This is a genomic window from Streptomyces sp. NPDC088097, from assembly GCF_044741845.1.
In the GTDB taxonomy this organism is placed as follows: domain Bacteria; phylum Actinomycetota; class Actinomycetes; order Streptomycetales; family Streptomycetaceae; genus Streptomyces.
Map to the genome: position 1 here is coordinate 57672 of NZ_JBIUTJ010000016.1, position 56360 is coordinate 114031.

Here is a 56360-nt window from a genome sequence, read left to right on the forward strand (position 1 = left end):
GTGGCCGGAGCTGACCCCGCGCAAGGTGCTCGCGGCCATGGCCGACGACCGCCGTCTGGGCCGTTGGTCGCGCCGGGACCTCAACCCGCGCGAGACGCGCCAGCTGGCACGCTCCCTGCGCCGGGTCGGTCCCGACGGCAAGGGGCCCCTGTCGGTGCACGACGTGGCGCTGCTGGACGAGCTCCAGCAGCTCCTCGGCGCGCCCGCCCGCCCCAAGCGGCGGCGCGAGATGGACCCCCTGGACCAGCTCAGCGGGCTGGAGGAGCTGATGCCGACCCGCGAGGAGACCCAGTGGGAGCGGGCCGAGCGGATCGCGGCGGAGCGCACCGAGTACGCCCACGTGATCGTGGACGAGGCCCAGGACCTGACGCCGATGCAGTGGCGGATGGTGGGCCGGCGGGGCCGGATGGGCACCTGGACGGTGGTCGGGGACCCGGCGCAGTCCTCGTGGACCGATCCGCAGGAGGCGGCGGCGGCCCGTGACGAGGCCCTGGGGAGCCGGCCGCGCCGGCGGTTCACCCTGACCGTGAACTACCGCAACCCGGCCGAGGTGGCCGAGGTGGCCACCCGCGTGCTCAAGCTGGCCATGCCGGGGATGGAGCCGCCGACCGCGGTCCGTTCCACGGGCCTGGAGCCCCGTTTCACGGCCTCCGGGGAAGACCTGGGCGCCGCCGTCCACGAGGAGACCCGGCGGCTGCTGGAGCAGGTGGACGGCACCGTGGGCGTGGTCGTGGCCATGGACCGGCGGGCGCAGGCCGCGGACTGGCTCGCCGACCTCGGCGGGCGGGCCGTCGCGCTGGGCAGCCTGGAGGCCAAGGGTCTGGAGTACGACGCCACCGTGGTGGTCTCTCCGGCGGAGATCGCGGCGGAGTCCCCGGCGGGTCTGCGGGTGCTCTACGTGGCGCTGACGCGCGCGACGCAGCAGCTCACGGTGGTCTCGGCCGCCGGGGACCGCCCGGACGAGGCGGGGGTGCCGGAGCTGCTGCGGCCCTGAGGGGCGTGCGGTCGGGGTCGCGTGCGCGGGGTCGCGCGGGGGCTCGCGCGGCGCCCGAGGGCGTGCGCGGGGCCGGATGGCCCGCCGCCACGCGCGTGAGCCCGATACCGACTCGCGGGACGGGGGATCACATTCGGCGATCCTTTGTTAGCCTGGTTACGACACCGGCTCGATCCAAGCCCCCGGGCCCAACCTTCGTCGCCTAGAGCGACCACTTGCCGCGAGGCGAGCATGGCGGGTCGGTGTCGTAGACGTCAGTAGGCACAGCAGGTTTTTTCACCAGGTCCGCGCCCTTCACTTGTGGAGGGCGCGGACCTGTTTTGTATTAACCCACCATTCCGAAGCCCCTGGAAATCTCGTATGGTGGAAGAGTCTTTCCGAAGTTTGTAGCTGGTTACCTTGTACCGGCTGGTAGGTGGGACGATCGGACAACGGGACCTGCCACGCCTGCCGTGTGCGGGCCCTGCGTACAGCGACACCAGGGACAGAAGAGGAACACGGCCATGGCAACGGCGCCCAGCGTCTCGTATTCGATGACGGTCCGTCTGGAAGTGCCCGCGAGCGGTACCGCGGTCTCCCAGCTCACCACCGCCGTGGAGTCCTCGGGAGGATCGGTCACCGGCCTCGACGTGACCGCGTCCGGCCACGAGAAGCTCCGCATCGACGTCACCATCGCCGCGACCTCCACCGCGCACGCCGACGAGATCGTCGAGAAGCTGCGCGGCATCGAGGGCGTCAGCCTGGGCAAGGTCTCCGACCGAACCTTCCTGATGCACCTCGGCGGCAAGATCGAGATGTCGTCCAAGCACCCCATCCGCAACCGCGACGACCTCTCGATGATCTACACCCCGGGCGTGGCCCGCGTGTGCATGGCCATCGCGGAGAACCCCGAGGACGCACGGCGCCTCACGATCAAGCGCAACTCCGTCGCAGTCGTGACCGACGGCTCCGCCGTCCTGGGCCTGGGCAACATCGGCCCGATGGCCGCCCTGCCGGTCATGGAGGGCAAGGCCGCGCTCTTCAAGCGCTTCGCCGGCATCGACGCCTGGCCGATCTGCCTCGACACCCAGGACGCCGACGAGATCGTCGCGGTCGTCAAGGCCATCGCCCCGGGCTTCGCCGGCATCAACCTGGAGGACATCTCCGCGCCGCGCTGCTTCGAGATCGAGGCCCGGCTGCGCGAGGCCCTCGACATTCCCGTCTTCCACGACGACCAGCACGGCACCGCCATCGTCGTCCTCGCCGCCCTCACCAACGCGCTGCGCGTGGTGGGCAAGGCCGTTGGCGACGTCAAGGTGGTCATGTCGGGCGCCGGCGCGGCCGGTACCGCCATCCTCAAGCTGCTCCTCGCGGCGGGCGTCAAGAACGCGGTCAGCGCCGACATCCACGGCGTCGTCCACGCCGACCGCCCCGACCTCGTCGACGCGGCCCCGGACTCCCCGCTGCGCTGGATCGCGGACAACACCAACCCCGAGGGCTACACCGGCACCCTCAAGGAGGCCGTGGTCGGAGCCGACGTCTTCATCGGCGTCTCCGCCCCGAACGTGCTCTCCGGCGAGGACGTCGCCGCCATGGCGGACGCCGCCATCGTGTTCGCGCTCGCGAACCCGGACCCCGAGGTGGACCCGGCGGTCGCCCGTCAGACCGCCGCCGTCGTGGCCACCGGTCGCTCGGACTTCCCGAACCAGATCAACAACGTGCTGGTCTTCCCCGGCGTCTTCCGCGGCCTCCTGGACGCCCAGTCGCGGACCGTGAACACCGACATGATGCTGGCCGCCGCGACCGCCCTGGCCGACGTCGTCGGCGAGGACGAGCTGAACGCGAACTACATCATCCCGTCGGTCTTCAACGACAAGGTCGCGGGCGCCGTCGCCGGAGCCGTCCGCAAGGCCGCCACCGCCGGATAGCCCAACGGTGCGCCCGGTCGGGGCGGGGGGCCTGTGACGGGTCCCACGCCCCGCCCCCGGCGCGTCGCGGGATGCGAGCCCCCCGGGGCGCCTCTAGGGTTGCGGGGATGCCCCGCGTGGCCCGTGGTCCGCATCCAACGGCATTCACCGGCATCCACCGGTCATCCACCGGAGCCTGGCCCCTGGTGCGGACGGAGCGTCACCGCGGCGTGACTGTGGCGCTTTTCGTGTGACCCTGGCGGGTGCCGGATTGGCTTTCCCGCCGCTGGTGGGGGCAGGATGCGTAACCGGGCGAGAGGGTCTGACGTTCAGACCCGGGTCCGGGGACTGTCCGAGGGCCCTGGCAGCATCGGCTTCGATCTCACGCCTCTAAGGCAAGTTGAACACGGGAGTACAACATGAACCGCAGTGAGCTGGTGGCCGCTCTTTCCGAGCGCGCCGAGGTGACCCGCAAGGACGCCGACGCCGTTCTGGCCGCGCTCGCCGAGACCGTCGGCGAGATCGTCGCCAAGGGCGACGAGAAGGTCACCATCCCCGGCTTCCTGACCTTCGAGCGCACCCACCGTGCCGCTCGCACCGCGCGCAACCCGCAGACCGGCGACCCCATCCAGATCCCGGCCGGCTACAGCGTGAAGGTCTCCGCGGGCTCCAAGCTCAAGGAAGCCGCCAAGGGCAAGTAACACCGCCCTTGTGCCGGGGGCCGCGCAGGCCCCCGGGACGGCAGTGGTACGTAGCACGTGGAACAGCACGTGAACGCCGAAGGGCGGCCACCCCAGTGGGGTGGCCGCCCTTCGGTCGTTCCGGCCCCGTACGGGCCCCTGTGGGGCCGCAGAGGGCCTTCCAGGGCCCCGTGGGGCCCCGGAAGGGGAAGATCAGACCAGGTCGCCGTTGGGCAGCTCGACCTTGGCGCCCAGCTCGACGAGCTTCTCCATGAAGTTCTCGTAGCCGCGGTTGATCAGGTCGATGCCGTGCACCCGCGAGGTGCCCTCGGCCGCCAGCGCCGCGATCAGGTACGAGAACCCGCCGCGCAGGTCCGGGATGACCAGGTCGGCGCCCTGGAGCTTCGTCGGCCCGGACACGACCGCCGAGTGCAGGAAGTTGCGCTGGCCGAAACGGCACGCGCTGCCGCCCAGGCACTCCCGGTACAGCTGGATGTGTGCGCCCATCTGGTTGAGCGCCGAGGTGAATCCCAGACGGGATTCGTAGACCGTCTCGTGGACGATCGACAGGCCCGAGGCCTGCGTCAGGGCCACCACGAGCGGCTGCTGCCAGTCGGTCTGGAAGCCCGGGTGGACGTCCGTCTCCAGGTGGATCGCCTTCAGCGGGCCGCCCGGGTGCCAGAAGCGGATGCCCTCGTCGTCGATCTCGAACGCGCCACCGACCCGGCGGAACGTGTTGAGGAAGGTCATCATCGAGCGCTGCTGCGCCCCGCGGACGTAGATGTTGCCGCCGGTCGCCAGGGCCGCGGAAGCCCACGAGGCGGCCTCCAGGCGGTCCGGGAGCGCCTTGTGGTTGTAGCCGCTCAGACGGTCCACACCGGTGATCCGGATGGTCCGGTCGGTGTCGACGGAGATGATCGCGCCCATCTTCTGCAGGACGCAGATGAGGTCTTCGATCTCCGGCTCGACGGCCGCGTTGCTCAGCTCGGTGACGCCCTCGGCCAGGACCGCCGTCAGCAGGACCTGCTCGGTCGAGCCGACCGAGGGGTAGGGCAGACGGATCTTGCAACCGCGAAGGCGCTGCGGGGCCTCCAGGTACTGACCGCCTTCGCGCTTCTCGATGGTCGCGCCGAACTGGCGGAGCACGTCGAAGTGGAAGTCGATCGGCCGGCCGCCGATGTCGCAGCCGCCCAGGCCCGGGATGAAGGCGTGGCCGAGGCGGTGCAGCAGCGGACCGCAGAAGAGGATCGGGATCCGGGAGGAACCCGCGTGGGCGTCGATGTCGGCGACGTTCGCGCTCTCGACGTGGGTCGGGTCGAGCACGAGCTCGCCCGGCTCCTCGCCGGGGCGCACGGTCACGCCGTGCAGCTGGAGCAGTCCGCGCACGACGCGCACGTCGCGGATGTCGGGGACGTTGCGCAGCCGACTGGGTTCACTGCCGAGGAGAGCGGCGACCATGGCCTTCGGCACGAGGTTCTTCGCGCCGCGGACACGGATCTCGCCCTCGAGCGGGGTACCGCCGTGGACAAGCAGGACATCGTTGCCGGTCATGGATCTCGCGTTCCGGAGAGGGGTGGGCGGGGGGCCAGGGAAAAGGGTAAGCGCCACCACCCCCTTGTTTGTATGGCTGACGTGGCCGTAGGACTGTCATGAATTCGGTACAGCACCCACGGTGTCGACAAGGTGGCGGAGCGTTGCGTTCCGGCGTTCGTGACGGCGCGCGCTCCCGCTTGCCGCCGTGCGCCCTGAGCTGCGCACGATCACGGACGGCCGTTCGCTCCCCCGGAAGGGCCATTGTGCGAGATCATGTCGCCATGACCGAGGTGTCCTCCCTCACAGGGCGGCTGCTCGTCGCCACCCCCGCCCTCGCGGACCCGAATTTCGACCGTGCGGTCGTGCTGCTGCTCGATCACGACGAGCAGGGCTCGCTCGGCGTGGTCCTCAACCGGCCCACTCCGGTGGACGTCCGCGACATCCTGCTCCCCTGGGCCCCGCTCGCGGGTGATCCGGGCGTGGTGTTCCAGGGCGGCCCCGTGGCGCTGGACTCCGCGCTCGGGATCGCGGTGATCCCGGGCGAGGAGGGGCCCCTCGGGTGGCGCCGGGTGCACGGGGCGATCGGCCTGGTCGACCTGGAGGCGCCGCCCGAACTGCTCGCCGCCGCCCTCGGCGGCCTGCGCATCTTCGCCGGCTACTCCGGATGGGGGCCCGGCCAACTGGAGGACGAGTTGGGCGGGGGAGCCTGGTACGTCGTCGACTCCGAACCGGGCGACGTCTGCTTCCCGGACCCCGAACGGCTGTGGCGGGCGGTGTTGCGCCGCCAGCGCAGCGAGCTGGCGATGGTGGCCACCTATCTGGACGACCCGTCGCTGAACTGAGTCGGGTGCCGTTCAGTACCCTGGATTCATGAGCACTCTTGAGCCCGATCGCGGGACTGGTACGGGGACCCTCGTAGAGCCGACGCCACAGGTGTCCCACGGTGACGGCGATCACGAGCGCTTCGCCCACTACGTCCAGAAGGACAAGATCATGGAGAGCGCGCTCGGGGGCACCCCCGTCGTCGCGCTCTGCGGCAAGGTCTGGGTTCCGGGTCGCGACCCGAAGAAGTACCCCGTCTGCCCCATGTGCAAGGAGATCTACGAGTCCATGGGCGCCGGCGGCGACAAGGACAAGGGCGGCAAGGACAAGTAGGGAAGTCCTGGAGCCTGCCGACGAAGGCCCCCGGGTGCGCGGAAGTGCGCCCGGGGGCCTTCTGCGTGCCCGGGGGGAGGGCTAGGGTCGGGGGGACGAGCGCTCTGCGGAACGGGTGTTGCGCAGGGTGCAACACCCTTCGAAGGGCTGCTGCCGCATGGACCTGATCCCCGCACCCCGGGTCGCCGCGCCGCGCGAGGGCGCGACCCCCTACGTGTTCGGCCCCCGACCGACGCTCTCCGCCGGACCGGGCACCGAGGCCACAGCGCGCTGGCTGCGCCGCGAGATCGGCGCCGCCACCGGCTGGGACCTGCCGGACACCCCCGGCGCGCGGGGCGACGTACGCCTGGCCATCGACCCGGTCGTCGCCGAGGACCTCGGCCCCGAGGGGTATCGGCTCACGGTCGACGGGAGCGGGGTGGACCTCGCGGGCGGCGGCGCGGCCGGGCTGTTCTGGGGCGCCCAGACGCTGCGTCAGCTGCTCGGCGCCGACGCGTACCGCAGGGCGCCGCTGCCCGGGCGGACCGCCTGGAGCCTGCTGCCGACGGAGATCTCGGACGCCCCCCGGTTCGGCTGGCGCGGGATGCTGCTCGACGTCGCCCGGCACTTCATGCCCAAGGACGGGGTGCTGCGCTACATCGACCTGCTCGTGGCGCACAAGCTGAACGTGCTCCACCTGCACCTGACGGACGACCAGGGGTGGCGGTTCGAGAGCCTGCGCCACCCCAGGCTGACCGAGGTGGGCGCCTGGCGGGCGCGCAGCCGGTGGGGCCACCGGGCGTCGCCGTTGTGGAACGAGACCCCGCACGGCGGCTTCTACACCCGGGACGACCTCCGCGAGATCGTCGCGTACGCGGCCGAGCGGCACGTGCGGGTGGTTCCGGAGATCGACCTGCCGGGGCACTCGCAGGCCGCCATCGCCGCCTATCCCGAGCTGGGGAACGTCGACGTGGTGGACACCGCCGCCCTGGAGGTGTGGGACGACTGGGGGGTCAACGAGAACGTGCTCGCGCCCACCGAGGCCGTGCTGCGGTTCTACGAGGGGGTGTTCGAGGAACTGCTGGAGCTGTTCCCCGTCGAGGTCTCGCCCTTCGTGCACGTGGGCGGCGACGAGTGCCCCAAGGCGCAGTGGAAGGCCTCCCCGGCGGCGCAGGAGCGGATCCGCGAGCTGGGCGTGGGCGACGAGGACGGTCTCCAGTCCTGGTTCATCCGGCACTTCGACCGCTGGCTCGCCGAGCGCGGGCGTCGGCTCATCGGCTGGGACGAGATCCTGGAGGGCGGGCTCGCGCGGGGCGCGGCCGTGTCCTCCTGGCGCGGGTACGCGGGCGGGATCGCCGCCGCCGAGGCCGGCCACGACGTGGTGATGTGTCCCGAGCAGCAGGTGTACCTGGACCACCGTCAGGCGGACGGCGCGGACGAGCCGGTGCCCATCGGATACGTGCGCTCGCTGGAGGACGTGTACCGCTTCGAGCCCGTGCCGCCGAAGCTGGACGCACGGGCCGCGGCGCACGTGCTGGGCGCCCAGGCCAACGTGTGGACCGAGGTGATGGAGAACCAGAGCCGGGTGGACTACCAGGTGTTCCCCCGGCTGGCGGCCTTCGCGGAAACGGTGTGGTCGCACCTGCCCGAACCGGAATCCCGGGACTACGCGGGCTTCGAGGCCCGAATGACGTCCCACTACGCGCGGTTGGACGCCCTGGGGGTGGAGTACCGGCCGCCGGGCGGCCCGCTCCCGTGGCAGCGGCGCCCCGGGGTGCTGGGGCGCCCGAAGGAGGGCGAGCCTCCGATCGTGTGATCCGGGCGCGCGGGGTGGCGCGGGGTGGTGCCGGGTGGCGAGGGGTGGTGCCGGTCGGGCGCCGGGTGCCGCCCCGGCGTCCTGCCCGCGTCGTTCCGGCGCCCTCCCGGCGTCGTCCGACCGGAAGCGGAACTCTTCGGAAACCTTTGGAACTCTCTCTCGAACGAGGCGTATCCGGAGGAAAACGGGCGTTCGGGTGGATGCCGTACACAGCCCCTCCGGGGTCGTTCCCAGGGCGGTTCGCGGGCCGGATCGCGGGCCGGATCGCGGGTCGGCTCGCGGCGCGTGTCCGGGCCGTGCCCCGACCGTGTCCGGGTCGTGTCCGGGCCGGAGCCGGGGCCGGCCGGCCGGTCCGGTGGTGGCGTACCGGAGCAGGGGAGACCCTCGCGCCGGGCGGCCTCGAAGATGTGCCAGAGTTGCCACGTCCCGGCGGTGAGCACGTACCGTACGGCGGACAGGCGTGAGCGCCGGGACCGGGACATCGGGAAGGGGCAGCTGGGTTGACCACGCACGCACCGCACGCACCGCATTCGGCTCAGGGGCCGCACACACCGCAGGCGGCGCAGTCCGTGACGCTGCCCGCCTCGCTCGACGAGGCGGTGGCGGCACTGGCCGCCATGCCCGCGGCCGTCCCCGTCGCCGGTGGCACCGACCTCATGGCGGCCGTCAACGCCGGGCTGCTCAGGCCCGCCGCGCTGGTGGGCCTGGGTCGGATCAACGAGATCCGCGGCTGGCAGTACCAGGACGGACACGCGCTGCTCGGCGCCGGACTGACGCACGCCCGGATGGGACGGCCCGACTTCGCGGCCCTCATCCCGGCGCTCGCGGCCGCGGCCCGCGCCGCCGGCCCGCCGCAGATCCGCAACGCCGGCACCCTCGGTGGGAACATCGCCACCGCCGCCGCGACCGGTGACGCGCTGCCCGTGCTGGCCGCGCTGGAGGCGGTGCTGGTCATCGTCGGGCCCGAGGGCTCGCGCGAGATCCCCGTCTCCCACCTGTTGGCCGGCCGCGAGATGCTCCGGCAGGGCGAGTTGATCGGATTCGTCCGGGTCCCGCTGCTGCACGCGCCGCAGGTCTTCCTGAAGGCGACCGGCCGGACCGGCCCGGGGCGCGCGGTCGCCTCCGTGGGGCTCGTACTGGACCCCGCGCGCCGTGGCGTGCGGTGCGCGATCGGCGCGGTGGCCCCGATGCCGCTGCGGCCGTTGGAAGCCGAACAGTGGGTGGCCTCGCTGATCGACTGGGACGGGGACCGGGGCCTGGCCCCCGAGGCACTGGAGGCCTTCGGCGAGTACGTCGCCGCCGCCTGCGTGCCCGACCAGGGGGAACCGGTGTCCTCCGGAGTACTGCATCTGCGGCGGACGGTGGCCGTGCTGGCGCGCAGGGCCCTGGGGAGGGCACTGACCTCATGAGTGAGAACGAGAACGTGAGCGGAACGACTGGGGACACGGGGCACGCCGGGCACGCTGGGCCCGGCTGGGGATGGGAGCCGGTGCCGCACGGCGGCGAGTACGACTCCGAGTCCACGGCCTTCGTGAAGCTCCCGCAGGAGATGTTGGACGCCCTCGACTCCGGGGAGCCGCTCGCGGCCCCGGGGCACGGCTACGTGCCGCCGCCGATGATCGTGCCCCTGGGCTCCGGCAGCGCCGACCCCACCGCCACGGGCACGTGGACGATCCCGGTGCAGTGGCCGGAGGCGGGCGCTCCGGCGTCCTCCGGCCGCGGGCCGGGCGCCTCGGCGGCCGCGCCGGCCCGGGGCCCGATCCCGGCCTCCGTCCCGCTGCCCTCGTCCGTCCAGGCCGTCTACGGGGACCCTGCCGGGTCCGACCGGGCGGCGCCGGGCGGGCAGGGTGCGCAGGGCGGGCACGGTTCGCAGGGCGGGCACGTCGATCCGGATCCGATCTCGACGGCCGAGTGGCACTTCCCCGAGGCGGCGCAGCAGCCCGACGAGCAGGCGGCCACCGGGCAGTGGAACCTGCCGACGGGCGGGGCCTACGGGGCGTACGAGGCGCGCGAGCCCCAGGAGACGTACGGCGGTCAGGGGTCTTACGAGGCCCAGGAGACGTACGGGGGCCAAGACACGTTCGGCGGCCAGGGTGCGTTCGGCGGTCGGGAGACGTTCGGCGGGCACGAGACGTTCGGTGGCCAGGAGTCGTTCGGTGGCCAGGAGTCGTTCGGCGGGCACGAGGGGCAGGGCGGGAACGAGGGGCACGAGGGGCAGGGCGGGCACGAGGTCCAGGCGGGCCAAGCCGGTCAGGCGGGTCAGCTGGGTCAGGCGGCCTACGGGATCCAGACGGGCCACGCTGCCCACATCGGTCTCCCCGCCGAATTCCACGCCGAGCCCGGGGACTTCCGGGGCGGCGCCTACGACGCCGACTGGAGCCAGGCCCCCGCGACCCTGCCGGGCGGGGCCGCGGCCCCCTGGGCGGCACCGGGCGCCTTCGACGCGTACGAGGCCGGCCATCCCGCCGCCGGGAGCGCTCCGGGGGCCGGATCCGAGACGCTGATGAGTGCCGGGATGCTGCCCGGCGAGGGTGAGGACCCCGCACGGCGCGGCGGGGGTCCGGGGGCGGGTGCTCCCGGGCGCGGTCCGAGGGTGCTGGGCGGGCCCGGAGTGGGCACCCCGCTGCCGGAGGTCCACGCGCAACCCGGGCCGGAGCCGGAGGCCGTGGCGCACGAGGCCCCGGCCGACATCGAGGCCGCCCACGGCCCGGCCGCGACGCCGGTCCAGGAGGAACGTCCGCGTCCGGACGACACCGAAGCCGCCGACGCGGACGCCGACGCGGACGGGTCGGAGGGGCACGGGCACGGCTTCGCCGAGACCGCGGCCGAGAACCAGAACCCGGCCGTGACCGCCCCGTTCGAGGGTGAGGCGCCCGCTACCGGTGAGCCCGCTCTCGGTGCGCCCGCTTCAGGTGAGCCCGCTGCGGGGGAGGCCGTGGCCGTCGAGGCCGCGTTCGGTGAGCCCGCCTTCGCCCCGGCCGGGGCGGGGGGCGCGCCGGCGCCGGGCGAGGACGCTCCCGACCCTGCCGTGGTGGCTCCGGGCGAGGGCGACGCCGGAGGTTTCCCGGGGCAGGAGGCGACGTACGAGGAAGAGGAACAGCCCGCCGTCGCCCATCACGAGCACCCCTCGGCTTCGTACGTCCTGCGCGTCAACGGCGCCGACCGGCCCGTCACCGGCGCCTGGATCGGCGAGTCCCTGCTCTACGTGCTGCGCGAGCGGCTCGGTCTGGCCGGCGCCAAGGACGGCTGCTCCCAGGGCGAGTGCGGGGCCTGCGCGGTGCAGGTCGACGGCCGGCTCGTCGCCTCCTGCCTGGTGCCCGCGGCGACCGCGGCCGGCAGCGAGGTCCGCACCGTCGAAGGGCTCGCGACCGACGGGGAACCATCGGACGTGCAGCAGGCGTTGTGCAGGTCGGGCGCGGTGCAGTGCGGGTTCTGCGTACCCGGCATGGCGATGACCATCCACGACCTGCTGGAGGGCAACCACGCCCCCAGCGACCTGGAGACCCGGCAGGCGCTCTGCGGCAACCTCTGCCGCTGCTCCGGCTACCGGGGCGTCATCGAAGCGGTCCACGACGTCGTCGCCGAGCGCGGGGCGGCAGCGGAGCGCTCGGCCGCGGAGGCGGCCGGCGAGGCACGCATCCCGCACCAGGCACCGCCCGGTGAGGGCGGCTTCCACGGCACCCAGGGACCCCACGGTCCTCAGGGGACACAGGGCACCCACGGCACCCAGTACGACGACACCCAGTACGACGGAGGCACGGCGTGAGCGGCCAGGACGCGGCCACGGCCACGACGACGACGCTCACCAACCTGAGCGGCGTCGGTGACACCGGCGGCACGGGCGGCGCCGGATCGGACGGCGGAGCGCGCCCCGAGCGCGGGATCGGAGCCTCCGTCCCCGCCGCGGACACCCGCGCCAAGAGCGAGGGCACCTTCCCGTACGCCGCCGACCTGTGGGCCGAGGGCCTCCTGTGGGCCGCCGTCCTGCGCTCCCCGCACGCCCACGCGCGGATCCTCTCCATCGACACCTCGGCCGCCGTCGAGATGCCCGGCGTCCGCGCCGTCATCACCCACGCCGACGTCCCCGGCGCCACCACGCACGGCCGCCGCATCGCCGACCGGCCCGTCTTCGCCCACGACCTCGTGCGCCACCACGGCGAGCCCATCGCCGCCGTCGCCGCCGACCACCCCGACACGGCACGCCTCGCCGCGGCCGCCATCGCGGTCGAGTACGAGCTCCTCGACGCCGTCACGGACCCCGAACAGTCCTTCGGCGCGGCCCCCCTGCACCCCGACGGCAACCTCATCCGTCACATCCCGCTGCGCTACGGCGACCCCGAGGCGACCGGCGAGGTCGTCGTGGAGGGCCTCTACCGCATCGGCCGCCAGGACCCCGCGCCCATCGGCGCCGAGGCCGGACTCGCCGTACCGAGACCCGACGGGGGCGTGGAGATCTACACCGCCTCCACCGATCCGCACACCGACCGCGACCTGGCCGCCGCCTGCTTCGGGCTGGAGCCGGACCGGGTCCGGGTGGTCGTCACCGGCGTCCCCGGCGCGACCGGGGACCGCGAGGACCCCGCCTTCCAGCTCCCGCTCGGCCTGCTCGCCCTGCGCACCGGCCACCCCGTGAAACTGGCCGCCACCCGCGAGGAGTCCTTCCTCGGCCACGCCCACCGCCACCCGACGATGCTGCGCTACCGCCACCACGCGGACGCCGAGGGCCGCCTGGTCAAGGTCGAGGCCCAGATCCTGATGGACGCCGGCGCCTACGCCGACGCCTCCTCGGAGTCCCTCGCGGCGGCGGTGGCGTTCGCGTGCGGCCCGTACGTGGTCCCGCACGCCTTCGTGGAGGGCTGGGCCGTCCGCACCAACAACCCCCCGTCGGGGCACGTGCGCGGCGAGGGCGCCATGCAGGTCTGCGCCGCGTACGAGGGCCAGATGGACAAGCTCGCGACCGCCCTCGGCATCGACGGCGCCGAGCTGCGCCTGCGCAACGTCCTGGCCACCGGCGACCTGCTGCCCACGGGGCAGACGGTGACCTGCCCGGCCCCCGTCGCCGAACTCCTGCGCGCGGTGCGCGACTTCCCCCTGCCGTCCCTGCCCAAGGACACGCCCGAGGAGGAGTGGCTGCTGCCGGGCGGCCCCGAGGGCGCGGGCGAACCGGGCGCGGTGCGACGGGGCGTCGGCTACGGCGTGGGCATGGTCCACATGCTCGGAGCGGAGGGCACGGACGAGGTCTCCACCGCCACGGTGAAGGTCGTCGACGGCGCCGCCACCGTCATCTGCGCCGCGGTCGACACCGGCCAGGGCTTCGCCACCCTCGCCCGCCAGATCGTCCAGGAGGTCCTCGGCGTCGACGAGGTGGCCACGGCCCCCGTCGACACCGACCAGCCGCCGGCGGGCGCGTCGGCGCACGGCCGCCACACCTGGGTCTCGGGCGGCGCGGTCGAGCGGGCGGCGAAGATGGTCCGTACGCAGCTCCTCCAGCCGATGGCGGCCAAGCTCGGCATGTCCCTCGAACTGCTACAGATCACGGATGGCCGGATCACGTCGTACGACGGGGCCTTCTCGATGACCGTCGCGGAGGCGATAGAGGGCAAGGAGCTCTGGGCCACGGCCCAGTGCCGCCCCCACCCGACGGAGCCGCTGGACGCGGACGGCCAGGGCGACGCCTTCGTCGGCCTCGCCTTCTGCGCGATCCGCGCGGTGGTCGACGTGGACATCGAACTGGGCTCGGTGCGCGTGGTGGAACTGGCGGTGGCCCAGGACGTGGGCCGCATCCTCAACCCCCGCCAGCTGGAGGCCCGTATCGAGGCGGGCGTCACCCAGGGCGTGGGCGCGGCCCTGACGGAGAACCTCCGCTCGGTCTCGGGCCTGGTCCGCCACCCCGACCTCACCGGGTACGCCCTGCCGACCTCCCTGGACGCCCCGGCGGTCCGCATCGTCCGCCTGGTCGAGGAGCGAGACGTGGTGGCCCCGTTCGGCGCGAAGGCGGCGAGCGCGGTCCCGGTGGTGACGACCCCGGCGGCGATCGCCTCGGCGGTACGCGCGGCGACGGGCCGCCCCGTGAACAGGATCCCGATTCGGCCATCCGCGGCGGTGGCGGTGCCCAACTCGTAACCGTGTGACCTGCATTGCACGTGCAACCCGAGCTTGGGACTGTGGGCGCCGATCGTTAGAGTGATCGGTGGCACCCGGTGCGTGCGGGTGCGAACGGGGATGCGGAACGGGGGAGAGCAGAGTGGCGACGGAGAACGGGCCGGCACTGTTGTTGGGGAACCAGGCGGGGTTCGTGGCGGACGCGCTGATGGGCCAAGCCCGGGCGCTGGCGGTCGAGTACGAGTCCATGGCGGGCTACAAGAAGCTGGTCGACGGCCTCCTGGAGAAGCTCGACGGGTCCGAGGCCGCCGACAAGCGCCTCTCGCACGGCACCCTCCCGACGGGCACTCTCGGCACGGGTTTCGCGGAGGCGGACGCCCTGTTCAAGGCGTACTCGACGGTGCATACGGAACTCCAGAACCTCTCACAGGGCCTGGCGGCCCAGATCGAGGGTCTGGGCATCGCGATCCTCACGGGTGGCAAGGGCTACGCGGGCGTGGACGAGGAGACCCAGGCGCGGATGCGGACGATCGTCAAGGACTCCAAGGAGGCCTACGTCGCGGACCGTGACCCGCTGGCGAGCGAGCAGCAGAAGGAAGCGGCGAAGCAGCGGGCCGATCCGAAGGGCAACATCTGATGGCGACGAACTTCGAGGGCTACACGCACGAGCAGCTGCTCGCCATGATCGCCTCCTTGGACGCGGAGACCGTCACGTCCCGCGCCACTCAGCTGACGACGGCCGCCGACACGATCAAGGAAATCGGCAAGAGCCTCAAGGAGCACAGGGTGGAGGGCTGGGAGGGCGAGGCCGCCCGGTCCTTCCAGGACTGGGTCGGCCAGGCCGGCAGCGCCACGCTTCGCTTGGGTGACTACAGCGCCGCGGGCGGCAAGTGGATGGCGGAAGCCGCCCAGACGATGATCGAGGTGAAGGCCAACACCCCGAAGTACGACACGGCGGCGGCGGAGAACCTGGCGGCGGCGCACGAGTTCCACAACGACCCGGACGCCCAGAAGATCGGCCAGACGGCCCACTCGAAGCTGAGCGGAGACCACCAACTGGCGGTCCAGCAACTGACGAAGCTGGCGCAGTCGTACGAGGCGTCGTCGACGCAACTGGGCAAGACGGAAGCCCCGACGTTCCCGCCGCCGCCTCAGGTTTTTGCGCCGGGCGAACGAAGCACTGACTTGGAGAGGCCCCGTTCCGGAGGCTCCACTGAGGGTTCCTATTCCGGGGGTCCGGGGTCTGAGTCCTCAGGAGGTGGGGCGGATCGTACCTCTGCACCCAGCGGTATCACCGGCTCCATGGCACATGAAAATGGGCTGCCACCGACGACCGTGCATGCGAACGGACTTACGCTGCCTCTGCCCGATCGTGCGGTCAACGTGGGCCTCGACCATGTTGCGACCCCTCCGGAAACTTCACTTCCGACCATGGGCGTGCCCGGCGGAGTAGGACCCGTTGGTCCGAACAGCGGAGTTACTCCAGGCGGGATGATCCCGCCCCTGACGCTTCCTTCTGTTGGCGGCAGTTCTCTCCCCGCTGTTGGTGGTGTCACCCTGCCGGCTACAAGGTCTCCAGGTGGTGCGCTTGGCGGCAAGGTCGGTGGCCTTGTCAATATGCCTCCGCGAGACACCGGCATCATGGGAGGGCGACCGGTGTCGTCTGGCGGCCCCGGCGCTGGAATCCCGCGTGGGACGGTCATCGGTGCGGAAGGTGCACAGTCTCCCCTCGGCCGCGGAATGGGTGGCGGAATGATGGGCGGCGGCGGTGCTGGTGGCCCGCACGGGCCATCGGGCGGTTCGGTAGCCGGTCGTCGGCTGGCCGTGGAACCGGGAGGTGTCGTCGGGGGCCGCCAGGCCGCTCCTGGTGGTCGACCGGTCGCGGGTGGCCAGGCATTCACCCAGGGCGGTTCCGGACTCGTACGCGGAGGAAGTGCCGGCATGGCGGGCGGGGCGATGGGCCACGGCGGTCCCGGCACCCGCGCTCCAGGAAACCGGCGTGGAAACCAGGGGGGCGACCGCCCGGACTACCTGGCCGAGGACGAAGAGACCTGGCAGGGCGACCGTCGTGTTGTCCCGCCGGTAGTCGACTAAGCAGATCGGACGTTGCACGGGATGCGCATGCGGAAAGCGACCTCGGCCCTGGTGGGTCTGCTGCTGGCCGGGGTCGCCGCGACCCCGGCCCATGCACAGAGCATCCGGGAACAGCAGTGGCACCTAAGCGCCATGAAAGCCGAAGATATTTGGAAGTCCAGCACGGGTAAAGGGGTGACCATCGCCGTTATCGATAGCGGTGTCGGTCGCATTCCAGAACTCGAAGGTCAGGTTCTCCCAGGTAAGGATTTTGCCGAGGGGTACGACGGAGACGAGCGCGCGCCGTTCAACGGTCACGGCACATCGATGGCCGCCTTGATCGCGGGTACCGGCAAGCATCCGAGTGGTGACGGAGCGTACGGTCTGGCGCCAGGGGCGAAGATCCTTCCCATTCGCGTACCGCACGAGATGGTCAGGGCAACGCCTTCTTGGGCTGCTGCCATTCGGTATGCGGCTGACTCGGAGGCCAAAGTCATCAACGTTTCGTTGGGAATGGACGGGTCCGCCAAAGACGACGAGGGACGCTCTGCTGCCGTTAAGTACGCGCTGGCCAAAGGGAAACTGGTCTTCGCGGCAGTCGGGAATGATGGTGCATCAACCAATCAGGTTGAGTATCCGGCGGCCACTCCCGGCGTCGTCGGGGTCGGTGCGGTAAATCCTGACGGCAGCGTCACCAAGGAGTCGCAGCGCGGCTCACAGGTCGACTTGTCCGCCCCCGGAATTGACATTGTCACCGCCTGTTCAGCGAAGTCAGGGCTCTGTACCAGTAGCGGCACCAGCGATGCGTCCGCCCTCGCCTCCGCCTCCGCCGCGCTGCTCTGGTCCGCTCACCCCACCTGGACCAACAACCAGATCCTCCGCGTTCTCCTGAACACCGCCGGGAAGCCCGAGGACGGAGCCATGCGGAACGACTCCGTCGGGTACGGGGCCGTGCGGCCCCGCATCGCGGTTCCGACCCCCGGGGACCCCGGGCCCGCGGACGTGTTCCCGTTGCCCGACCTGGCCGCCGCCGAAGGCAAGGGCAACGGTTCGCCCGCCCCCTCCAGCGGGGAGAAGACGCCCCGGTCGCCCGCGCCGCAGGCCGCCGCCTCCGCATCGCAGGACGACGGCCTCGGCACGCTTCCCTGGATCGCCCTCGGGGTGGGTGCCTGCCTGCTCATCGGTGGCGCGGTCACGGCCGTCGTCGTACGCAGGACCAACCGAACCAACCGCTGACCTGACCACAGGAGTACACGCGATGTCGTTCGACGAGGAATGGGCGGCCGCGCGGGCGAATGCCTCCTTGAGGCTGAACTCGGTTCCCACCGACCCGGGCGGCAGCGGCGGCGGCGGCGCCGACCTCACCATCAACCAGGACCACATCGGCGCCATCGGCTCCGAGGCCCACAAGCTCCACTCCCGCCTCCAGACCGACGGAAGGCACGCCGCCACCGCCACCACCGAGGCGGCCGGTGCGCTGTCGAAGGAGGGCTTCGCGAGCGGCGCGGCCCTCGCCAAGGCGCACACGCGGTGGGAGAGCCAGGTCAAGACGCTCGTCGCCGCCTGCGCCCAGATCTCCAACGGCCTGAACTACGCGCTCTCCTCCCACAACAAGGAAGAGCAACAGCTCTACGCGGAGTTCACTACCTCCAAGCTCAACGAATACCTGAAGTAGGGGGCGCCGTGCTGACGTACGAGAACGTGTTGAACGCCCCCCTGGACAAGCTCCAGACGGCCGCCGGTGACTGGCAGGCCATGGTCTCCAAGCTGGGGGAGCTGGCCGAGAACGCCCGCAACGGTATGAAGGCCACGTCGGACAAGGCCGAGTGGAGCGGGGTCACGGCGGGAGTGGCGCGGCCGTTCGTCGACAAGACGGCCAAGGAGTTCGAGGACGCGGCCAAAGAGGCCAAGGGTGTTCACCAGGCGTTGGCCCAGGCGCATGAAGCGTTCAAAACGTCCCGGGACAGGCTCAAACAGCTCTCCGAGGTGGACGTTCCCGCCGCGGGCTTTCGGATCGACGGCAAGGGCAAGGTCTCCGCCGCCCCCCTGGAGACCGAAGCGGAGCGCACCGCGGCCCGGCACGATCCCGATTACCAGGAGTCCATTCGGGTCAACCTGCCGAAATGGCAGGCCCAGATCGACGCCGTCATCGACGCATGTGACGACACGGACCAGTCGTTGGCCCGCTTGCTGAACGCCAATCTGTCCGAGGACCACAACTTCAGCGGCCCGAAGTACTCCAGCCTCACCGCCGAGCAGGCGGGCCACGCGGTCGACCTGGCGAAGAAGGGCCGGGACCTCTCTCACGCCGAGTTGGCGGAACTCAACGAACTCTTGGCGGACAACGCCAAAGCGCCGGAGTTCTCGACGAAGTTCTACGAAGGCATGGGTCCCAAGGGCGCGCTTGAATTCTTCGGCTACATGTCGACCGACACCCATGAGTGGGGCAAAGTCGACGAGCAGCGACTCAAGGACGTTCAAGAGCTCCAGAAGAACCTGGGGCTCAACCTCGCCACGGCCACCAACTCCAAGACCGAGCCGCACCTGCCCGACAGCTACGCCCAAGAGCTGCGCAAGCTCGGGGCCCAGCACATCCCGCTGGCGAAATACGACCAGAACCCTCCCTACGGGTACCAGTTGCTGGGCGGCATCATGCGCTACGGAAACTACGACCCGAAGTTCCTCGTGCCGATCGCCGAGCACGCCACTCAGCTCCACGCCAAGGATCCGGACTTCTTCAACGGGACCCGGCGCCTGGACGGACTGGGCAAGAACCTGTTCAACCCGTCAGGCGTCAACGGCGCCGGCTACGACCCCGTGGTGAGCTTCTTGGAAGCGCTGGGGCACAGCCCGGAGGCGGCGGCCCAGTTCTTCGACCCCGAGCGCGAGCCCCTGCCCGCCTACAACCAGGACGGCACGGTCAAGTCGGGTGAACCCGGGCTGGGCAAGGACGCCAAGGGGAAGCCCGTCACCGGCTACCTCGATTTCTTCGGCAACGAGAAGTACGACTACACCATCGACATGGAGGGCACGAACGTCGACGACCTCAAGAAGGTCGAGAAGTACATGCCCGACGCCTTGGGGCACGCCTTGGAGGCCGCGACACTCGGCCACGCGTGGGATGACCCGGAAGCGGTTCTCAACCGTACCGAGACCGGGGCGCGGGTGATGGAGGCGACCGCGGTGAAGTACGGCGGCGATGCCGTACTGCTCAAACATCAAGAGGTGCTCGCGGACAGCCTGAGCCATATGACCGCCGGGTACATCGACGACGTCAACCAGGCACTGGACGGCCATGGGGATCAGAGCGTCTTCGCCCCGCGCGACGGTGACAAGCAGGCGCACGCGAACCTCGAACGCAAGGATGCCCGAGACCTGATCGCGGCCCTGGGGCAGCACCCCGACGCGTACGCCACGGTGTCCGCCGCCGAACGTGTCTACTCCGCGAGCGTTCTGGAGGGCCAGGTCGACCACGACGGCAAGATCGACGAGGGCCGGGCTCGGGCGACGATCCGTACCACCGCCGAAGTGCAGGGCATTCTCGACGAGTCCAGGGCGGATCAGGTCAGGGGCGTCGGAGAGAAGCAGCACGAGGCCTACGAGAAGGCACACGAGCAGCAATCGTCCTGGGTCGAGTTCGGTTCCACGGCCGCGCTCGCGGCCGGCGTCGCCTTCCTGCCCGCCACGGCCGCCGCGGCCGGAGCGGCGGCGATCATCGTTCCGCTGGCCGTGGACACGGGCAGCGGCGCCGTGGAGCAGGCGATCGGGCAGGTCATCGGCGAGTGGTCCAACGAGGCGGTGGAGAAGCACAAGGACAAGAGCGAAGGCGCGACGCACGACAGCAACAAGGAGATGTTCCAGGCCGGTGAGCACAGCGCGGAGGCGCCGATGCGGAAGTTCATGGAACGCCACGGTGTCGACCCGAACGGCGACTTCGGCAACGACTTCATCGAGTCGATGAGCAGCGGCTACATGAGGGGCAATTCCATCGCCCGCCAGCAGGGTCACGAGTCGCAGACGGAGGGCGTCGGATGAACGGTCGTCGCGTACGGAACCTGACGGTGAGCCCCGCTCTCGGTCTGCTCGTCCTCGGTGGGGCGCTCACGGGCTGTTCCACGGGAGAGGCGGAGCCGCCGGTCCTGGCTTCGGCTCCGACGAAGGTCGACGTGGGGCGGGTCTGCGCCGGGCTCTTAGAGGGCGAGGGCGGGGAGGCCCTGAAGAGGGTGCTCGAATCCGAGGACTTCCGGATCAGGGACGAGGGGAAGAACCCGGACGTCCGGGCCGTCGCGCAGGCCATGGCGGACGCCTATCGATCGGGAGGGAAGATCCGGGACATGCCCGTCCCGATCTGCGAAGCCGTCGGGTCGCCCAAGGAGGCCCACACCCCCACGGTGCGGATTTCCTTCAGCGCCTACAGCAAGCTCGCCGGTGATCCACCGGACTCGCCGGGCGCGGGCGACAGCGGGGTGCGGGTCGCGGTCGAGCCGAAGCAGTTCCTCCTCGCCTACGACTGCGTCAGCGTCCGGGTGGGCTCGACTCCCGAGCTTCCGCTGCGCATCAGGCTGCGGTTCCAGGAACGCTGGGACGAGAGCAAGGGCGAGGCGGTGCTGCGGCCGGACTACGCGGCGGTCACCCACTCCGCCGCCCTGGCCGTGGCCAAAGGGCTGGGATGCGTCGACGGCGGGGGACTCCCGGACCGGGCGGACGGACTGCCGGCGCCGGCCACCGGGACCTGAGCGAGCGCGGCGCCGACGGGCGGCACGGGGCGAGGCCCGTGTCCCGTGGTCCGGACATGGCGAAGGCCGCTCAGGGGTGGTTCCTGAGCGGCCGCCGTTGAAGCCGTGACCGGAATCGAACCGGCGTAACTCGCTTTGCAGGCGAGTCCCTCAACCACTCGGGCACACGGCTGTGAGGTGGTGATGGACACGAACCTACGGGCGGGCCCCGGGGTGGGGAAGGGGGACGGGCGGTACGCAACGGGACTGACATGGTGCGTTCACAGTCCTAGGTCCCGGGGACCAGGGGAGATCGGTCCAAGATCCGTCCATGTGACAGGGGCGCCGGCGCGGTACGGACCTTACTCTGGGGCGATGAGCGCCCTTGAACCCCGGACTGCCGAGACCGCCCCCGCCCCGCCCCCGCAGGGCGGCGTCATGGCACCGGAGTACCGGGCGCTCACCATCGGGATGGTCTCCGTCATCTTCCTCATCGCCTTCGAGGCCATCGCCGTCGGGACGGCGATGCCCGTCGCCGCGCGCGACCTCGACGGGATCGGGCTCTACGCCTTCGGGTTCTCCGCCTACTTCACCACCAGCCTCTTCGGCATGGTCCTGGCCGGCCAGTGGGCCGACCGGCGGGGGCCGCTGAGGCCGCTCACCGTAGCCATCGGGGTCTTCGCCGCCGGGCTGGTGGTGTCCGGGACGGCCGGGGTCATGTGGGTGTTCGTGCTCGGGCGGGCCGTGCAGGGCTTCGGCGGGGGGCTGGCGATCGTCGCCCTCTACGTGGTGGTCAGCCGGGCCTACGAGGAGCGGCTGAGGCCGGCCATCATGGCCGCCTTCGCCGCGAGCTGGATCGTGCCGTCGATCGTCGGGCCGCTGGCCGCCGGGAGCGTCACCGAGCACCTCGGCTGGCGGTGGGTGTTCCTCGGGATCCCCGTCCTGGTCGTCGTCCCGCTGGTCATCGCCCTGCCGGCGATCCGGCGCAGCGCGTCGGGCCCCGTCGGGGAGCCCGCCGCCTTCGACCGCCGGCGGATCGGGCTGGCCCTCGGGATCTCCGCCGGCGCCGGGCTGCTCCAGTACGCCGCCCAAGACCTCCGCTGGCTGTCGCTGCTGCCCGGAGCCGTGGGCGTGGCCCTGCTCGTCCCCGCCGTACGGGGGCTCATGCCGCGCGGGACCTACCTCGCCCGGCGCGGGCTGCCGTCCGTGGTGCTGCTGCGCGGGGTCGCGGCGGGGGCCTTCGTCGGAGCCGAGAGCTTCGTGCCGCTGATGCTGGTCACCCAGCGCGGCCTCAGCCCCACCCTGGCCGGCTTCTCGCTCGCGCTCGGCGGGCTCACCTGGGCGGCCGGGTCCTGGGTGCAGTCCGTCGGGCGGATGGTGCCCCACCGGGAGCGCATGATGGTCGGCGGAATGCTGATGGTGGCCGTCGCCATCGCGGCGGCCCCGGCGGTGCTGATCGAGTCGGTCCCGGTGTGGACCCTGGCCCTGGCCTGGGCCGTCGGATGCTTCGGCATGGGCCTGGTGATCGGCCCGACCGGCGTCCTGCTGATGAAGCTGTCGCCGCCCGCGGAGGCCGGCGCGAACTCCGCCGCCCTGCAGATCTCCGACGCCCTGGCCAACGTGGTGCTGCTCGCCGCCGGCGGCGCCGCCTTCGCCGCGCTGGGCGGCGGCGCGGTCGGCGCCGGGCACGCCGTCACCGAGGGGGGCTCGGCCGCGCACCCCGGCGCGTTCCTGGCGGTGTTCCTGCCGATGGCCGTGGTGGCTCTGGTGGGCGCCTGGGTCGCGACCCGGCTGGACGAGCGACCGGCGAAGGACGGCGCGCAGGTCTGAGATCCCGCCCGCGAAGGCCCGGGGCCCAGCCGCCGGCGAGCCGGAAATTCCGGGAAACGGGCCGGCGGGAGCGGCTAGGTTCGCGGCATGAACGAGTTGCCCACAGGCCTGTCAGACCCCGAGAGGGCCGCCCTCGTGGACCTCGCCGACGCCACCGGGCGCACCCCCGAGGCCCTCGCCCTGGACGCCGTACGGGACCTCCTGCGCGCCGAGCGCGAGCGCGTCGGGGTCGAGGCCGCCCGGCTGGCCCGCCGGCACGCCCCGCTGCTGGAGAGGCTCGGCCGGTGAACGCGCGCGAGGCGGCCCGGTCGGTGGAGGCGGCGCCGCCCGTGCGCCACCTGACCCTCGCCGAGGTCCTCGACCTCGCCCGGCACGCCTGCCTCGCCCGGGACCAGCCGGTCGAGCTGCGTGCCGCCGGGCTCCTGGAGTCGGCGGTGCACCGGCCGCGCAGTCGCATGTTCGGGACCCCGGCCTACGCGGACCCGTACGAGCAGGCCGCCGCGCTGCTGCACGGGATCGCCACGAACCACCCCCTGGTCGACGGCAACAAGCGCACCGCCTGGCTCGCGGCGGCGACCTTCCTCGCGGTGAACGGGGTGGACCTCGCCGACGCCGACCAGGACACCGCGTACGACCTGGTCATCGACGTGGCGGCCGGGCGGGAGAGCGAGATCGCGGTGATCGCGGGACGTCTGCGGGCGCTGTGAGCGGGCAACGGCCCGCCGTGCGGGGCCCGGTGTGACGCTCGACGCACCCGCCGAGGTCACGGGCCTGTCCCTCCGCGAGGGGCCGGCCCGGGCCGGTAAGGTGGCCCGGTTGTCCTACGTACGGGCGCTCGCCGCACCGTACTCCTGCCGAGAGCGATGAACCGGAGACCGTGACTACTACCGCCTCCCATCCCGCCTCCCACCACCTCTCGCCCGCCTTTCCCGGCCGCGCGCCGTGGGGTACCGCCGGCAAACTGCGTGCCTGGCAGGAGGGGGCCCTGAACCGGTACATCGAGACGCAGCCGCGCGATTTCCTCGCGGTCGCGACCCCGGGCGCCGGAAAGACCACCTTCGCGCTGACCCTCGCCTCCTGGCTGCTGCACCACCACGTGGTCCAGCAGGTGACCGTCGTCGCGCCGACCGAGCACCTCAAGAAGCAGTGGGCCGAAGCCGCCGCCCGGATAGGCATCCGGCTCGACCCCGAATACTCGGCCGGGCCGCTCAGCAAGGACTACCACGGGGTCGCGGTCACGTACGCGGGCGTCGGCGTGCGCCCGATGCTGCACCGCAACCGCTGCGAGCAGCGCAAGACCCTGGTGATCCTGGACGAGATCCACCACGCGGGCGACTCGAAGTCCTGGGGAGAGGCCTGCCTGGAGGCCTTCGACCCGGCCACCCGTCGGCTGACCCTGACCGGTACGCCCTTCCGGTCCGACACCAACCCCATTCCCTTCGTGGCCTACGAGGAGGGCAACGACGGGATCCGCCGCTCCTCGGCCGACTACACCTACGGCTACGGCAACGCCCTGCGCGACGGGGTCGTCCGGCCGGTGATCTTCCTGTCCTACAGCGGCAACATGCGCTGGCGGACGAAGGCCGGCGACGAGATCGCCGCCCGCCTCGGCGAGCCGATGACCAAGGACGCCATCTCCCAGGCCTGGCGCACCGCCCTGGACCCTCGCGGCGACTGGATGCCCAACGTCCTGCGCGCGGCCGACCAGCGCCTCACCGAGGTCCGCAAGGGCATCCCGGACGCGGGCGGCCTGGTGATCGCCTCCGACCAGGAGTCGGCCCGCGCCTACGCCAAGCTGCTGAAGGACATCACCGGCACCAAGGCCACCGTGGTGCTCTCCGACGACACCGGCGCCTCGAAGCGGATCGACGATTTCACCGAGGACGGCAGCCGCTGGATGGTCGCCGTCCGCATGGTGTCCGAGGGCGTCGACGTGCCCCGCCTGGCCGTCGGCGTGTACGCGACGACGATCTCCACGCCGCTGTTCTTCGCGCAGGCCGTCGGCCGCTTCGTGCGATCGCGCAGGCGCGGCGAGACGGCGTCCGTGTTCCTTCCGACCATCCCCTACCTGCTCGGCTTCGCGAACGAGATGGAGGTCGAACGCGACCACGTCCTCGACAAGCCGAAGAAGCAGGGCGAGGAGGACCCGTACGCCGAGTCCGAGAAGGAAATGGACGAGGCGAACAAGCAGGAGGACGAGGACACCGGCGACGACGAGCAGATGTCCTTCGAGGCGCTGGAGTCCGACGCGGTCTTCGACCGGGTCCTCTACGACGGCGCCGAGTTCGGCATGCAGGCGCACCCGGGCAGCGAGGAGGAGCAGGACTACCTCGGCATCCCGGGTCTGCTGGAGCCGGACCAGGTGCAGATGCTGCTGCAGAAGAGGCAGTCCCGGCAGATCGCGCACAGCCGGCGCAAGCCGGACACGGAGGCGGACCTGCTGGAGCTGCCGGCCGACCGGCGGCCCGTGGTTTCGCACAAGGAGCTGTTGGAGCTGCGCAAGTCGCTGAACACGATGGTGGGCGCGTACGTCCACCAGAGCGGCAAGCCGCACGGGGTGATCCACACCGAGCTGCGCCGCGTCTGCGGCGGGCCGCCGAGCGCGGAGGCGACGGCGGGGCAGCTGCGGGAGCGGATCAAGAAGGTGCAGGAGTGGGCCACGCGCATGCGTTAGCCCGTCCCGGGGCGATCGGCCCCGGGGGAGCGGAACGGGGTCCACGCGCGGTGCGCGGACCCCGTTCGCACGGGCCCGGCACCGGGCCTGTGATCAGGCCCGGTGTTCGGATCCGGTGTTCGGGCCGGGATCAGGCCTGGACGCGCCGACGCTTGCCGGTGCCCGCGACGAGCGCGACACCCATGGCGAGCGCGACACCGCCGGCGCCGAGCGCCCACGTGGTCGCCGCGTCGGTACCGGTCTCGGCCAGTTCGCCGCCCGTGGTGGTGGAGCCACCGTTGTCGGTGTTGTGGTCGACGATCGGCGTCGTGGTGCCGCCACCGTTCGGCTTGGTGCCGGTGTTGCCGCCACCGTTGTTGCCGCCGGTGTTGCCACCCGTGTTGCCGCCGCCGTTGTTGCCGCCACCGTGGTTCGCACCGGAGACGATCTTCGACTCGGCCCAGACGGTGTCCGACCAGACGTTCTCGTCCACGTTGCTGCCGCCGGCGGCCGCGATGGCGATGTTGCCGACCGGGGCGTCCGCCGCGAACTTCACGCGGACCTGCAGGGCGAGCTTGCCCTTCGGGATCTGCAGGTCCTCGGTCAGGAGGGCCACCGGGGTGCCACCGTCGCTGATGACCTCGACGTCGTGCCAGGCGCCGTTGAAGAACACCTGCACCGTGACGTCGTCGGACGAGAGCTTCTCGTTCTCGTCGGCGACCGCGAGGACGAGCACGTAGCTCTCCTCCGCCTTGCCCTTGCTGTTGTCGACGGAGACCGTGAACTTGGTCCAGTCGCCGCCGGCCTTGATGGTGCTCGGGATGCCGTTCAGACCCAGGACCGGGCCGGTGCCGTGCTCGACGCCCTCGTCGTCACCGTTCTCATCGGCGACGGGCTTCTCGGCCGGGGCCGGGACCGAAGGCGGGGCCGGGAGGTTCGGGGCCGGGACGACCGGGGCCGGGACGACCGGAGCCGGGGCGATCGGGGCCGGGGCGGCGGGGGCCGCGACATCGGCGGCCGGGGCCTCGGCGGCGGGCGCCGCGTCCGGAGTGGTGACGGCCGTGTTGCCCTGGGTCTCGTCCGCCATCGCGGGCGTCGCCATGAGGACCGTCGGGCCCACTACGGCGGCAGCGGCGACGATGGCCATGCGCTTCAGATTCACTTGGTGTTCTCTCCCCTTGCGTGTCGCGGGACTCGTGGTCCCGCCCACCCCCAACATCTTTTTGAACATGATCAGAGTAATAGCTCTGTAAAGTGATTTTCGGGCGGGCGAGGTTACGAATTGACATATCGCGGGGGACAAAAGGTCATGAACCGGCAGTAGGCGACCGGATTCTGGACGAGGCCTTTCGCTCAGCGGACTCGCTCGCTACTGTCCCCGCATCGAACGCCCCGTGGCAGCGCCGCCGCGGGAGCGCAGCCGGTGCCCTGGCCGCTACCGGCGGCCTCTCCGTGCGTCGCCGTCGGACCGGCTACGCGCACCCGTGAGAGTCACCGCCGCCCACCGAAAGAGAGGGAGAGGCGTCGTGACCGCGGAAACCTCCCAGACTCTCGACAGAGGGCTCAGAGTCCTCAAGCTGCTCGCCGACACCGACCACGGTCTGACTGTCACCGAGCTGTCCAACCGTCTCGGTGTGAACCGCACCGTCGTCTACCGGCTGCTCGCCACGCTGGAGCAGCACGCCCTGGTCCGCCGCGACCTCGGCGGCCGGGCCCGCGTCGGGCTCGGCGTACTGCGTCTGGGACGTCAGGTCCACCCGCTCGTGCGCGAGGCGGCGCTGCCCGCGCTGCGCTCGCTCGCCGAGGACATCGGGGCCACGGCCCACCTGACCCTCGTCGACGGCACCGAGGCGCTCGCCGTCGCGGTCGTGGAACCGACCTGGACCGACTACCACGTCGCCTACCGGCCCGGTTTCCGCCACCCGCTGGACCGGGGCGCCGCCGGACGGGCCATCCTGGCCGCCCGTCAGGGCACGCTCATCGAGCCCGGCTACACCCTCACGCACGGCGAACTGGAGGCCGGCGCCAGCGGCGCCGCCGCCCCGCTGGTCGGCATCACCGGGCTGGAAGGCAGTGTCGGCGTGGTCATGCTGGCCGACGCCGTGCCCGAGCGGGTCGGCCCGCGCGTGGTGGACGCGGCCCGCGAGGTCGCCGACGCCCTCAGGTAGGACCGCCGGGCCCGCCGTCTCGCGGGCGCCCGGCGCCCCCGAGACGGCGGGAGGCCGGGCCGCCGTGCCCGTACGCGTGCCCGGGCCCGGTGCGGGCCCCGGACCGGGACCCGGCGGGCCCGTCGGAGCGGTCCCCGTGGGGCGGACCTGCGGGCCCGATAGATTGGCGGCGTGCTCTCACGCCTCACACGTCTGCCGCGTCCCGCCGCCCTGGCCGTCTGCGCCGCCCCCCTGGTGGCGCTGTTCGCCGTGGCCGCCCTCGCGCCGCTGCCCTTCGTGATCGCCCAGCCCGGGCTCACGGCCGACGTGCTCGGCTCCCGGGACGGCAAGCCGGTCATCACCGTCGCGGGCGCCCCGACCCGTGACACCACGGGGCAGCTGCGGATGACCACCATCCAGGCCACCGGCCCCTCCACGACGGTGAAGCTGCCCGAGCTGGTCGGGGACTGGTTCGACACCACCCGGGCGGTCATGCCCAAGGAGGCGGTCTACCCCTCCGGCGGAAGCGACCAGGAGATCGAGCGGCACAACCTGGACGAAATGACGCGGTCCCAGTCGGCCGCCGCCGAGGCCGCCCTCGGATACCTCCACAAGGACCCCGGGCAGATCAAGGTCGGCCTCAACCTCGCCGACGTCGGCGGCCCCAGCGCGGGCCTGCTCTTCTCCCTCGGCATCGTCGACAAGCTCGACGGCGACGGCAGCGGCGGCGACCTCACCGGCGGCCGCACGATCGCCGGCACCGGCACCATCACCCCCGCCGGCGCGGTCGGCGCGGTCGGTGGTGTGGCCCTCAAGACCCAGGCCGCCCGCCGGGACGGCGCGAGCGTCTTCCTCGTACCGAAGGCCGAGTGCTCGGACGCCCGGTCCGAACTGCCCGAGGGCCTTCAGCTGATCCCCGTCACCTCGCTGAAGGGTGCCGTGGACGCGCTGCGGGCGCTGAACCGGGGCCAGTCGGTTCCGTCCTGCTGACCTCCGCGTCCGCGGGCCGCTCCATGCCCCGCCAGGACGGGAACACCAAGGGGGTCAGCGTGGCGAGCAGATAGACCCCGGCGAACAGCAGCAGGGCCGAGGTCACCCCGTACGAGTCCACCAGCAGCCCGGCGGCCAGCCCGCCCACCGGCATGGCCAACTCCGCGCCCGCCGTGCTCACACCGGAGACCCGGCTGCGCATCTTCTCCGGCACGCGCTCGTAGATCACCGTCGTCAGGATCGGGTTCAGCACGCCCGCGCCCAGCCCGGCCAAGGCCATGGTCACCGCCAGCGGCAGGGGGGTCCCGGTGAGCGCGGCGACCACGTACCGGGCGGGACCGCAGACCAGGAAGGCCACCGCGAACACCGTCCGGCGGGGGAAGCGCTCGCCCCACGCCCCGTAGAGCAGGGCGCCCAGCAGGGCGAAGCCTCCGAAGAGGGAGACCATCAGGCCCAGCGCGGCCGGACCGCCCAGGGCCTCGTTGCCGTGGACCGGCAGGAGGACGGAGGACCAGCCCTGGTCCAGTCCGTTGGTCACCATCACCATCACAGTGATGCCCGTCAGCAGGCGGGAGCCGGTCAGGAAGCGCCAGCCCTCCAGCAGCTCGGCGCGGTAGGAGGCGAACGAGACCTTTCCGGAGCCCCGTTGGGGTTCGGCGGCCGGTATCCCGCGCAGGAAGGCGGCGACCAGCAGGGCCGAGACGGCGAAGGTGGCACCGTCCACGAGGAGTACGGTCTGGGCCCCGAACAGCGCGATCAGCAGACCGGACACCGCCGCCCCGATCATCCGGGCCCCGCGCGAGACGGCGTCGTAGAGGCTCGCGGTGCGGGCGACGGTGGTGCCGGCGTGCTCGGCCAGGCTGGGCACGAGGACGTAGCGCGCGGTCAGGCCCGGAGTGTGCACGAGGCCGCTGAGCGCCATCAGCGCGCACAGCATCCAGAACTCCAGCAGGCCCGCGTGGTGCAGCAGCGGGATCGCGCCGACGCTCAGGGCGCAGATCAGGTCGGAGACGGCGGAGACGCGGCGGCGGCCGATCCGGTCGATGACCGGGCCGCCGACCAGGGCGGCGACGACGATGGGGAGGGTGGCGCAGAAGGCGACGATCCCGGCCCGTCCGGCGCTGCCCGTGGTCTGGAGGACGAACCACGGGACGCCGATGAGGGTCAGTGAACTCCCGGCTATGGAGATGGTGTTGGCGGCCAGCACCGCCACGAGGGGCCGCCTGCTCATGCCGCGTGCCGATGGACGCGGCTCTGCAGGTGGGCCGGCTGCATGAGTCGTATCCCGACGGACACCAGCGCCTCGCCGACCCGGTTGCGCACGGCGGGCAGGACGGTCAGGAGGGCTGGGGCGCGCCGGGCGGGGGAGACGGCGGGGGTGGGGGCGGCCTCCCGGGCGAGGTGCCAGGCGGCGGCCTCGGCGGCCAACTCGTGGGCGCGGGCGGCGTGGATCTCGACGTACTGGAAGGCGTGCACGGCAGGACTCCTTCGGGTGAACGGCGCGGGGGCGGGCCGCCGGGCCCGTGGAACGGAAGGGCGAGGGCGCGACGGAGCGGCGGAGCGGGGGTGCGGCGGACTATCCGGTGCGACGCGGGAAGGCGTGCGTGTGGAAGCGGACCGTCTCGCTGTCCTCCCCCTCCGGCAGGCCGCGGTAGCTGTTGACCAACTCGTGCATCCGGTGGATCAGTTCGAGGCTCTGCTCCGCCGTCAGGCGCAGGGTGAAGTCACTGAGGTCGGTGGCGCCGCGCCAGTCCGTGTCCCAGCTGTGGGCGTTGCCGAGCCAGGTGTTCAGCTCCTGCGTGTGGATCGTCGCGATCTCGTGCAGGAAGGCCTCGGCGGCCCCGCGGGTCTCCGGATTGTCATCGGTCATCAGTGACTCGTCGAACTGCGTGCCCTCGTGCGTGGCCTTCCACCAGCGCTCCCGGCCCTTGCCGTGCTCGGGCGCGTCCTCGACGAACCCGTGCGCGGCGAGCTGGCGCAGGTGGTAGCTGGTCGCGCCGCTGGACTCGCCGAGCTGCTCGGCCAGTTGGGAGGCGGTGGCCGGTCCCTGGTGGCGCAGTTCGGCGAGGAGGCGTATGCGCAGCGGATGGGCCAGGCCCCGCAGGGAGCGGGCGTCCAGCGTCCTGACGCGGGGCTGGTGGTCCGCGGCGGAGCGGGTGTCGTCGGCGGACCCCTGGGCGGGGTCCTGAGTGACCTCCGGGGCAGGGGTGGGGGTGAGGTCTTCGTCGGGGTTCTCCGGGGCGTTCTCCACGCTGTTCTCGGGCATGCCTCAACCGTAGGGTTGCAAAGGCTTCTATGCAAGGGTTTCTTTGCAACGTCTTCTTTGGAACTTTCAGCGATCCTCCGCCGCCTGCTCCACCAGCGGGATGATCCTCAGCGGCACCGGGTTCTCCATCACGATCGCCGTCGAGGCCCGCACGATCCCCTCGAAGCCCACCACCCGGTCGATCACCCGCTGGAGGTCCGCGTTCGACCGTGCCACCAGGCGGCACAGCATGTCCCCGTGTCCGGTCGTGGTGTGCAGCTCCAGCACCTCCGGCACGCCGTCCAGGTGGGCCCGTACGTCCGCCCCCTGCCCCTGCTTGATCTCCAGCGTGGCGAAGGCCGTCACCGGATACCCCAGGGCCGTCGGGTCCACCTGGGGCCCGAAGCCGCGGATCACGCCGTTCGACTGGAGCCGGTCGAGGCGGGCCTGCACCGTGCCGCGCGCCACCCCGAGCCGCCGCGAGGCCTCCAAGACCCCGATGCGCGGTTCGCGGGCCAGCAGGACGATGAGGCGGCCGTCGAGTTCGTCGATGCCCATGGCGGGTAGCCGTACCTTCCCTCGAATGGCTGGTCATACTGCACAGATCTCTCAGTCATCCTGCGGCCGTGCTGGTCAGTCTGTACAGCGGAAAAGGGAACTATTGCGCAGCTTGTGGATCGGCGGGAATCTGCGCTCATGACTGAGTCTCTGGCGAACCTCGAAACCACCCCGCACACCGCGCGTGAGGCCGACCCCTTCCCGGTGAAGGGAATGGACGCGGTCGTCTTCGCCGTGGGCAACGCCAAGCAGGCCGCGCACTACTACTCCACCGCCTTCGGCATGAAGCTCGTGGCCTACTCCGGACCGGAGAACGGCACCCGCGAGACCGCCAGCTACGTCCTGACCAACGGCGCCGCGCGCTTCGTCCTCACCTCGGTCATCAAGGCGACGACCGACCGCGGCCGCTTCCTCGCCGAGCACGTGGCCGACCACGGCGACGGCGTGGTCGACCTCGCCATCGAGGTGCCGGACGCCCGCGCCGCCTACGCCTACGCCGTCGAGCACGGCGCGCGCGGGCTGGACGAGCCGCACGAGGTCAAGGACGAGCACGGCACCGTCGTACTGGCCGCCATCGCCACCTACGGCCAGACCCGCCACACCCTCGTCGAGCGCCGCGACTACACGGGCCCGTACCTCCCCGGCTTCGTGGCCGCCTCCCCGATCGTCGAGCCGCCGGCCAAGCGCACCTTCCAGGCCATCGACCACTGCGTGGGCAACGTCGAGCTCGGCCGGATGAACGAGTGGGTGGCGTTCTACAACAAGGTCATGGGCTTCACGAACATGAAGGAGTTCGTCGGCGACGACATCGCGACCGAGTACTCGGCGCTGATGTCCAAGGTGGTCGCGGACGGCACCCTCAAGGTGAAGTTCCCGATCAACGAGCCGGCGATCGCGAAGAAGAAGTCGCAGATCGACGAGTACCTGGAGTTCTACGGCGGCGCGGGCGTCCAGCACATCGCGCTCGCCACGAACGACATCGTCGCCTCCGTGCGCGCGATGCGCGCCGCGGGCGTGAAGTTCCTCGACACCCCGGACTCGTACTACGACACCCTCGGCGAGTGGGCCGGCGAGACCCGCGTCCCCGTCGAGACCCTGCGCGAGCTGAAGATCCTCGTCGACCGCGACGAGGACGGCTACCTGCTCCAGATCTTCACCAAGCCGGTCCAGGACAAGCCGACCGTCTTCTTCGAGATGATCGAGCGCCACGGCTCCATGGGCTTCGGCAAGGGCAACTTCAAGGCCCTGTTCGAGGCGATCGAGCGCGAGCAGGAGAAGCGCGGCAACCTCTAGGCCCCGTCGGGTCCTGTCGGGTCCTGTCGGGTCCGTGAGGCTCCGCACTCCGTGGAGGAGAGCCGTCCGGGGCCGCCACCCCGGACGGCCCGGTGAACCCGGTCCGGCCCGGCCCGCGTGCGAGGGGCCGGGCCGGACCGTGCCGCGTCGCCCCTCGCGCCGGACCGTTCCGCTTCCGCGCCGCCCTCGGGCCGTGCCGGGTCTACGGCTTCGGCGCCGGGGAGCCGGCCGGCTTCGGCTCGGCCTTCGGGTGGGGCTTCGCCTCCGGCGCGGGCTTCGGCTTCGGCGCCGGCTTCGCCTTGGGCCGGGGCTTGGGCATCTCCGGCGGCACCCACGGGGTTCGCGGCTGCATGTTCTCCGGGCCGCCCTCGGCGGGCTGGCCGATCGAGGCCAGCGCCTCCTTGGCGAGCGGCCCGCGCAGCGGGGAGAAGCCGGGGTTGGTCCGCAAGGTCTCCTGGAGGTGCCTGCGTTCCGCCGCCTCGTCGCCGAGCCCCTTCTCGATCAACGCCCGGTGGTAGGAGAACTCCGCGCTCCGCAGCCCGAGCTCGGTGGCCTTCTTGGCGTACTCCAAGGCCGCCGTGTCCTCCCCGGTCCGGTGCAGCGCCCACCCCAGGGCGTCCGCCACCTGCACGTTCTTGTGCCGCCCCCACTCCGCCGAGAGCCGGCGCACGGCCGCGCCCGCGTCGCCGTGGTCCGCCTCGTACAGGCCGAGCACCACGTCCTCGTTCACCCCGTCGCGCCCGCCCCGGGCCGCCATCGCCGCCAGGGCGTCGTACGGGACCCGCGCCTCCGCCTCCCGGCCCAGCGACTCCAGCAGTTCGCCCAGCTCCAGCGCGAGCCGCGGCGACGGGGCCCGGCCCAGCGCCATCCGGTAGTCCCGCACCGCCTCGCCGCCCCGGCCCAGCGCCACCAGCGCCCGCGCCCGGCCGCCCAGCGCCTGAGCCTGCGCCGGATCCGTGCGCAGGGCCGCCTCCTGCTGGCGCAGGGCCTCCTGGGCGTCACCGCGCTCCCAGGCCAACTCCCCGAGCCGGTGGAGCACGTACGCCTTCTCCGCCGGGGCCTTCGCCGCCCCCGCGGCGTGCTCCAGCGAGACCATCGCGTCCTCGCGCCAGCCCCGGTCCCGGTAGACCTGGGCGGCCCTCAGGTGCGCCGGCAGGCCGTCGCGGAGCTCCACGAGCCGCTCCATGGCCTTCTGGGCGGCCTTGTAGTCGCCGAGGCCGCTGTACGCGTCCACGAGGACCGGGTACGCAGTCCAGCGCCGCGGCGCCTGGGCCCGTACCAGCTCGCCCCACTTCTTCGCCGTCACGAAGTCCTGCCGGGCGCCCGCGAGCGCGCCCATGCCCGTCATCGCGTCGAAGTTGCCCTTCTCGGCGGGGCGGACCTCCAGGGACCGCTTCAGGGCCTTCTCCGCCTTCGGGAACCACGTGGAATCGGCCGTCCTGCGCGCCTGTTCCAGGTACGCGGCCCCGAGCACCGCCCACGAGGCGTCGTCCCGCGGATGCCCCGTGACCCACTTCTCCCGGTCGGCCACCAGCGCCGTCAGGTCGACCGCCGCCGCCGGGGCGCCCATGCCGACCGCGGCCGCGGCCCGTTCACCGGGCCCCGGCGGGCGCGCGTCGTCGCCCGTACGGGCCGGGCGGATCAGCAGGGCCCCGGCGATCAGGACCACCGCCACCGCGGCCGCCACGACCGTCTTGCGGCCGGTGAAGGTCACGGGCGGCGCGGGCTGCTGCGCTTGCTCGTCGAATCCGTCCATGCGCTCACTGTGCGTCAATATGAAGAGCCGGCGGAGGTGTCCGAAGCCGGTCGCGGTCGTGTTCACACCGATGGCCCCGGCTGCCACCCTGACCCCATGGACAACGATCTCTCCCGGCTCCTGACGGCCCTCGGCGAAGGGCTGCCGCCCGAGGCCCTCCTGACCGACCCTCAGGTGACCGCCTCCTACGCCACCGACATGGCGAGCTTCTGCGAAGCCGGCACCCCGGCCGTCGTGGTCCTCCCCAGGACCGTGGACCAGGTCCGGCACGTCATGCGCACCGCGACCGCCCTACGGGTCCCCGTGGTCCCCCAGGGCGCCCGCACGGGCCTGTCCGGCGCCGCCAACGCCTCCGACGGATGCATCGTGCTGTCGCTCGTGAAGATGGACCGGATCCTGGAGATCTCCACCGTCGACCGGATCGCCGTCGTCGAGCCGGGCGTGGTCAACGCGGTCCTCTCGCGGGCCGTCGCCGCACAGGGCCTGTACTACCCGCCCGACCCCTCCAGCTGGGAGCAGTGCACCATCGGCGGCAACATCGGCACCGCCTCGGGCGGCCTGTGCTGCGTCAAGTACGGGGTCACCGCCGAGTACGTCCTCGGGCTCGACGTGGTCCTGGCCGACGGGCGGCTGCTGAGCACGGGACGGCGTACCGCGAAGGGCGTCGCCGGCTACGACCTGACGCGGCTGTTCGTCGGATCCGAGGGCAGCCTCGGGATCGTGGTCGGGGCCGTCCTCGCGCTGCGGCCGGCTCCGCCCCGCCAACTGGCGCTCGCCGCCGAATTCCCCTCGGTCGCCGCCGCCTGCGAAGCCGTGTGCGCCGTCATGGAGGCCGGCATGGCGCCCTCGCTGCTGGAGCTGATGGACCGCACGACCGTCCACGCCGTCAACGCCCTCACCAGGATGGGCCTCCCGGAGAGCACCGAGGCGCTGCTCCTGGCCGCCTTCGACACCCCCGACGCGCCCGCCGAACTCGCCGCGGTCGGCGAGCTGTGCATGGCCGCCGGCGCCACCGCCGTGGTCCCCGCCGAGGACCAGGCGGAGTCCGAACTCCTGCTCCAGGCGCGCCGGATGGCCCTCGTCGGCCTGGAGGCGCTGCGGCCCGCGACGATGATCGACGACGTGTGCGTGCCCCGCTCGCGCCTCGCCGAGATGCTGGACGGCACGGCCGCCATCGCCAAGGAGCGGGACCTGCTCATCGGCGTCTGCGCGCACGCGGGGGACGGCAACACGCACCCGATCGTCTGCTTCGACCCGGCCGACGAGGACGAGGCCCGGCGGGCCCGCGAGTCCTTCGACGAGATCATGGCGCTGGGCCTGTCCCTGGGCGGGACGATCACCGGGGAGCACGGGGTCGGGGTGCTCAAGAAGGAGTGGTTGGCCCGTGAACTCGGCCCGGTCGGCCTGGAGATGCAGCGCAAGGTCAAGGAGGCCTTCGACCCGCTCGGACTGCTGAACCCCGGCAAGCTCTTCTGAGCCCGTCGGCCGCGCGGATCCCCACGGGGCCCTGACGTGCGGCGTTCGCGCCGGTGCCCTCACAGGTCGCCTTCCGCGGACTCGTCCGAGGGCCACGGATCGCGCAGCCACAGGTCGTCGGCCGGGGTCGGGGCGAGCAGCTCGGCCAGCGCCGCGTCCAGCCCGAGCCGCTCCGCCTCGGTCCCGGGCGGGACCACGCGCAGGGTGCGCTCCAACCAGGCCGACACGGAGGCCGCCGGGGCCTCCAGCAGGGCGTCGCCGTCGGGGGAACTGAGGGCCATGCACAGAACGGCCTTGCCGTCGATCTTCGTGGGCCAGATCCGGACGTCTCCGTGGCCGCACGGGCGGAACACCCCTTCGACGAGCAGCTCGCGGGCGAAGGTCCAGTTCACCGGGGTGCTGGAGCCCGTGTGGAAGGTGACGTGCACGGCGTAGGGGTCGTCCGTGAGGTAGAGCAGCCTGGCGGGCACGGGGATGCTGCGCTCGGGGGACAGGACCAGCTTCAGTTCCAGTTCGCGCTCGATGACGGGGTGGTGCACGGCGGCCTCGCTTCGGTGCGTTCGCTTCCTGTGCGGGGCCGGGACGGCCCCACACCGGAAGAGAGCTCCGGAGTGCCCGGGTATGACGCGACTTCGGGCGCCGATGTCGAGGTTGGCCGAAATAAGTTGACCGGCCGAAAACCGCCGGACGGGTCGAGGTTCGCCCGAAGGCTTGGAATCTCCCGTTACCGGACCTGTCGGGCGGGGGTTCTTGGCTATGGTCCTCCCCTTGGGTCCTCCCCTGCACAAGCCTCAAGCCACGATCGGAGTTGGGGACATTGACGGCCTCCCCTGGTGACGGCGAGCACGCGGCCCGCGAGGGCTACTACCCCGATCCGTCCATCCCCGGGTACGTCCGGTACTGGAACGGTGCGTCCTGGGTCCCGGGTACGAGCCGTCCCGCGGCCCCCGCGCACGAGACGGGCCCGGTGTTCCTCGACCAGACCTCCGTGACCGAGGCCCTGCCCGACCCCGCGCGAGAACCGGCGGCGCTGCCCGACCGGATCCCCGAACCGCTGCACGCCCGGACGCCGGGCGGGGCGGGCTGGCAGGCCGATCCCGCACACCAGGCCGGCTTCGGGGGCCCGCGCGACGTACGGGTGTCCTGGGGCGGCCCGGCGGAGCCCGAGGCCCGCCCGGCCCTGGCTTCCGTCCCCGCCCCCGCCCCCTCCCCGGCTCCGGCCGCCTTCCCGGCTCCCGCCCCCTCCCCGGCTCCCGCCCCCGGCAGGCCCGCGGCGGCTTCCGCGGCGCCCGCGGGGGCGCCCGCCGCGGCCGGCTCCCGGCGGCTCCCCGCGCAGGCGTCGGCGGAGAGCGTGGGCATCCTGTCGGCCCGCCCGCCGGCCTGGCCCGAACCCGCCGGGGGCAGCGGGAGCGGCGGCTCCGGCCTGACCGCCGCCTGGCCGGAGGCGGTCCCCTCGGCGGCCTCCGCCATGGCCCCGGCCCCGATGGCCCCCGCGTCACCGGCCCCGACGCCCCAACCGACGCCCCCGGCGGCGGTGTTCCCGCCGGCGGCCCCGCCCGCCCCCGCCCCGGCACCCCCGAACCGCCCGGAAGCCCCGCGCCCGGAGGCCCCGCGCACCGAGGCCCGACGTCCGGAGGCCCCGCGCACCGAGACCCCGCGCCCGGAGGCGCCGCGCACCGAGAGGTCCCGCGCGGACGTGCCGGCCGCCGACCCGGATGCGGGGAGGGCGGCCTCGGAGCCGGGTGCGGACCCGGGGTCGCGGCCCCGACCGGAGCCCCGTCGCACGACCACCCCGCGCGCCGTCTTCGAGCGGATGGCGGAGCGCGCCGTGAGCCCCGCCGGGTTCGTCCGGCGGGGGCTGGCCCGACTGGTCGACTCCCTCGTCCTCGGCGGGGTCGGCGCCGCCGTCGCGCTGCCCCTCGTGCCCGGGGCCACGGCCCACGTGGAGGCCAAGGTCGAGGCGGCCCGGGCCGGCGGGCGCACCACCACCGTGTGGCTGCTCGACGCGACCACCCTCGGGGACATCGGCCTCGTCCTCGGCGCCGTCCTGCTCTTCGGGGTGTTCTACGAGGCGCTGCCCACCGCCCGCTGGGGTCGCACCCCGGGCAAGAAGCTGTTCGGCGTGCGCGTCCTCGCCACCGCGACCCTGCGCCCGCCACGCTTCGGCGCGGCCCTGCGCCGCTGGCTGGTGTACGCGCTGCTCGGCCTGCCGGGCGGGCTCTGGTGCCTGGTGGACCGCCCGCGCCGCCAGGCCTGGCACGACAAGGCGGCGCGTACGTACGTGGCCCGCCAGGCCGACTCCTGACGCCCTGACGGGGGTCGTTCCCCCGAACGGACCCGGTCCCGTTGCGGCTTCGCGCGCCCCGGGTTCGACTCGGGCCATGAGCACCGACCAGCCGCCGCCGGGCCCGCCGCCCGAGGACGATCCGTTCCTCAAGAAGCCCCAGGAACCGACGCCTCCGTCGGGCGGTTCACCGTACGGCTCGCCGCCTCCCCCCTCCGGCGGCGGGTACCCGCCGCCCCCGCCCCCCGGCGGCTCCGGTGGTGGGGGGTTCCCGCCTCCGCCGCCCCCGCCTCCGCCCCCCGGGGGTGGATATCCGCCCCCGCCGCCCCCGTACGGCGGTGGCGGTGACCCGTACGGCGGTGGGGGAGGCGGCTACGGCATGCCCGACCCGCTCGCGGGGATGCCGCCGCTCGCGGACTTCGGCAAGCGGCTCGCGGCGCGCGTCATCGACCTGTTGATCGTCGGAGTGCCGCTCTTCCTGATCCAGCTGCCGTTCAACCGCAACCGCTACGTGGTCGACACGAACAACGGCGAGGACGTCACCGAGGTCGTCACCAAGTCGTACAACGGCACGGGTCTGATCTGGACGCTGATCTCCATCGTGGCGTACGTCGGTTACGACTGGTGGTTCACGAAGAAGAACGGACAGACGCTCGGCAAGAAGGCGATGGGCCTGCGCGTCGCGATGCTCAACGACGGCGGTGTGCCCCGGTCCAACGCCGCGCTCACACGTGCCGCGGTGCTCTGGATCCCGACGCTGATCTGCTGCTTCTGCCTGTGGCCGTTGGCGCTGATCGTGTCGATGCTCGTCGACAAGCCGTACCGGCAGGGCCTGCACGACAAGGTGGCCAAGACCGTGGTCGTCAGAGCGACCTGAGGCCGCCGGGCCGACCCGTCCGCCGGTCCGTCGGGACGGGCACGGGCGACACGAGCACCACACGCGGCACACGCACCACACGCGCGGGCGATCGTCCCTCCGGGGTACGGTCGCCCGCACCGCTGTGTCCGCTCAGTGGTGGACCGGGTGTTCGGCGGGCGCCTGCGCCTGGTGCGACTCGGCCACCCGGGCGTTCTCCGGAGCGGACGCGGGCTCGGCCACCGTCGCGGGCTCGGTCCGCCGGGCGGCGGCGTGCCGGCCGCGGCGGCGCGGGACGGGCACGGTCAGGGCGACCAGCAACCCGAGGGCGAGCGCGGCGGCGGAGATGAAGGCGACGCCGAATCCCGTGCTCGTCTGCGAGAGCAGCAGCATGGCGATCGTCGAGACGACGACGGTGGCGGAGCCGTAGGCGAGCTGAGCGGCTGTCGGACGCGGCATGGCGATTTCCGTCCTCGAGGCGGGGAGGGGGAGTCGGCTCAACAGGTCGCGCGTCAAGTGACTCTACGACGAGATGCCCGAGCGGAACCACAAGTAAGCGTGACCTCACCCACGGTGCCGGTGCACGGGGGGCGCACAGGGTCACGTGGTGGCCCGTCAGGAGGCCGCAAAGGGGGAGGAAACGGTGCCATTCACCTGCCGTGGACGCTCCGTGGGCGCGGCGTGGACGCGCCTTGGGTGCGCCTTGGACGCTCCGTCGACCGCCCGCCGAGCCGTCGTGCAGGCGCCCCCGACGGGGGGTCGTTCGCCCCGGTTGGGCCGGATGGTGGTGAACGTCCGAATACCGGAACGGGCTGACCGCATAGTGCAGTTGTAAGGAACAAGTCAAGGTCTGTCTTTTCTCTCGACTCTCCGGTCAAATGTCGTCACTTGAGACGCGCGCCGCGCGGAACCCCCCGCTCCAATGGAGACGTTCCGACCCTTCGTCGCGGCCGCGGGAGGGGAACGACGTCAAGTGACCAGCAATTCCGCCAGAAGGCGTGCCCTGCGTACCGCCGCCGTCGGCGTCACGATGGCCGCGACCGCGGTATCCGGCGCCTTCATCACGACGGCCCAGGCCGAGGTTCAGGGCTCTCAGGCCCCGGCCGCCGACCGCCAGGACCCGACCGCTCCCTCCAAGGAGCAGGTCCAGCACGACCTCAAGGGCCCGTTCAGCGAGCAGCAGGCCCAGCAGCGCAAGGCAGCACTGGACCAGGTGCTGTCGGGCAAGAAGAACGTCGAGCAGCGCGGCGCCTCCAAGGTCGTCAAGCTCGACGACAAGAAGTACGTCGAGCTGGGCCGCGAGAAGACCGACAAGATCTTCACGATCCTCGTCGAGTTCGGCGACCAGGTCGACAGCACGACCATGTTCGACCCGGACGGCCCGAACGGCCCCCAGCCGCCGGTGCCGAAGTACGGGGGCACCCCCGGTCCGCTGCACAACCAGATAGCCAAGCCGGACCGTGCCACGAACAACAGCACGGCCTGGCAGAAGGACTACAGCCGTCAGCACTTCCAGGACCTGTACTTCGCCTCGGGTCAGGGCAAGGAGTCGCTGAAGACCTACTACGAGAAGACCTCCTCGGGTCGCTACTCCGTCGACGGTCAGGTCGCCGACTGGGTCAAGATCCCGAACAACGAGGCCCGTTACGGCTCGAACTACTGCGGCCAGACCAACTGCTCCAACGTGTGGGACACCGTCAAGGACGGCGTCACCGCGTGGGCGGACGCGCAGAAGAAGGCCGGCAAGACCGACGCCGAGATCAAGGCGCAGCTGTCCCAGTACGACCAGTGGGACCGCAACGACTTCGACGGCGACGGCAACTTCAACGAGCCCGACGGCTACATCGACCACTTCCAGATCGTCCACGCGGGCGAGGACGAGTCGGCCGGTGGCGGCGTGCAGGGCACCAACGCCCTGTGGGCGCACCGTTGGTACGCCTACGGTACCGACGTCGGCAAGACCGGCCCGGCGGACAACAAGGCCGGCGGCACCCAGATCGGCAGCACGGGCATCTGGGTCGGCGACTACACGATGCAGCCGGAGAACGGCGGCCTCGGCGTCTTCGCGCACGAGTACGGCCACGACCTCGGCCTGCCGGACCTCTACGACACCTCCGGTGGCGGCGAGAACTCGGTCGGCTTCTGGTCCCTGATGTCGGCGGGCTCCTGGCTCGGCGCGGGCAAGGACTCCATCGGAGACCTCCCGGGCGACATGACGGCCTGGGACAAGCTCCAGCTGGGTTGGCTGAACTACGACAAGGCCAAGGCCGCGACGAAGTCCACCCACAAGCTGGGCGTCTCCGCGTACAACACCAAGGACAAGCAGGCGCTGGTCGTCGAGCTGCCGAAGAAGCAGGTCAAGACCGACATCGTCGCTCCCGCCGAGGGCTCCTCGCAGTGGTGGAGCAACATGGGTGACGACCTGAAGAACACCCTCACCCGGTCCGTCGACCTCACCGGCAAGACCTCCGCCGCCCTGTCCCTCAAGGGCTGGTGGGACATCGAGGCCGACTACGACTTCCTCTACACCGAGGTGTCCACGGACGGCGGCGCCACCTGGACCGCCCTCGCCGGCACCGCCGACGGTGCGGCCATCCCGGCCGACGCCTCGGGCAGCCCCTCGCTGACCGGTGTCTCGGGTGCCTGGAAGAACCTCAACTTCCCGCTCGACGCTTACGCGGGCAAGAAGGTCGACCTCCGCTTCCGCTACCAGACGGACGGCGGCGCGGGCGGCAAGGGCTTCACGGCCGACGCCGTCAACCTCACCGCGGACGGTGCCACCGTCTTCGCCGACGGCGCCGAGAACGGCGACAACGGCTGGACCGGCAAGGGCTTCTCCCGCGTCGGCGCCGGCTTCACCAAGGACTACGCGCAGTACTACCTCGCGGAGAACCGTCGCTACGTCTCGTCCGACCAGACCCTCAAGGTCGGCCCGTACAACTTCGGCTTCGCCAACACCAAGCCGAACTGGGTCGAGCACTACCCCTACCAGGACGGCCTGCTGATCTGGCTCTGGGACACCTCCCAGAAGGACAACAACACCAGCCAGCACCCGGGCTCCGGTCTGATCCTTCCGATCGACGCCAACGCCAAGCCGATGAAGTGGTCGGACGGCACCCTGCTGCGGAACAAGATCCAGCCGTACGACGCCACCTTCAGCGCGTACTCGACGGACGCCTTCACGCTGCACAAGAACGGCGAGTCGCTCTTCGTCAAGCCGAAGCCCACGAACCTGGTCTTCGACGACCACAAGGGCAAGTACTTCTACGACGAGAACCCGACCGGCTCGGTGAAGGTCGCTGACACCAACACCAAGATCAAGATCGCCAAGGAGACCTACGACGGTCTCGAAATGACGATCGAGGTCGGCCCCGCCGCCAAGTAATTCGGTAAAGCCGCAGGTCAAAGCATGATCGGCCGTCGCCCCTCTAGCGGGCGGCGGCCGATCGCGTTTAGATGCGGGTGCACGTTTTCCTATTGACGGGGGAGATGAAGATCATGCCGGGTGGAGGATTCGTCAGACTGCCGGGCGGGAGCGTGGTGGTCGCACTCACGCTGCCGCGCCCGCCCTCGGGCGAGGTGGTGGACGGGGTCGCAGACGGCGGAAGCGTCCGGGTGCTCGTCCACGCCGCGAACCGGGCCCGCGCCCTGACCAGGCTGCGGAACCTCGGGATGCGGGCGGTCTACCTGCGCGGCAACGCCCAGCCGCCCACCCCGGACGAGATCACCGCCGTCCTCCACCATCCGGACGGCCTCCTGTGGCGCTGCGCCCCGGACCGCGCGGAGGAACTCTGGCATCCCATCCGCGCCCTCCTGCCGGGGGCCTAGGCCGTCTCTTTCGGCCTAGGGCCGCCTCTGGGCCCCGTGGGGGGTGCGGGGGCGCGCGAGGGGCCGTGGGCGGCTCCGCCGGGCTCCGGGCCCTTCGTGGGCTACGGGCGGAGTTCGCCGACCAGGGTGACGCCGGCCGCGCGGAGGTCCTCCAGGGCGCGGGCGGCGGTGTGCGGGGCCACGGCGGCCGTGAGGTCCAGCAGGACGCGGGTGGTGAAGCCCGCGCGGGCCGCGTCCAGGGCCGTCGCCTTCACGCAGTGGTCGGTGGCGATGCCCACCACGTCCACCTCCGCCACTTCCCGCTCGCGCAGCCACTCGGTCAGGCCCGCCCCGTTCTCGTCGGCGCCCTCGAAACCGCTGTACGCCGCCTCGTACGCGCCCTTGTCGAAGACGGCCGCGACCGCGCCGGAGGCCACGGCGGGGGCGAAGTTCGGGTGGAAGCCGACGCCCTCGGTCCCGGCGACGCAGTGCACCGGCCAGGAGGTCTCGTAGTCCGGCTCGGCCGGGGGGCGGGCGAAGTGGGAGCCCGGGTCGACGTGGTGGTCGCGGGTGGCGACGACGTGCCGATAGCCGGGGCCGCCGGCCTGGCCGATCAGCTCGGTGATCGCGGCGGCGACATCGGCTCCGCCGGTGACCGCGAGGCTGCCGCCCTCGCAGAAGTCGTTCTGTACGTCGACGACGATCAGTGCGCGGTGCATGTCGGTGCCCTTCGGTTCGGTGGTGTGCGGCGGCCCCGGCGCGAGCGGCGGGCCCCGCCCGGGGCTCTTCCCCCGCCCGGACCCGCCCCGAAACGGGCGGTGGGCCCGGGCCCGCGCGCGGCGCGTGCGGGGGTCAGACGTACTCGGTCGGCAGGACCGCCTCGCCCCGCGAGAGCTGCGTGGCCGACAGCGGCAGGTTCGCGCGGGCCGTGCGGTGGCGGTCGCGGGCGGCCTCCAGCGGTTCGCGCGCCACCACCTCGCCCCCCTTGACCAGCTGCGTCAGCAACTGGTGGCCGGCGAGCGCGGCCGGCACCGGTCCGGTGCCGATGACCTCGGCCTCGGCGGTCCCGTCGGCGTCCACCCGTCGGGCGGCCCACTTGCGGCCGCCGATGGAGGTCTTGCCGCCGGAGGACTTCTTCGCCACCGGTGCGAGGGGGGCCTTCGGGTCGGCCGAGGTGGCCCGGGCCACCAGCTTGTAGACCATCGAGCAGGTCGGGTGCCCGCTGCCGGTGACCAGCTGGGTGCCGACCCCGTACGCGTCCACCGGCGCCGCCGCCAGGGAGGCGATGGCGTACTCGTCCAGGTCGGAGGTGACCACGATCCGGGTTCCGGTGGCGCCCAGCTCGTCGAGCTGCTGGCGCACCCGGTGCGCGACCAGGAGCAGGTCCCCGGAGTCGATGCGGACGGCGCCCAGCTCCGTGCCGGCCACCTCGACCGCGGTGCGGACGGCCTCGGCGACGTCGTAGGTGTCCACGAGGAGGGTGGTGCCCGAGCCCAGGGAGGCGACCTGGGCGGTGAAGGCGTCGCGCTCGCTGTCGTGCACCAGGGTGAAGGCGTGCGCGCTCGTGCCGACGGTGGGGATGCCGTACCGGAACCCGGCCGCCAGGTCCGAGGTGGAGGTGAAGCCGCCCACGTACGCGGCCCGCGCCGCCGCGACGGCCGCCAGCTCGTGGGTGCGCCGGGCACCCATCTCGATCAGCGGGCGCCCGCCGGCGGCCGAGGCCATCCGGGAGGCGGCGGCCGCGATGGCGGAGTCGTGGTTCAGGATCGACAGGATCACGGTCTCCAGCAGCACGCACTCGGCGAAGCTGCCCTCGACGCGCAGGACGGGGGAGCCGGGGAAGTAGACCTCCCCCTCCGGGTAGCCCCAGATGTCACCCGAGAAGCGGTAGGAGGCCAGCCAGTCGAGGGTGCGCATGTCGATGACGGCCCGCTCGCGCAGGAACTCCAGCACCGCGCCGTCGAAGCGGAAGTTCTCCACCGCGTCGAGCACCCGCCCGGTCCCCGCCACCACTCCGTAGCGGCGTCCCTCGGGCAGCCGTCGGGTGAAGACCTCGAAGACCGAGCGTCGGTCGGCGGTGCCGTTGGCCAGCGCGGCCTGCAACATCGTGAGCTCGTAATGGTCCGTGAAGAGCGCTGTCGACGGCACGTCCACCGGCAGGCCCAGGTCCGCAGGGTTCATGACACGGATGCTAGCGCACATCTCGTCAAAGTGACGAGATGTAGGGGCCCGTTTGTGCGACGGGCCCCCCGCAGTGGCAGCATGGGACAAGTGAGTGTTGCTCCCATTGAGATCGAACGCACCGAATCGGCCGAAGAGACCTTCGCGGTCCCCGAACCCGACGTCCCGTGGGTGACCCTGGTGCACAACGACCCGGTCAACCTCATGAGCTACGTGACGTACGTGTTCCAGGCGTACTTCGGCTACCCCAAGGACAAGGCGACCAAGCTGATGATGGACGTCCACCACAAGGGCCGGGCGGTGGTCTCCAGCGGTAGCCGCGAGGAGATGGAGCGCGACGTCCAGGCCATGCACGGCTACGGCCTCTGGGCGACGCTCTCCCAGGACCGCAACTGATGGGCGGCGTGTTCGAGCCCCTCAAGGGCGGCGGCGGGGCGGCCATCGCGCTGGAGGAGATCGAGATCTCGATCCTGCGCTCCCTGGCCGTGCAACTGCTGGAGCTGATCGGCCCCGGCGACCCGGAACCCGCCGCGGACGCCGACCCGCTCGCCGTCCTCTTCGCCTCCGACGGCCCCACCGAACCCCCTTCCGACCCGGCGCTGGCCCGGCTCTTCCCCGACGCCTACGGCGGCCCGGACGCCGGACCGAAGGAGGACCCGGAGGAACTGCGGGCGCGCTCCTCGGAGTTCCGCCGCTTCACCGAGAACGACCTGCGCAGCCGCAAGCGGGAGGACGCCCTGGCCGTCGTCCGCAGCCTCGACCGTCTCACCCCGGGCGGCGACGGGGCGGCGGTCCTTGAGGTGACCGGCGAGCTGCCGCTGCGCTGGCTCGGCGCCCTCAACGACCTGCGGCTGACCATCGCCGCCCGGCTCGACATCACCGAGGACGACGAGAGCGCCGTGCTGTTCCGGCTCCCGGACGACGACCCCCGCAAGCCGATGGTGATGGCGTACCTCTGGCTCGGCGGCCTCCAGGAGACGCTGATCGAGACCCTCTGACCGACCTCGGGGCCGGCTCCGCGCCGGCTCCGTCCCGGCCGCGAGCCTCGTCGCGGCTTCCTCAAGGGCGTACGTCGTTCGCTCAGCGGACGCTCAAATCCGGATAACGATCAGATCACCGCCATGCGGTGATCTGATCCCTCTCGGGACCTATGTCCCGATTTTTTTATGCCCTGCGCCACATTTTCACCCTCAAGTCACCGGTAGGGCCGTGATAAATCTTCACGACTGCCGCCGGGACGCCACCCATGTCCCCCGGCCCGCTTGAACCGGCTGATCGCCGGCGTGCAACTCCATCCGTATCCGGGGGGATCGAGGACCCGATCCGCAGCCAGTGACGGCGCGGGTCGGCGTGGAGAAAGGCGCACCAAGACATGACCTCCGTACAGGTCGAGCAGCACGACAGGACGCCCGACGAGGGCGCGCAGGGCGAGGGCGGCGAGGGTTACCACCGCGCGCTCGGAGCCCGCCAGATCCAGATGATCGCGATCGGCGGGGCCATCGGCACCGGCCTGTTCATGGGCGCCGGCAAGGCGATCTCCAAGGCCGGACCGAGCTTGATCCTGGCCTACGCCATCGCCGGACTGGTCATCTTCTTCATCATGCGGGCCCTGGGCGAGCTGCTCATGTACCGCCCCGTCTCCGGTTCCTTCTCGGACTACGCCCGAGAGTTCCTCGGCCCGTTCTGGGGTTACGCGACCGGCTGGACGTACTGGCTCTTCTGGGTGGTCACCGGCATCGTCGAGGTGACCGCGGCGGCCAAGTACATGTCGTACTGGACCGACGACAGCTTCCCCCAATGGGCCTACGCCCTGATCTTCACGGTCATCCTGTACCTGGCCAACCTGATCTCCGTGAAGCTCTTCGGCGAGCTGGAGTTCTGGTTCTCGATGGTCAAGGTCACCGCCATCGTCGGCATGATCCTGATCTGCGCCGGCATCCTCACCATCGGGTTCTCCGACGCCGCCGACACCGCGAGCGTCTCGAACCTCTGGAACGACGGCGGCTTCTTCCCCCACGGCATCGGCGAGACGCTGATGACCCTGCAGATCGTGATGTTCGCCTTCCTGGCGGTCGAGCTGGTCGGCGTCACCGCCGGCGAGTCCAAGGACCCCGAGAAGACCCTGCCCAAGGCCATCAACACCGTGCCGTGGCGCATCGCCGTCTTCTACGTCGGCGCGCTCATCATGATCATGTCGGTCATCCCCTGGTCGAACTTCAAGGCGGGCGAGAGCCCCTTCGTGCTGGCCTTCGAGAAGATGGGCCTCGGCGTCGGCGCCGCGATCGTCAACTTCGTCGTCCTGACCGCCGCCCTGTCCTCCTGCAACTCGGGCATGTACTCCACCGGCCGCATGCTGCGCGACCTCGCGCTCAACGGCCAGGGGCCGAAGTTCTTCACCAAGCTCACCAAGAGCGGCACCCCGCTGATCGGCACCAGCGTCTCCGCCGCGCTGATGCTGGTGGGCGTCTGGATCAACTACGTCGCCCCGGGCAAGGCCTTCGACTACGTCGTCTCCTTCGCCACCATCTCCGGCATGTGGGCCTGGATCATGATCCTGGTCTGCCAGATCCGCTACCGCGCCAAGGCCGACCGCGGCGAGCTGCCGCAGTCCTCCTTCCGAGCCCCCGGCGCCCCCTGGACCAGCTGGTTCGCCCTGCTGTTCATCGGCATGGTCATCGTGATGATGGGCGTCGACAAGGACTCGCGCGTCTCGCTGTACTGCGCGCCGCTGTGGGGCCTGATCCTCGGCGTCTCCTACCTGGTCCTCAAGAAGCGCAACCCGGCGGGCGCGGCCTTCAACAAGGCCTCCGACAAGATCTCCGCCTAGAGCCCGGGCCCCCTGGGGCCCGCTCCGGCAGGGTTTGCGGCCGCCTCCCCGGCCGCGCGCCCGCCCCCCCCGGACCGTGAGTCCCGGCCGCCTGCCACGGCCGGGAACCACGCCCCGAGAAGCCCCGTGTCCACCATGCGGGCCCGCCCGTACCACTCCTCGGTACGGACGGGCCCGTCTGCTTATCCTGTCGCTCATGCTGACCCTCACCCAGGACCTGTACGACCGGATCGTCGAGCACGCCCGCAAGGACCACCCCGACGAGGCGTGCGGGGTCGTCGCCGGCGCCGCCGGCACGGACCGCCCCGAGCGCTTCGTGCCGATGCTGAACGCCGCCCGCTCGCCCACGTTCTACGAGTTCGACTCGAAGGATCTGCTCAAGCTCTACCGCGAGCTCGACGACCGGGACGAGGAGCCCGTGATCGTCTACCACTCGCACACCGCCACCGAGGCCTACCCCTCGCGCACGGACGTCACGTACGCCAACGAGCCCGGCGCGCACTACGTGCTCGTCTCCACGGCGGACCAGGACGGACTCGGCGAGTTCCAGTTCCGGTCGTACCGGATCGTCGAAGGCGTGATCACGGAGGAAGAAGTACGGGTCGTGGCGGCCTACTGACCAGTATGTGAGCGGGATCCGTCCACGATGCGGGATCACACTCCAAACCGGGGACCGGGAATCGTTAACATGACCGCATGGTTTCCCACGACGTGAGCATCGAGACGCCCGGCAGGCTGCTGCTCGTGGCGCGGCTGCACGTCGACCTGTGCCGCCTCGCCAGCGCCATCTGTCCCGCCGCCTGAGCACCACGGCCCCTCCGCGCGGGCCGTCACGACCGTGCGTCCAGACGTTTCCTTCGCCTTCTCCGCCCTTCTCCGCCCCCTTCACGACACTGGAGCCAGCCATGGCCATCGAGGTCCGCATCCCGACCATCCTCCGCACCTACACCGACGGTGAGAAGGCCGTGAACGGCGAGGGCGCCACCCTCGCCGACCTGTTCTCGGACCTGGAGACCCGCCACAAGGGCATCCAGGAGCGCATCGTCGACGGGGCCAAGGGCGGCGAGCTGCGCCGCTTCGTGAACGTCTACCTCAACGACGAGGACGTCCGCTTCCTCTCCGGCATCTCCACCGCGCTCAAGGACGGCGACAGCGTCACCATCCTCCCGGCCGTGGCCGGCGGCTCGAAGTAATGCGCTACGACTCCCCGCTCGCGGCCGTCGGCAACACGCCGCTGGTCCGCCTGCCCCGGCTCTCGCCCTCCGCCGACGTGCGGATCTGGGCGAAGCTGGAGGACCGCAACCCGACCGGCTCGATCAAGGACCGCCCCGCGCTCCACATGGTCGAACAGGCGGAGAAGGACGGCCGCCTGTTCCCCGGCTGCACGATCCTGGAGCCCACTTCCGGCAACACGGGCATCTCGCTCGCGATGGCCGCGAAGCTCAAGGGCTACCGGATCGTGTGCGTCATGCCGGAGAACACCTCGCAGGAGCGGCGCGACCTCCTCGCGATGTGGGGAGCCGAGATCGTCTCGTCGCCGGCGGCGGGCGGCTCGAACACCGCGGTCCGCGTGGCCAAGGAACTGGCGGTGGAGCACCCCGACTGGGTGATGCTCTACCAGTACGGCAACCCGGACAACGCGGGCGCCCACTACGCCGGAACCGGCCCCGAGATCCTCGCCGACCTGCCCTCGATCACCCACTTCGTGGCGGGCCTCGGCACGACCGGCACCCTCATGGGCGTCGGCCGCTACCTGCGCGAACACGTGCCCGGCGTGAAGATCGTCGCCGCCGAGCCGCGCTACGACGACGTCGTGTACGGCCTGCGCAACCTCGACGAGGGCTTCGTCCCCGAGCTGTACGACGCCTCGGTCCTCACCACCCGCTTCTCGGTGGGCTCCGCGGACGCAGTCACCCGTACCCGCGACCTGCTCCGCGAGGAGGGCATCTTCGCGGGCGTCTCCACGGGCGCGGCCCTGCACGCGGCGATCGGGGTGGGCCGCAAGGCGGTGGCCGCGGGCGAGAGCGCCGACATCGTGTTCGTCGTGGCCGACGGGGGCTGGAAGTACCTGTCGACCGGCGTCTACACGGCGGCGACGACGGAAGAGGCCATCGAGGTCCTCCACGGTCAGCTCTGGGCCTGATCCCGGCAACGGGTGAGGGGCGGGTCGGATCGAGGGAGACGTCGGGTCGGGTCGGGCCGGTGAGCGGGTCGGGTCGGGGACGGCTCCGCACGGCGGAACCCCGACCCCGCACGGGCCCCCGACCCCGCGGCGGCCCGGCCGTGGTCGCCGTCCACCGCGAGTCCCCGCGGGTCAGGGGGACAGCAGCTCCGCCAGGACCCCGGCGTGGCTCGTCGCCGGGTCGCGGACGGCGGTCAGCAGGGTGATCGTGCCCGCCCCCGCGAGCTCCCGCAGCCGCGACAGCTCCGCCACCGCCGCCGGCTCCGCCAACTCGGCCTCGTACCGCCGCCGGAACTCCCCGGCGGACCCGCCGCCGTGGAACCACTTGCGCAACTCCGTCGAGGGGGCGAGCGCGCGCGGCCAGTCGTCGACCGCCGCCACCGCCTTCGAGAGCCCCCGCGGCCACAACCGGTCCACCAGCACCCGTACGCCGTCGCCCTCCGCGCCCGGCTCGGGCGGATCGTAGACGCGCCGCAGCCGGATCACGCCCCGCCCCCCAATCCCTTGACCTCGTCCCACACCGTCGGGTCCAGCACCCCCACGCGGCGACGGAACTCCCACAACGACACCTCCTGTGGCCGATCCGCCTCCAGGAACGTGCCCCGCCCGTGCGCCCCCACGGCCACGGCGCCCGGCGGCAGGGCGATCACCCCGGGGCGACGGTCGTCGTACTTCCCGGTGATCCACGCGACCCGGGCGCGCTCCCGGCGGACCCGTACCGCCAGCACCAGGCAGGCCCGACCGTCCGCGAGACACCACAGGTCACCCGCCCGCACCGGCGGCGCGGGTCCCGGCCCGTGCGGCGTCGGCGCGAGCGTCCGACCCGGCGGCGCCCGCCGGGGGACCAGCACCACCACCGCCACGGCGACCGCCGCCAGCACGGCGGGCCACCAGGACGTGTCCATCTTCCGACCGTAGTCGCGCGGCGGGCCCCCGGCGCGGCAACCCCCGTACCGCCTGTCGCTCCCCCGGGTGACAGGACAGGTGATTCCCCCCACAACGGCCTGCCGCGGAGGAGCGACCGGAGGTTTCGCGCCTTACGCTCGACCCACGCACGGCCCGCATTCCGTCCACGGACCGTCCACGGAGGTTCACGCTCCATGAAGCTCACCGTCGTCGGCTGTTCGGGGTCGTTCCCGTCCGCGGAATCGGCATGTTCGAGCTATCTCGTCGAGGCCGACGGCTTCCGGCTGCTCCTCGACATGGGCAACGGCTCCCTCGGCGCCCTCCAACGACACAGCGGCCTCTACGACCTCGACGCGATCTTCCTGAGCCACCTGCACGCCGATCACTGCATCGACATGTGCGCGTACTTCGTCGCCCGCTACTACCGGCACGAGGGCGGCCGCTGCGGAACGATCCCCGTCTACGGTCCCGAGGGCACCGAGCAGCGGCTGACCACGGCCTACGAGGACGTGCCCGACGAGCGCTCCATGAGCGAGGTCTTCGACTTCCGCACGCTGAAGCCGGGCAGCTTCGAGATCGGCCCCTTCACGGTCCGCACCGAGAAGGTGTGCCACCCGGTCGAGTCCTTCGGCATCCGCGTCGAGCACGGCGGGCGCGCGCTCACCTACTCCGGGGACACCGGCGTCTGCCCCGAGCTGGGCGTCTTGGCCGAGGGCGCCGACCTGCTGCTGTGCGAGGCCTCCTTCACACACGGCAAGGAGGACATCCCCGACCTGCACCTCAACGGCCGCGAGGCGGGGGAGTACGCCCGCGCCGGTCGGGTCGGGCGCCTGGTGCTGACCCACATCCCGCCGTGGACGGACGCCGAGCAGAACCTGGCCGACGCCCGCTCGGTCTTCGACGGCCGGACCGACCTCGCACACCCGGGCGCGGTCTACGAGGTCTAGGTCCGGAGCGGGAGCCGGGCGGAGGTCAGGTTCCCGGCCAAGGCCCGGGGCCGGGTCAAGGTCCGGGTGCGACCCCGGTCACCGCTGCGCGGACCCGGCCCGGCGACCGCCGAGGGCCATGCGGTTCCAGGTGTGCCGGCGGCCCCGGATGGCGACCGAGTACGCGTACATCACCTCCGGGTCACACATGCCCGGGATGTAGGAGTCCCCGAAGTGGTGGGCGTCGAAGCCGGCCTCCTTGGCGTTGAGCGCCAGCTGCGGCACCACGTTCGCGTGGGAGCCCTCCTGGCTGGTGCCGATCGCGCCCATCACCACTGCCCCCGCGTCCTGCACGGCCGCGACCGCTTCGGCGGCCAGCTCCCGGGTGACCCCGGGCAGGGTGCCCGGCAGCGGCATGACCACCCCGTCCGCCCCCGCGTCCACCAGCGCCGTGAGGCGGGCGGTGGTGACCCGCTCCGGGTGCCCGGCGTGGTGCATCTTCCCCGACCACAGCGCCGCGTCGTCGCCGAGCCCCGCGCGCAGCTCGGCGGTCACCCGCGCCATGGCCTCGTACGAGCCGCCCGTACCCGGGTTCGCGGTGATGCACAGCATGGCCGCACCCATGTCGATCAGGCGTTTGGCGTACTCGGGCTTGGCCCGCCGGATCTCCGGTACGTCGCCGGGCTCCAGGTTCACGCCGATGGGCCGGCCGACGACCCGGGCCAGCTCCGTGAAGGAGGTGAACTCGCCGAGCCCCGGCAGCCGCAGGCGCTCGCCGTCCCAGGCCCGCTCGATGAGGTTGAGTACGACGATGTCCGCGCCGAACGCGGCGACCAGCTCGGCGTTGTGCACCCCGCGCCCGTCCGGGTGCGGGGACAGCGCGGCCCGCTCGGCGAAGACCTCCGCGACCATCGTCCGCCCCTCGGCGGCGGCCACGGAGCGGGTCAGGGCGCGGCCGCGCAGGGCGGCGAGCTGCTCACGGTCGAGGTCGAGGATGCGGGGCTGTTCGGGCCGGTCCGGCTGGTGCGCAGGGTTCGTCATGGTTTCCACCCTAAGGACCCGGAAAAGGGCGAAGCCCCCGCCTTTCGTAAGGAAAGGTGGGGGCTTCGGTCCTGATGTCCGTGCGTGGCGCGGGGCTTACTTCGCCTCGGCCTTCTGCAGCTCGGCCAGCTCCTCGTCGGACTCGCGGCCCGGCGTGGGGAGGTTCCACTTGGTGATCGCGAAGCGGAAGACGAAGTAGTAGATCACCGCGAAGCAGAGGCCGATGCCGACCAGGCCCCACGGGTTCTTCGCGATGCCGAGGTTCAGGACGAAGTCGACCGCGCCGGCGGAGAAGCCGAAGCCGTCCTTCATGCCGAGGGCCCAGGTCAGCGCCAGGGAGACACCGGTGAGGACCGCGTGGATCGCGTAGAGCACCGGGGCGATGAACATGAAGGTGAACTCGATCGGCTCGGTCACACCGGTGACGAACGCGGTGAGCGCGAGGGAGAACATCATGCCGCCGACGACCTTGCGGCGCTCCGGGCGGGCACAGTGGACGATCGCGAGGCAGGCCGCCGGGAGGGCGAACATCATGATCGGGAAGAAGCCGGTCATGAACTGTCCGGCGCTCGGGTCACCGGCGAGGAAGCGGGCGATGTCACCGTGGACGGCGCCGTTGGCGGTGTCGAACGAACCGGCCTGGAACCACGGGAAGGAGTTCAGCAGGTGGTGCATGCCGATCGGGATCAGCGCGCGGTTGGCGACACCGAAGATGCCCGCGCCGACCGAGCCGGAGCCGACGAGCCACTCGCCGAAGTTGTGCAGACCGGCGCCGAGGACGGGCCAGATGAGACCGAAGACGATACCGGCGACCAGACCCGCGAGGGCGGAGAGGATCGGCACCAGGCGACGGCCGCCGAAGAAGCCCGCCCAGTCCGGCAGCTTGGTCCGGTAGAACTTCTGGTACAGCAGGGCGGTGATGATGCCCATCACGACACCGCCGAGCACACCGGCGTTGACGGGGGCGTCGACCTCGACGATCTTGCCCGCCGCGACCTTGGCGACCTTCGGCAGGTTCGAGTCGGTGAAGGTGGCGAGCACCTTCTGGAAGACCAGGTAACCGGTGACGGCGGCCAGGGCCGTCGAGCCGTCCGACTTCTTCGCGAAGCCGATCGCGATGCCGACGGCGAACAGCAGCGCCATGTTGTCGAGGATCGCGCCACCACCGGCGGCCATGTAACCGGCGATCTTCAGGACGAAGGTCGGGAACACGTCCTTGTCGCCGAGCATGTCGTCCGCGCCCAGGCGGAGCAGCAGAGCGCCGGCCGGCAGCACGGCAACGGGGAGCATGAGGCTCCGGCCGATGCGCTGCATGACGGCCATCACGCCAGCGCCCTTCTTCTTTTCCGCAGCGGTCGCTGTGGACATGGGGTTCCTCCAGAGGACAAGGCGCTGCCAGGGGGCAAGGAAGGGGGTTGGCGGCGTCTCAGAAACGGGGGGACCTAGGACCGGAACCGGCCATCTGGTCTACACCACTTAGTGGTGTAGACCAGTTGTAGCACGGTGAGGTCTGCGTAAGGAACCCATCATTTTCGTGGTGGAGGACACACGGGTGCATCAGAGACAAAGGCCCCCGGACCCGATGGGTCCGAAGGCCTTCGCGCTCAGGCCTTAGGCCTGAAAGGGTACGGGTTGCGGCGGTTTGCTCACGCCTTGGTGGTCTCCCCCTGCATGGCCGCGATCTCCTCGTCCGACTCCCTGCCCGGTGTCGGGATGTTGAAGCGGGTGATGGCGAAGCGGAAGACCGCGTAGTAGACGGCGGCGAAAACCAGACCGATCGGGATGATCATCCAGGGCTTGGTCGCCAGGTTCCAGTTGATGACGTAGTCGATCAGGCCCGCAGAGAAGCTGAAGCCGTCGTGCACGCCCAACGCCCACGTCACCGCCATCGACACGCCCGTCAGCACCGCGTGCACCGCGTACAGCGCCGGCGCGACGAACAGGAACGAGTACTCCAGCGGCTCCGTGATGCCCGTGACGAACGAGGTCAGGCCGACCGACAGCATCAGGCCGCCGACCTCCTTGCGGCGCAGCGGCTTCGCGCAGTGCGTGATGGCCAGCGCCGCCGCCGGCAGGGCGAACATCATGATGGGGAAGAAGCCCGACAGGAACAGGCCGGCGTCCGGGTCGCCGTTCAGGAACATGTTGATGTCGCCGTGGACGGTCTTCCCCTCCGGCGTGGTGTACGAGCCGAACTGGAACCAGATGGGCACGTTCAGGAACTGGTGCAGGCCGATCACCAGCAGCGCGCGGTTCGCGATGCCGAAGATGCCGGCGCCCCACGAGCCCAGGCCGATCAGCCAGTCGGAGAAGCTCTCCAGCGCGTCGCCGACCGGCGGCCAGATCCACAGGCAGAGCGCGGCGAACACGATCGCGACGAACGACATGATGATGGGGACGAGCCGGCGCCCGTTGAAGAAGCCCAGCCAGTCGACCAGCTTCACCCGGTGGTAGCGCTGCCAGAACCAGGCCGCGAGCAGGCCCATGACGATGCCGCCGAACACCCCCGGGTTCTGGTACGTGAACCCGGCGAAGGTGTCGTTCGGGCCCAGGCACCCGCCGCCGATGTTCCGGGTGCCCGGCGGGCAGTCCTTGGGGAAGGCGTGCAGGACGCCCCGGTAGACGAGGAACCCGGCGACGGCGGCGAGGGCGGTCGAGCCGTCCGCCTTCTTGGCCATGCCGATGGCGACGCCGATGCAGAACAGCAGCGGCAGGCCGAGGTCCGGATCGAGCAGGGCGCCGCCCGCGCCCGCCATCACCCTGGCGAGCCCGGTCCAGTTCAGGCCGTCCTTGCCGAACACGTCGGGCTGCCCCAACCGGTTCAGGATGCCCGCCGCCGGCAGCACGGCGATGGGCAGTTGGAGGCTCCGCCCCATCTTCTGAAGCCCTTGGAAGAGGCCGTTCCACCACTTCGGCTGTGGCACCGCCGCAGCACTGCTCGCGCTCATCGCGTCCTCCCTGACCCGGCCCGTTTTGGCAGTCGCAACACTTGCGGCACACTGGTGTAGACCAGTTGCGGGCAGGCTGCTGCTGATGGTCATCATTCGGCAGGAACAGGTCCCATGCCCGCGTAGATGGGCCAACCGTGGGTTACCGTGACCAAGCGGACGCACCTGGTTACGGCCGCCGAGACTCGTTCTTCGAAACACCCAGGGAGAAACACATGGCCACCAAGGCTGAGAAGATCGTCGCCGGGCTCGGCGGCATCGACAACATCGAAGAGGTCGAGGGCTGCATCACCCGCCTCCGCACCGAGGTCAAGGACCCGAGCCTGGTCAACGACGTCGCCCTCAAGGCCGCCGGCGCCCACGGCGTCGTCAAGATGGGCACCGCGATCCAGGTCGTCATCGGCACCGACGCCGACCCGATCGCCGGCGAGATCGAAGACATGATGTGAGCTGAGCCCACCGGCTCCGCACCCCACCACGAAGACCCCGCACCACCCCACCACGAAGACCCCGCGCCGACC

At 71.7% G+C, this 56360-nt stretch carries 52 protein-coding genes and 1 tRNA gene (1 of these 53 only partly in view); 36 read left to right on the forward strand and 17 right to left on the reverse strand.

Translation table 11 applies throughout. The features are described 5' to 3' along the window. The 3 genes from ACIOD1_RS30130 to ACIOD1_RS30140 form a co-directional block, all read left to right on the forward strand. A protein-coding gene (locus ACIOD1_RS30130; protein ID WP_365624296.1) for a UvrD-helicase domain-containing protein crosses the window boundary here: on the forward strand, positions 1-994 show its final stretch. The gene continues 1313 nt to the left of window position 1, outside the view; only the last 994 of its 2307 coding nucleotides appear in the window; the start codon falls outside the window, past its left edge; the stop codon is at positions 992-994. 503 nt (positions 995-1497) lie between these two features. Then, entirely contained in the window at positions 1498-2901 is a 1404-nt protein-coding gene (locus tag ACIOD1_RS30135; RefSeq protein ID WP_365624294.1) for an NAD-dependent malic enzyme, read from the forward strand. Between the two features lie 398 nt (positions 2902-3299). Continuing rightward, a complete protein-coding gene (locus ACIOD1_RS30140) occupies positions 3300-3581 on the forward strand; it encodes an HU family DNA-binding protein (RefSeq protein ID WP_007264399.1) in 282 nt (93 codons plus the stop codon). 192 nt (positions 3582-3773) lie between these two features. Here ACIOD1_RS30140 and murA read toward each other — a convergent pair whose 3' ends face one another. After that, the gene (gene murA, locus ACIOD1_RS30145; RefSeq protein ID WP_356875250.1) at positions 3774-5111 is read right to left on the reverse strand and encodes a UDP-N-acetylglucosamine 1-carboxyvinyltransferase; all 1338 of its coding nucleotides are present in this window, start codon (positions 5109-5111) and stop codon (positions 3774-3776) included. A 263-nt stretch (positions 5112-5374) separates the two neighbouring features. Between murA and ACIOD1_RS30150 the strand changes: the two genes are divergently transcribed. From ACIOD1_RS30150 to ACIOD1_RS30205, 12 genes are all read left to right on the forward strand, one after another. Next, positions 5375-5935 (forward strand): YqgE/AlgH family protein, encoded by a 561-nt coding sequence (locus tag ACIOD1_RS30150; protein WP_365624291.1) that lies wholly within the window; start codon positions 5375-5377, stop codon positions 5933-5935. A 28-nt stretch (positions 5936-5963) separates the two neighbouring features. Then, entirely contained in the window at positions 5964-6248 is a 285-nt protein-coding gene (locus ACIOD1_RS30155; RefSeq protein WP_281211013.1) for a DUF3039 domain-containing protein, read from the forward strand. A 157-nt stretch (positions 6249-6405) separates the two neighbouring features. Next, positions 6406-8043 carry a beta-N-acetylhexosaminidase gene (locus ACIOD1_RS30160; RefSeq protein WP_401905863.1) on the forward strand — a complete coding sequence of 546 codons (1638 nt, stop codon included), beginning with the start codon at positions 6406-6408 and terminating at the stop codon, positions 8041-8043. Between the two features lie 500 nt (positions 8044-8543). Continuing rightward, the gene (locus ACIOD1_RS30165) at positions 8544-9452 is read left to right on the forward strand and encodes an FAD binding domain-containing protein (RefSeq protein WP_365624287.1); all 909 of its coding nucleotides are present in this window, start codon (positions 8544-8546) and stop codon (positions 9450-9452) included. Beyond that, positions 9449-11809 carry a 2Fe-2S iron-sulfur cluster-binding protein gene (locus tag ACIOD1_RS30170; protein WP_401905865.1) on the forward strand — a complete coding sequence of 787 codons (2361 nt, stop codon included), beginning with the start codon at positions 9449-9451 and terminating at the stop codon, positions 11807-11809. The genes ACIOD1_RS30165 and ACIOD1_RS30170 overlap by 4 nt, the downstream gene beginning before the upstream one ends. Positions 11810-11853: 44 nt before the next feature. After that, complete coding sequence (locus tag ACIOD1_RS30175) at positions 11854-14166, forward strand: xanthine dehydrogenase family protein molybdopterin-binding subunit (RefSeq protein WP_401905978.1); 2313 nt, start codon at positions 11854-11856, stop codon at positions 14164-14166. A 121-nt stretch (positions 14167-14287) separates the two neighbouring features. Then, positions 14288-14782, forward strand: a complete 495-nt coding sequence (locus ACIOD1_RS30180) for a DUF2563 family protein (protein ID WP_401905868.1) — start codon at positions 14288-14290, stop codon at positions 14780-14782. Beyond that, on the forward strand, positions 14782-16239 hold the full coding sequence (locus ACIOD1_RS30185; RefSeq protein ID WP_401905870.1) for a WXG100 family type VII secretion target: 1458 nt from the start codon (positions 14782-14784) through the stop codon (positions 16237-16239). The genes ACIOD1_RS30180 and ACIOD1_RS30185 overlap by 1 nt, the downstream gene beginning before the upstream one ends. A 21-nt stretch (positions 16240-16260) precedes the next feature. Beyond that, the gene (gene mycP, locus ACIOD1_RS30190) at positions 16261-17454 is read left to right on the forward strand and encodes a type VII secretion-associated serine protease mycosin (RefSeq protein WP_401905872.1); all 1194 of its coding nucleotides are present in this window, start codon (positions 16261-16263) and stop codon (positions 17452-17454) included. Between the two features lie 22 nt (positions 17455-17476). Next, entirely contained in the window at positions 17477-17893 is a 417-nt protein-coding gene (locus tag ACIOD1_RS30195) for a hypothetical protein (protein WP_365624277.1), read from the forward strand. A gap of 8 nt (positions 17894-17901) precedes the next feature. Continuing rightward, a complete protein-coding gene (locus ACIOD1_RS30200; protein ID WP_401905875.1) occupies positions 17902-20253 on the forward strand; it encodes a hypothetical protein in 2352 nt (783 codons plus the stop codon). Further along, positions 20250-20954: a hypothetical protein gene (locus ACIOD1_RS30205; RefSeq protein ID WP_401905878.1), complete on the forward strand. Its 705-nt coding sequence runs from the start codon at positions 20250-20252 to the stop codon at positions 20952-20954. Before ACIOD1_RS30200 ends, ACIOD1_RS30205 begins: the two co-directional genes overlap by 4 nt. 100 nt (positions 20955-21054) lie before the next feature. Here the strand turns inward: ACIOD1_RS30205 and ACIOD1_RS30210 are convergent. After that, positions 21055-21126: transfer RNA gene (locus ACIOD1_RS30210), tRNA-Cys, on the reverse strand. A 182-nt stretch (positions 21127-21308) separates the two neighbouring features. Here ACIOD1_RS30210 and ACIOD1_RS30215 point away from each other — a divergent pair. The 4 genes from ACIOD1_RS30215 to ACIOD1_RS30230 all read left to right on the forward strand — a co-directional run bounded on the left by ACIOD1_RS30215 (position 21309) and on the right by ACIOD1_RS30230 (position 25437). Then, positions 21309-22763, forward strand: a complete 1455-nt coding sequence (locus ACIOD1_RS30215) for an MFS transporter (RefSeq protein ID WP_365624271.1) — start codon at positions 21309-21311, stop codon at positions 22761-22763. 87 nt (positions 22764-22850) lie between these two features. Continuing rightward, positions 22851-23051: a hypothetical protein gene (locus tag ACIOD1_RS30220; RefSeq protein WP_401905881.1), complete on the forward strand. Its 201-nt coding sequence runs from the start codon at positions 22851-22853 to the stop codon at positions 23049-23051. Beyond that, positions 23048-23470, forward strand: a complete 423-nt coding sequence (locus ACIOD1_RS30225; protein ID WP_401905884.1) for a type II toxin-antitoxin system death-on-curing family toxin — start codon at positions 23048-23050, stop codon at positions 23468-23470. The genes ACIOD1_RS30220 and ACIOD1_RS30225 overlap by 4 nt, the downstream gene beginning before the upstream one ends. A 170-nt stretch (positions 23471-23640) precedes the next feature. Continuing rightward, entirely contained in the window at positions 23641-25437 is a 1797-nt protein-coding gene (locus ACIOD1_RS30230; RefSeq protein ID WP_365624267.1) for a DEAD/DEAH box helicase, read from the forward strand. Between the two features lie 130 nt (positions 25438-25567). Here ACIOD1_RS30230 and ACIOD1_RS30235 read toward each other — a convergent pair whose 3' ends face one another. Further along, the gene (locus tag ACIOD1_RS30235; RefSeq protein ID WP_365624265.1) at positions 25568-26578 is read right to left on the reverse strand and encodes a hypothetical protein; all 1011 of its coding nucleotides are present in this window, start codon (positions 26576-26578) and stop codon (positions 25568-25570) included. Between the two features lie 364 nt (positions 26579-26942). Here ACIOD1_RS30235 and ACIOD1_RS30240 point away from each other — a divergent pair, with 364 nt between their 5' ends. After that, entirely contained in the window at positions 26943-27584 is a 642-nt protein-coding gene (locus ACIOD1_RS30240) for an IclR family transcriptional regulator (protein WP_054222485.1), read from the forward strand. 171 nt (positions 27585-27755) lie between these two features. Continuing rightward, the gene (locus tag ACIOD1_RS30245; RefSeq protein ID WP_401905887.1) at positions 27756-28553 is read left to right on the forward strand and encodes a S16 family serine protease; all 798 of its coding nucleotides are present in this window, start codon (positions 27756-27758) and stop codon (positions 28551-28553) included. Here ACIOD1_RS30245 and ACIOD1_RS30250 read toward each other — a convergent pair. The 4 genes from ACIOD1_RS30250 to ACIOD1_RS30265 all read right to left on the reverse strand — a co-directional run bounded on the left by ACIOD1_RS30250 (position 28483) and on the right by ACIOD1_RS30265 (position 31356). Next, entirely contained in the window at positions 28483-29784 is a 1302-nt protein-coding gene (locus ACIOD1_RS30250) for an MFS transporter (RefSeq protein ID WP_401905890.1), read from the reverse strand. The genes ACIOD1_RS30245 and ACIOD1_RS30250 overlap by 71 nt on opposite strands. Then, entirely contained in the window at positions 29781-30029 is a 249-nt protein-coding gene (locus ACIOD1_RS30255; RefSeq protein ID WP_365624259.1) for a hypothetical protein, read from the reverse strand. The genes ACIOD1_RS30250 and ACIOD1_RS30255 overlap by 4 nt, the downstream gene beginning before the upstream one ends. 100 nt (positions 30030-30129) lie before the next feature. Beyond that, a complete protein-coding gene (locus ACIOD1_RS30260; protein WP_401905894.1) occupies positions 30130-30819 on the reverse strand; it encodes an ArsR/SmtB family transcription factor in 690 nt (229 codons plus the stop codon). 66 nt (positions 30820-30885) lie between these two features. Beyond that, positions 30886-31356, reverse strand: coding sequence for an Lrp/AsnC family transcriptional regulator (locus ACIOD1_RS30265; protein WP_365624255.1), 471 nt, complete (start codon positions 31354-31356; stop codon positions 30886-30888). Between the two features lie 138 nt (positions 31357-31494). Between ACIOD1_RS30265 and hppD the strand changes: the two genes are divergently transcribed. Beyond that, positions 31495-32649, forward strand: a complete 1155-nt coding sequence (gene hppD, locus ACIOD1_RS30270; protein WP_401905897.1) for a 4-hydroxyphenylpyruvate dioxygenase — start codon at positions 31495-31497, stop codon at positions 32647-32649. 202 nt (positions 32650-32851) lie between these two features. On the opposite strand, the gene ACIOD1_RS30275 is transcribed toward hppD, so the two are convergent. Beyond that, a complete protein-coding gene (locus ACIOD1_RS30275) occupies positions 32852-34405 on the reverse strand; it encodes a tetratricopeptide repeat protein (protein WP_401905900.1) in 1554 nt (517 codons plus the stop codon). Positions 34406-34501: 96 nt separating this feature from the next. On the opposite strand from ACIOD1_RS30275, the gene ACIOD1_RS30280 reads away from it, so the two are divergent. Next, complete coding sequence (locus ACIOD1_RS30280; RefSeq protein ID WP_401905903.1) at positions 34502-35881, forward strand: FAD-binding oxidoreductase; 1380 nt, start codon at positions 34502-34504, stop codon at positions 35879-35881. Between the two features lie 59 nt (positions 35882-35940). Here the strand turns inward: ACIOD1_RS30280 and ACIOD1_RS30285 are convergent, their stop codons facing one another. Next, on the reverse strand, positions 35941-36420 hold the full coding sequence (locus ACIOD1_RS30285) for an SsgA family sporulation/cell division regulator (RefSeq protein WP_365624247.1): 480 nt from the start codon (positions 36418-36420) through the stop codon (positions 35941-35943). A 278-nt stretch (positions 36421-36698) separates the two neighbouring features. On the opposite strand from ACIOD1_RS30285, the gene ACIOD1_RS30290 reads away from it, so the two are divergent. Further along, positions 36699-38186 carry an RDD family protein gene (locus ACIOD1_RS30290; RefSeq protein ID WP_401905907.1) on the forward strand — a complete coding sequence of 496 codons (1488 nt, stop codon included), beginning with the start codon at positions 36699-36701 and terminating at the stop codon, positions 38184-38186. A 76-nt stretch (positions 38187-38262) separates the two neighbouring features. Beyond that, positions 38263-39042 (forward strand): RDD family protein, encoded by a 780-nt coding sequence (locus tag ACIOD1_RS30295; protein ID WP_401905910.1) that lies wholly within the window; start codon positions 38263-38265, stop codon positions 39040-39042. A gap of 132 nt (positions 39043-39174) precedes the next feature. On the opposite strand, the gene ACIOD1_RS30300 is transcribed toward ACIOD1_RS30295, so the two are convergent. After that, a complete protein-coding gene (locus ACIOD1_RS30300; protein ID WP_401905913.1) occupies positions 39175-39480 on the reverse strand; it encodes a hypothetical protein in 306 nt (101 codons plus the stop codon). A 571-nt stretch (positions 39481-40051) separates the two neighbouring features. Here ACIOD1_RS30300 and ACIOD1_RS30305 point away from each other — a divergent pair. Both ACIOD1_RS30305 and ACIOD1_RS30310 read left to right on the forward strand, forming a co-directional pair. Further along, complete coding sequence (locus ACIOD1_RS30305) at positions 40052-42406, forward strand: immune inhibitor A domain-containing protein (protein ID WP_365624411.1); 2355 nt, start codon at positions 40052-40054, stop codon at positions 42404-42406. A 113-nt stretch (positions 42407-42519) separates the two neighbouring features. Further along, positions 42520-42849, forward strand: coding sequence for a hypothetical protein (locus ACIOD1_RS30310; protein WP_365624408.1), 330 nt, complete (start codon positions 42520-42522; stop codon positions 42847-42849). A gap of 101 nt (positions 42850-42950) precedes the next feature. On the opposite strand, the gene ACIOD1_RS30315 is transcribed toward ACIOD1_RS30310, so the two are convergent. Both ACIOD1_RS30315 and ACIOD1_RS30320 read right to left on the reverse strand, forming a co-directional pair. Further along, the gene (locus ACIOD1_RS30315) at positions 42951-43547 is read right to left on the reverse strand and encodes an isochorismatase family protein (protein WP_365624239.1); all 597 of its coding nucleotides are present in this window, start codon (positions 43545-43547) and stop codon (positions 42951-42953) included. A 133-nt stretch (positions 43548-43680) separates the two neighbouring features. Further along, positions 43681-45009 (reverse strand): nicotinate phosphoribosyltransferase, encoded by a 1329-nt coding sequence (locus ACIOD1_RS30320; protein WP_365624237.1) that lies wholly within the window; start codon positions 45007-45009, stop codon positions 43681-43683. 81 nt (positions 45010-45090) lie between these two features. Between ACIOD1_RS30320 and clpS the strand changes: the two genes are divergently transcribed. The 7 genes from clpS (at position 45091) to ACIOD1_RS30355 (ending at position 49979) form a co-directional block, all read left to right on the forward strand. Further along, positions 45091-45405: an ATP-dependent Clp protease adapter ClpS gene (gene clpS / locus ACIOD1_RS30325; protein WP_365624236.1), complete on the forward strand. Its 315-nt coding sequence runs from the start codon at positions 45091-45093 to the stop codon at positions 45403-45405. Further along, positions 45405-46007, forward strand: coding sequence for a DUF2017 domain-containing protein (locus ACIOD1_RS30330; RefSeq protein WP_401905916.1), 603 nt, complete (start codon positions 45405-45407; stop codon positions 46005-46007). The genes clpS and ACIOD1_RS30330 overlap by 1 nt, the downstream gene beginning before the upstream one ends. 374 nt (positions 46008-46381) lie before the next feature. Further along, positions 46382-47836 (forward strand): amino acid permease, encoded by a 1455-nt coding sequence (locus ACIOD1_RS30335; protein ID WP_365624232.1) that lies wholly within the window; start codon positions 46382-46384, stop codon positions 47834-47836. A gap of 196 nt (positions 47837-48032) precedes the next feature. Next, on the forward strand, positions 48033-48455 hold the full coding sequence (locus ACIOD1_RS30340) for a M67 family metallopeptidase (RefSeq protein WP_365624230.1): 423 nt from the start codon (positions 48033-48035) through the stop codon (positions 48453-48455). Positions 48456-48532: 77 nt separating this feature from the next. Further along, a complete protein-coding gene (locus ACIOD1_RS30345; RefSeq protein ID WP_311736929.1) occupies positions 48533-48640 on the forward strand; it encodes a putative leader peptide in 108 nt (35 codons plus the stop codon). 101 nt (positions 48641-48741) lie between these two features. Then, entirely contained in the window at positions 48742-49029 is a 288-nt protein-coding gene (locus tag ACIOD1_RS30350) for a MoaD/ThiS family protein (protein ID WP_365624227.1), read from the forward strand. Further along, entirely contained in the window at positions 49029-49979 is a 951-nt protein-coding gene (locus ACIOD1_RS30355) for a cysteine synthase (RefSeq protein WP_365624225.1), read from the forward strand. Before ACIOD1_RS30350 ends, ACIOD1_RS30355 begins: the two co-directional genes overlap by 1 nt. A gap of 171 nt (positions 49980-50150) precedes the next feature. Here ACIOD1_RS30355 and ACIOD1_RS30360 read toward each other — a convergent pair whose 3' ends face one another. Both ACIOD1_RS30360 and ACIOD1_RS30365 read right to left on the reverse strand, forming a co-directional pair. Continuing rightward, entirely contained in the window at positions 50151-50504 is a 354-nt protein-coding gene (locus ACIOD1_RS30360) for a DUF488 domain-containing protein (protein WP_401905921.1), read from the reverse strand. Beyond that, on the reverse strand, positions 50501-50923 hold the full coding sequence (locus tag ACIOD1_RS30365; RefSeq protein WP_365624222.1) for a hypothetical protein: 423 nt from the start codon (positions 50921-50923) through the stop codon (positions 50501-50503). The genes ACIOD1_RS30360 and ACIOD1_RS30365 overlap by 4 nt, the downstream gene beginning before the upstream one ends. Positions 50924-51118: 195 nt before the next feature. Between ACIOD1_RS30365 and ACIOD1_RS30370 the strand changes: the two genes are divergently transcribed. Beyond that, positions 51119-51871 (forward strand): MBL fold metallo-hydrolase, encoded by a 753-nt coding sequence (locus ACIOD1_RS30370; RefSeq protein WP_365624220.1) that lies wholly within the window; start codon positions 51119-51121, stop codon positions 51869-51871. 78 nt (positions 51872-51949) lie between these two features. Here the strand turns inward: ACIOD1_RS30370 and ACIOD1_RS30375 are convergent, their stop codons facing one another. The 3 genes from ACIOD1_RS30375 to ACIOD1_RS30385 all read right to left on the reverse strand — a co-directional run bounded on the left by ACIOD1_RS30375 (position 51950) and on the right by ACIOD1_RS30385 (position 55839). After that, a complete protein-coding gene (locus tag ACIOD1_RS30375; protein ID WP_365624218.1) occupies positions 51950-52891 on the reverse strand; it encodes a hypothetical protein in 942 nt (313 codons plus the stop codon). 96 nt (positions 52892-52987) lie between these two features. After that, positions 52988-54259: a PTS transporter subunit EIIC gene (locus ACIOD1_RS30380; protein ID WP_365624216.1), complete on the reverse strand. Its 1272-nt coding sequence runs from the start codon at positions 54257-54259 to the stop codon at positions 52988-52990. Between the two features lie 278 nt (positions 54260-54537). Beyond that, entirely contained in the window at positions 54538-55839 is a 1302-nt protein-coding gene (locus tag ACIOD1_RS30385; protein WP_365624214.1) for a PTS transporter subunit EIIC, read from the reverse strand. Between the two features lie 215 nt (positions 55840-56054). On the opposite strand from ACIOD1_RS30385, the gene ACIOD1_RS30390 reads away from it, so the two are divergent. Continuing rightward, a complete protein-coding gene (locus ACIOD1_RS30390) occupies positions 56055-56288 on the forward strand; it encodes a PTS glucose/sucrose transporter subunit IIB (protein ID WP_365624212.1) in 234 nt (77 codons plus the stop codon). The last annotated feature ends 72 nt before the right edge of the window (positions 56289-56360 follow it).

Coding starts and splice junctions, on each gene's coding strand:
- ACIOD1_RS30305 (WP_365624411.1), top strand. CDS start 40,052: ATGGCCGCGACCGCGGTATCCGGCGCCTTCATCACGACGGCCCAGGCC.
- murA (WP_356875250.1), bottom strand. CDS start 5,111: ATGACCGGCAACGATGTCCTGCTTGTCCACGGCGGTACCCCGCTCGAG.
- ACIOD1_RS30320 (WP_365624237.1), bottom strand. CDS start 45,009: ATGAACCCTGCGGACCTGGGCCTGCCGGTGGACGTGCCGTCGACAGCG.
- ACIOD1_RS30335 (WP_365624232.1), top strand. CDS start 46,382: ATGACCTCCGTACAGGTCGAGCAGCACGACAGGACGCCCGACGAGGGC.
- ACIOD1_RS30265 (WP_365624255.1), bottom strand. CDS start 31,356: ATGGGCATCGACGAACTCGACGGCCGCCTCATCGTCCTGCTGGCCCGC.
- ACIOD1_RS30140 (WP_007264399.1), top strand. CDS start 3,300: ATGAACCGCAGTGAGCTGGTGGCCGCTCTTTCCGAGCGCGCCGAGGTG.
- ACIOD1_RS30340 (WP_365624230.1), top strand. CDS start 48,033: ATGCTGACCCTCACCCAGGACCTGTACGACCGGATCGTCGAGCACGCC.
- ACIOD1_RS30380 (WP_365624216.1), bottom strand. CDS start 54,259: ATGTCCACAGCGACCGCTGCGGAAAAGAAGAAGGGCGCTGGCGTGATG.
- ACIOD1_RS30195 (WP_365624277.1), top strand. CDS start 17,477: ATGTCGTTCGACGAGGAATGGGCGGCCGCGCGGGCGAATGCCTCCTTG.
- ACIOD1_RS30330 (WP_401905916.1), top strand. CDS start 45,405: ATGGGCGGCGTGTTCGAGCCCCTCAAGGGCGGCGGCGGGGCGGCCATC.
- ACIOD1_RS30370 (WP_365624220.1), top strand. CDS start 51,119: ATGAAGCTCACCGTCGTCGGCTGTTCGGGGTCGTTCCCGTCCGCGGAA.
- ACIOD1_RS30300 (WP_401905913.1), bottom strand. CDS start 39,480: ATGCCGCGTCCGACAGCCGCTCAGCTCGCCTACGGCTCCGCCACCGTC.
- ACIOD1_RS30355 (WP_365624225.1), top strand. CDS start 49,029: ATGCGCTACGACTCCCCGCTCGCGGCCGTCGGCAACACGCCGCTGGTC.
- ACIOD1_RS30310 (WP_365624408.1), top strand. CDS start 42,520: ATGCCGGGTGGAGGATTCGTCAGACTGCCGGGCGGGAGCGTGGTGGTC.
- ACIOD1_RS30280 (WP_401905903.1), top strand. CDS start 34,502: ATGGACAACGATCTCTCCCGGCTCCTGACGGCCCTCGGCGAAGGGCTG.
- ACIOD1_RS30170 (WP_401905865.1), top strand. CDS start 9,449: ATGAGTGAGAACGAGAACGTGAGCGGAACGACTGGGGACACGGGGCAC.
- ACIOD1_RS30135 (WP_365624294.1), top strand. CDS start 1,498: ATGGCAACGGCGCCCAGCGTCTCGTATTCGATGACGGTCCGTCTGGAA.
- ACIOD1_RS30375 (WP_365624218.1), bottom strand. CDS start 52,891: ATGACGAACCCTGCGCACCAGCCGGACCGGCCCGAACAGCCCCGCATC.
- ACIOD1_RS30365 (WP_365624222.1), bottom strand. CDS start 50,923: ATGGACACGTCCTGGTGGCCCGCCGTGCTGGCGGCGGTCGCCGTGGCG.
- ACIOD1_RS30215 (WP_365624271.1), top strand. CDS start 21,309: ATGAGCGCCCTTGAACCCCGGACTGCCGAGACCGCCCCCGCCCCGCCC.
- ACIOD1_RS30150 (WP_365624291.1), top strand. CDS start 5,375: ATGACCGAGGTGTCCTCCCTCACAGGGCGGCTGCTCGTCGCCACCCCC.
- ACIOD1_RS30205 (WP_401905878.1), top strand. CDS start 20,250: ATGAACGGTCGTCGCGTACGGAACCTGACGGTGAGCCCCGCTCTCGGT.
- ACIOD1_RS30275 (WP_401905900.1), bottom strand. CDS start 34,405: ATGGACGGATTCGACGAGCAAGCGCAGCAGCCCGCGCCGCCCGTGACC.
- ACIOD1_RS30295 (WP_401905910.1), top strand. CDS start 38,263: ATGAGCACCGACCAGCCGCCGCCGGGCCCGCCGCCCGAGGACGATCCG.
- ACIOD1_RS30390 (WP_365624212.1), top strand. CDS start 56,055: ATGGCCACCAAGGCTGAGAAGATCGTCGCCGGGCTCGGCGGCATCGAC.
- ACIOD1_RS30160 (WP_401905863.1), top strand. CDS start 6,406: ATGGACCTGATCCCCGCACCCCGGGTCGCCGCGCCGCGCGAGGGCGCG.
- ACIOD1_RS30250 (WP_401905890.1), bottom strand. CDS start 29,784: ATGAGCAGGCGGCCCCTCGTGGCGGTGCTGGCCGCCAACACCATCTCC.
- mycP (WP_401905872.1), top strand. CDS start 16,261: ATGCGCATGCGGAAAGCGACCTCGGCCCTGGTGGGTCTGCTGCTGGCC.
- hppD (WP_401905897.1), top strand. CDS start 31,495: ATGACTGAGTCTCTGGCGAACCTCGAAACCACCCCGCACACCGCGCGT.
- clpS (WP_365624236.1), top strand. CDS start 45,091: ATGGGACAAGTGAGTGTTGCTCCCATTGAGATCGAACGCACCGAATCG.
- ACIOD1_RS30185 (WP_401905870.1), top strand. CDS start 14,782: ATGGCGACGAACTTCGAGGGCTACACGCACGAGCAGCTGCTCGCCATG.
- ACIOD1_RS30350 (WP_365624227.1), top strand. CDS start 48,742: ATGGCCATCGAGGTCCGCATCCCGACCATCCTCCGCACCTACACCGAC.
- ACIOD1_RS30345 (WP_311736929.1), top strand. CDS start 48,533: ATGGTTTCCCACGACGTGAGCATCGAGACGCCCGGCAGGCTGCTGCTC.
- ACIOD1_RS30260 (WP_401905894.1), bottom strand. CDS start 30,819: ATGCCCGAGAACAGCGTGGAGAACGCCCCGGAGAACCCCGACGAAGAC.
- ACIOD1_RS30220 (WP_401905881.1), top strand. CDS start 22,851: ATGAACGAGTTGCCCACAGGCCTGTCAGACCCCGAGAGGGCCGCCCTC.
- ACIOD1_RS30155 (WP_281211013.1), top strand. CDS start 5,964: ATGAGCACTCTTGAGCCCGATCGCGGGACTGGTACGGGGACCCTCGTA.
- ACIOD1_RS30315 (WP_365624239.1), bottom strand. CDS start 43,547: ATGCACCGCGCACTGATCGTCGTCGACGTACAGAACGACTTCTGCGAG.
- ACIOD1_RS30385 (WP_365624214.1), bottom strand. CDS start 55,839: ATGAGCGCGAGCAGTGCTGCGGCGGTGCCACAGCCGAAGTGGTGGAAC.